Below are 53,907 nucleotides of genomic sequence, written 5' to 3'. Positions count from 1 at the left end.
CCCCCCCCCCCCCCCCCCCCCCCCCCCCCCCCCCCCCCCCCCCCCCCCCCCTTTTAGATGTGTATAAGAGACAGCTATAGCCTGCATCGGTAAATAAACGGCCAATGCTGGATGTTTCAGAAAAATTAAGCTTACAGCCAAGCGTATAAAATGCAACCTTTTTCATTGATTCTGCAAAGATAACAATTTTGATGGAGTTAAACGCCAAGCCCACTGCGTTTGACAGCTTGGTTACAATTGTTCAACAGTTTTTTAGTTTGTTAGTTGATTGGTTTGTTAGTTGATTAGTTTTTTAGTTGATTAGTTTTTTAGTCTATTGGTCTATTATAGGAATACTGTCCAATTCTAACGCAACAGTTGATTGGAGAAAGCGCTAATTCTTAATCATGTATTTATAGTAGTAATTGTATTTTTTGATATAGGCACGTAGGGTATCAAAGCTGAAGCTTTTTTCCTTTTTAAAGTCTTCCAACAGTTCTGGATAGCTCGCCATCAAGGCATCAAAGTTCTTTTCTCTTTCGTTTCTCGAACCGCTTAATATGGCGCTGGTTTTGATTTCCAACAATTCGCCATCATCTTTGCTGGCATACCACGTCTCTGTACTCCCGCCCCCAGTCATTACGCCCCTGGCACCCACGGTTCCTGGATAGTTCATTACTGATTTATAAAGTTTGATTTTTCCGTTCTCTAATCTTTCAAGAAATTCAGGTTTCCGCTGTTTGTTGAGTGTTAATGCTACAAAATAGCTGCTGTCTTTTGAATTGAAATATTCCTTGAACCTGTTTGTCTCCAACTTTTCGTTTTCAGCTTTTCCGCTCGCCTTGAATTTGAGCGCACCGAAAAGCGATTTGGTCATTTTCCCTCTTACAGTATCGCCATTTACCAAGATTACATAATCTTTTTGGGCAAATGCCTGGCCGGCGGTCAAAAAACTGCAATAAAAAGTGAAGAGCAACAATAATTTGGTTTTCATGCTGGTTAAATTGGCTGGTTGATGTGATGTTTTAAAAACTTGACAGGTACCTAGGGCAAGTCATTCCATCGGTAGCTTGGCTGTTCCAAACCGGCCAGATCGATTACCCTATCAATGACGGTTTGGGCCAGTTCTTCGATGGTTTTGGGCAGACTGTAAAATGACGGATTGGCGGGACAGATGATTCCACCGGCTTCGGTTACGGCTTTCAGGTTGTTGATGTGGATGAGGCTAAAAGGCGTATCGCGAACAACAGCAATCAGCTTTCTTCTTTCCTTCAAAATCACGTCGGCTGCGCGCGAAATCAGGTCGTTCGAAATGCCATGGGCAATACGGCCCAAGGTACCCATAGAGCAAGGCGCAATAATCATGGTATCGAATTTGGCAGAACCCGAAGCAAAAGGCGCATTGAAATCCATTTTGGGATAAAAGGTAAAAGGATAGTTGTCGTATCCCGAATTGCCCAGCTCGAATCGCCAAACTTCCTTAGCGTTGTCAGACATCACTACGCCTACTTTTTCGATCTGACCGGAAAGCTTCAGCAGGTTATCCAACAACAATTTAGCATAAATGGCACCACTGGCTCCGGTTATGGCAACAACGATTTTTTTCTTTTGGCTCATATGTACCAAAGATACAAAGCTTAAAAACAAAAAAGGGCCAGAAATAAATTTCTGACCCTACATCTACCTATGAAAAACATACCCCCGAAAGGGTAAGCCCAAATATAACTACATTTACTTTAAAAAGAAAGTTTAAACATACTTTTTTTATTTATCGTATAAATGTGACATAAAAAAAACTTACATCGACTAAAAAACCTTGTTTGACGCATTAGAAAAGGTATTTGGTGCTTAAAAAATTTGAACTGTTGCTGTCAATAATTTCGTTGAGCAGGTGTTTGTTGTTGTCGTTAAGCTTGGTGGCCACCAAAGAACGGATAGAAAAAGAGCGTAAAGCGTCAACAACCGACAAAGTTCCTTCGGCGCTGTCCTTTCTTCCTGTAAAAGGGAACACATCCGGACCGCGTTGGCATTGGCAGTTGATATTGACCCGGCTTACCTGATTAACCAGGGGATCGATCAGCGCGGCCACCTCCTGGTCGTTATTGCTAAAAATGCTCACCTGCTGGCCGTGGGTCGATTCGATAAGGTATTGGATGGTTTCTTCCAAATCATCAAAAGGCACTACCGGCACTACCGGACCAAACTGTTCTTCGGTATATAATTTCATTTCGGCGGTAACCGGATAAACTATAGCTGGATAAACGAACGATTCGTTGGTGACTCCCCCATTTTCGTTAACGATTTTGGCTCCTTTGGCAAGGGCATCGTCTAAACATTCTTTTAAATAGGCTGGCTTGTGCGGTTCTGGCAATGGCGTAAGCGACACGCCTTCTTGCCAAGGCATACCGAATTTGAGTTTGGCAACTGCTGCCGCAAGTTCTTCCAAAAACTGATCGGCCAGGCTCCGGTGCACAAAAATAATTTTCAATGCCGTACACCTTTGTCCGTTAAAAGAGAGCGAGCCCAACACCGTTTCCTGTACGGCCAGCTTTAAGTCGGCCTGTGCGGTAATGATGGCGGCGTTTTTGGCATCCAATCCTAAAATTGCACGCAAACGATTTACTTTGGGGTGCATTTTCTTTAACTCGTTGGCCACCTTGCTCGAACCGATGAGCGTAAGCACATTGATTTTGCCCGATTGCATCAAACCTGGAATAATTTTGTTGCCACGGCCATAAATAGTATTGACCACTCCTGGCGGGAAACAATTTTTGAATGCTTCCAGCAAAGGATAGAACAACAGCGTACCGTGTTTAGGCGGTTTAAACAAAATGGTGTTGCCCATAATCAGGGCCGGAATCAAGGTGGTGAAGGTTTCGTTTAAAGGATAGTTGAACGGCCCCATGCACAACACGACGCCCAATGGCGAGCGACGGATCTGCGCTACAATGCCCTGTTCCATGGTAAAACCCGATGATTGTCTATCTAGATCTTTCAAGGCATCGATGGTAGCGTGGATATATTCGATGGTACGGTCGAACTCCTTCACCGAATCGGCATAGGTTTTACCGATTTCCCACATGAGCAGCTTGACGACTTCTTGTTTCTTCTCGATGATCTGGTGCGTAAACTTCTCTACGTGCTGGATGCGTTGCGCAACACCCATGGTTGGCCATTCGCCACGGCCATTGTGGTAAGCGTTAACCGCTGCCTCTAAAGCTGCCGAAGCTTCTGCCTCGTCGCAAAGCGGATAGGTTCCGATAATTTTTCGTTGCAAACCATGGGCTGTTTTTACGCATACCGGCGAGAGCACGGTGTGTACTTCGCCATTCCATGGCAACATTTGGCCATTGGAAAGGTACTCTCGCTGGTTCACCTCGGCTTCTAACTTAAAAGCACCAGGTATCTGCTCTTCCGTTGGGAAAAGATGGTCTAGTTGTTCTTGAAAACTCATGGCTTATAGGTCGTTGATTACTTTATATTTAGGAACTAGTGATTTCATGATAAACCAGGCCAGCAAATAAGCTACGGCACAATAGGCAAACATAATGGTGTAACCCACCGTCATGTTCGATTGTACCAAAGGCTTTTGAACCGCCAGTAACTGGTCAAACAAAGCGGGGTTAATTGCTTTTACTTTAGCTGCTACTTCTGTAGGCAACTTGCTGAGTTCCATGGTGGCCAAGTTTACTTTATCGCCATATTTGCTCAACAATTGAAGCGAGCTGATCTGGTTAATGAAATCGGCATTGCCCAGCTCCTTAAATTTGGCAAAAGATTCGCCTATTCCCTTATGGGCATAGCTATCAAAAATCCAGCCGCCAATTTTAGTGATGAGCACACCACCCAAACCGCCAGCCATGCCACCAATGCCCACCACCGAACCTATCGCTCTTTTAGGAAACATGTCTGAAACTGTGGTAAATATATTGGCCGACCATGCCTGGTGTGCTGAAGCGCCAACACCAATCAGTACTACCGGCACCCAATAAGAATAATGACCAAATGGCTGTGCCAATAACACGACCAACGGGAAAACCGCAATCATCAGCATGGCTTTCATCCGGCCATCATACGGTGAGTAACCTTTATTAATGAAGTGTTTTGGAAACCAGCCCCCGCCGATACTGCCCACCATGGTCATACTATAAAGTACGGCCAAGGGAATGGTAATATCCGGACCTTTCATTCCATATTGATCTTTTAAATAACCAGGCAACCAAAACAGGAAAAACCACCACACACCATCAGTCATGAATTTACCAATAACAAACGACCAGGTTTGTTTGTAGCCTAACAGTTTTAACCAAGCCACTTTTTCTTGTTTGCCGGCAACCGTTTGTTCTTCATCGCTATTGATATAAGTTAGTTCGGCAGCGCCTAGTCTCTTTTGCTTTTCTGGACTTTCATAAAAAACAAGCCAGAAGAACAGCCATAAGAAACCAATGGCTCCAATAATTTCGAAAGCGGTTTCCCAACCCCAGTGCGAAGCAATCCAAGGAACCGAAATTGGTGCCAAAATAGCACCCACATTTGCCCCAGAGTTAAAAATACCCGTTGCCAACGAGCGCTCTTTCTTAGGGTGGTACTCGGCTGTAGCTTTAATGGCTGCCGGAAAGTTTCCTGCCTCGCCAATGGCCAAAACCGCCCTCGAAAACATAAAACCCAAAATAGAAACCGGAATGGCGGTTAAACCCAAAGTGGTGAGCAACGACGACAAGCTGCCGCCAATGGTAATGGCATAAGCGTGGATAATAGCACCGATAGACCATACGATAATGGCGATGCCGTAGCCCCATTTGGTGCCCAGTTTATCTACAAACCGGCCGGCAAACAACATGGCAATGGCATAAGTAAACTGGAAAACCGCAGCAATATCTGCGTAATCGCTGTTTGACCACCCGAACTGTTCTTCGAGGGTAGGCTTTAATAAACTCAATACCTGCCTATCGAGGTAGTTTACGGTGGTAGCAAAGAACAACAGTGCGCAAATAGTCCACCTGTAATTGCCGATTTTAACTTGGTTCATTTGATTTGGTTTATGTTGGTTGATGGTGTATTATACGTTTAAAATTTAGTTTTATATCAATTCGTTGGTGAAGAACACCAACGAAGACTACACATTCATGGTTTTACTTTATTTACGATGGCCAAGGTTTTCGTGGTCAGTGAAAACAAGGTATCATAATCTTTATTTTCTAAAATCTGCTTGCTTATCAGCTTGCTGCCCATGCCTACGGCACAAACGCCTGCCTTGAACCAGCTATCGATATTGCTTTCTTCAATTTCTACCCCGCCTGTTGGCACAAATAACTGGCCTTGAAATAGCTCTTTGATGGAAGATAAGTAGCTTGGCCCTAAAATATTGGCCGGAAACAACTTGATAATTCCCGCCTGGTTTTGGTGGGCCAAATTGATTTCGGTTGGACTCATGCAGCCTGGGATCCATAGCTTGCTGGCTTCGTGAACCAATCGGCCTACTTCCAAATCCACTACGGGGCAAACCACAAAATCGGCATCAATTGCCAAGAAAGCTTTCGCCTCTTCTACATTTTTAATGGTTCCGATACCCAGAAACAAATCCTGCATTTCGGTTTGAAGCGTCTGTTTAATGAACTTAAAGTTCTCCAGAGCCGCATCGCCCCTGTTGGTATATTCGAAAACCCTTACACCTGCACGGTAAAGGGTACGGATAATGTCTAAGCTTAGTTGGGCATCTTGATCATAAAAAAGCGGCAACAATCCCTGGGTTTTAATGGCCTGTATAGCGGTTTCTTTGTTTTTCATCGTTATTGGAATTGATGTTGGGTTAATGTTCGTTCGATGGCAGCTACATTAGCTGTTGTGCAATCGCTCAGGATAAACAGCTTGTTAAAGGCCGCGGCCGTGGCAAAATCAACGATATGCTGTGGCTCGTTTTGGTTGTAGAAACCATAAATCAGACCCGCCATGTAGCAATCGCCACTGCCTACCTTGTCTAATATTTCGGCCGATTTGTATTCTTTTGAAACGTACAGCTGAGCATTAGCGTACAAGGTGGTATAATATTGAATGCCTTTAAGGTAATCGAAACGGAAAGTATTGGCTACCGTTTGGCATTTGGGGTATTGTTGAATAATTTCTGCTGAAGTTTTTTGAGCTTGCGCCAGCAAAGCTTCCTTGTGGGCTTCTTCTATGCCGTTGGGCAGGCTAATATCGAGCATTTTATGGGCCGCCCAGATATTGCCCATAATCAAATCGGCGTATGGGGCCAGTTGAGGCATCACTTCGGCCGGCTGTTTGCCATATTGCCAAAGCTTGGCACGATAATTCAGGTCGACAGAGATTTTGATGTTACGTTTGCTGGCGGCCTTAACGGCTTCGAGACAAACATCGGCTGCCGCTTGGCTCAAGGCCGGACAAATGGCACTGAAATGAAACCAGCTGATGCCTTCGAGCACTTCATCCCAATTGATTGTGCAGGTTTGGAGCATGGCAAAGGCCGAATTGGCCCTATCGTAAATTACCCCTGCATTTTTGAGGTCTTTGCCTTTGGGCAGGTAATATAATCCTATCCTATCGCCACCCTCATAAATGCGCGAGGTATCGATGTTGCACCCCTGCATATAACCGATCAGCTGTTCTGACATGAAATTTGCAGGCAAGGCCGTGAAATAAGCCGATGGCACCTCCCACAAGGCCAATGCCGTAGCCACATTAAGCTCGGCGCCGCCTACATAAAAGGGCAACTTGTTTTCTTTTAGCCATTCGCCGTCTCCATCTGGACAGATGCGCAACAACAATTCTCCGAAGCTCAGTACCTTGCCCATATTAGAAATTAAAATAAGTTTTGGCGTTATGGTAGCAAATGGCCTGGATTACCTCTCCCAACCAGGCTTTATCGTTTGGCAATTCGCCGTTTTCTACATCTGTACCAAACAAATCGCAAAGGATGCGCCTAAAGTATTCGTGGCGGGGAAACGACAGGAAGCTTCTCGAATCAGTTAACATCCCTACAAAACGACTGAGCAAACCCATGTTAGACAAAGCGTTCAGCTGTTTGATCATTCCATCTTTTTGATCTAAAAACCACCAAGCCGAGCCCCATTGCACTTTACCTGCCACCGTACCGTCATTATAATTTCCAATCATGGTAGCCATCAGTTCATTATCGGCTGGATTGAGGTTATACAAAATGGTTTTAGCCAAGGTATTGCCCGAATCAAGTTTATTGAGAAATTTAGCCAATTGTTTGCCCTGAACAAAATCGCCAATCGAATCGAAACCAGTATCTGGGCCCAAAGAAGTGAGCAGGCGATTATTGTTATTGCGCAAGGCACCCAAATGGTATTGCTGTACCCAGCCTTTTTCGTGATCCCATAAGGCGAAATTGAACAGCATGGCCGATTTGAACTTCAGGTTTTCTTCCCTGCTCAGGCTTTGTTTGCTTCTGATTTTGGCAAAAATGGCCCTTACTTCGGCTTCCGTATAGTCTTCGGCATAAATCTGCTCCAGGCCGTGATCTGAAACCGATGCACCGTTGCTGGCAAAATAATCGTGTCGCGCTTTTAGGGCGGCCAAATAGCCTTCGTAATTGGCAATCTCTGTTCCGCTAATGTCGGCTAATTTATCGATATAGGCATTCAGGGTATCCACATCGTCGGCATTCATGGCTTTATCTGGCCTAAATGCAGGCAATACCTTGATCTCGCAACTGCTGTTCTTGAGCTGTTGGTGATATTCCAGCGTGTCTAGCGGATCGTCGGTGGTACAAAGCGTTTGAACGTTCATCATGCGCAACAAGCCTTGCACACTGTATTCCTTGGTTTGCAATTTGGCATTGCACGCGTCGTATATTTTTTGGGCATTGGCAGCCGATAGCGTTTCATGGATGCCAAAATAGCGTTGCAACTCGAGGTGTGTCCAGTGGTACAGGGGATTTCTCAACGTATAAGGAACCGTTTCGGCCCATTTTTCAAATTTTTCGAAATCCGAAGCACCGCCGGTGATGTAATATTCGTCGATACCATTGGCACGCATGGCCCGCCATTTATAGTGATCGCCATAAAGCCAAACCTGAGTAATGTTTTCAAAGTTCTGATCGGCAGCGATCTGATCGGGCATTAAATGGTTGTGATAATCAATGATCGGCAGCTGCTTTGCAAATTCGTGGTAAAGCATTTGCGCCGTTTGGCTTTGCAATAAGAAATTATCGTCTAAAAAGTTTTTCACGCTGTTTTATTTATAGTTCGTTATCCGAAAAACGGGAGGTCGGAGGTTTACAGTTTTTGGTTAGCCACAATGACGTTAACGCTAAACGCCACTGAAAATCGAGAAGCCTCCGTCAACGCAGATCATGGCTCCGGTTACAAACTGCGAAGCATCGCTCAACAGCCAAACCAACGCGCCCTTCAGCTCGTCTGGATCGCCAAATCGTTTGAACGGTGTTTGTTTGATTACCGATTCGCCACGTGCAGTATAGCCATCAGGTGTGGTTAACAGGTTGCGGTTTTGCTCGGTAAGGAAAAAACCTGGCGCCAATGCATTCATCCTGATCTTGTCGCCATAACGGTTGGCTAGTTCAACGGCAAACCATTGGGTGTAGCAATCAACCGCTGCCTTACCCATGTTATAGCCCAATACTTTGGTTACGGCTTTTTTAGAGTTCATTGACGAGATGTTGACGATACTGCCTTTTCCGGTTGCGGCAATGGCTTGGCCAAATACCTGCGTTGGAATTAAAGTACCCCAAAGGTTAAGGTCGAGCACTTTTTTCATGCCGTCCATTTTCATTTCGAAAACGCTTTCTTCGGGTTGCAGCACGCCATCGGGCATATTGCCACCAGCCGCGTTAACCAAACCGTCTATTTTTCCGAAAGCTGCCAAAACTTTTTCCCTGGCCGCAATCAGCTGGGCTTCGTCCATGGCATCGGCAATCAGGGCAATGGCTTTACCTCCATTTTTATTAATGGCATCGGCTCTTTCGTTGGCCACAGCTTCGTTTCGGCCCAAAATGCCAACCGTGCCACCTGCTTCTACAATGGCGTTAACAAATGAATTGCCCAAAATACCGGTTCCCCCGGTTACGATGATTACTTTATCTTTTAAAGAAAATGATTGTTCCATTATTTAATGTCTTTTACTGCAATGGTGTCCATATCTGCATAGTCGAGGTTCTCGCCGGCCATGCCCCAAATAAAACTATAGTTCTTCGTACCGCTGCCTGCATGGATGCTCCATGTTGGCGACAATACGGCTTCGTGGTTAGCCACAATGATGTGACGGGTTTCCTGAGGTTCGCCCATGTAGTGGAAAACACGATGGTCGTCGTCGACGTCAAAATAGAAATACACTTCCATCCTTCGATCGTGCGTATGTGGCGGAATGGTATTCCAGATGCTTCCGGTTGAAAGGATAGTCAGCCCCATCACCAACTGGCAGCTTTGGATGCCATCTTTGTGGATATAGCGCATGATGGTGCGCTCGTTTGCGGTTTCTACGGCTCCAAGTTTTGCAGAGAATACTTCTTTGTTCTGTACATAGGTAGTTGGGTAAACCGCGTGTGCCGGTGCCGACAAAATGTAGAACACGGCTGGATGGCTGGCATCTTTGCTGGCAAAGCTTACCTCTTTTACGCCTTTGCCCAGGTACAAACCATCGAGCTTAGCCATGGTGTAGGTTTCACCATCGGCGGTAATGCTTCCTTCGCCACCTACGTTAATGATACCCATTTCGCGTCTTTCTAAAAAGAACTCGGCGCGCAGGATTTCATAGTTGCCTAAGGCTACGGTCTGCTTTTCTGGCGTAATCAAGCCAGTAACCATCCTATCGTAATGCGAATACACAAAATTCGCTTGATCTCTTTCTTTCAATCCATCCAGCAAAAAACGTTCTCTGATCTTGTCGGTCTGATAGGTTTTGAAATCGTCTGAATGTACAGCTTGTATAATTTTCATCAGTAAATATTTATTAAATTCTGTTATAAAGATACCCCTCTTTTCCAAGGTATAAAATCATCTTGGTTAAGCAAAACGGCTTTGGGGGTTATTTCTCCACTGGCCGCTTTAATGCAGTACTCTAAAATAGCTTCGCCCATTTGTTCAATGGTCTTTTCACCTTCTATAACCGGACCGGTATTGATATCGATGATATCGCCCATGCGTTTAGTAAGGCCATTATTGGTAGCCACTTTAATGACCGGGCAAACCGGGTTGCCGGTTGGGGTGCCCAATCCTGTAGTAAACAAAATGAGGGTTGCCCCTGATGCTGCCTTGCCGGTAGTAGCTTCAACATCGTTTCCGGGCGTGCAAACCAGGTTGAGGCCAGGCTTTGTAGCCGGTTCGGTGTAGTCGAGTACGTCTTCGATTGGCGAGGTGCCTCCTTTTTTGGCTGCGCCGTTGCTTTTGATGGCATCGGTAATCAGGCCGTCTTTGATATTGCCCGGCGAAGGGTTCATGTGAAAGCCCGAGCCTGCATTTTCTGCGGCCTGGCTATAGGCGCCCATCAGCCTGATAAATTTTTTGGCGGCTGCTTCGTCTTTGGTGCGATCGATCATATTTTGTTCGGCACCACACAACTCTGGAAACTCGGCCAATAACACGGTTGCGCCCAAGGCCACCAGCAGATCAGCACAGTAGCCTACAGCTGGATTGGCCGAAATACCGCTAAAGCCATCGCTGCCCCCACATTTAACGCCAACATTGAGTTGGCTTAAAGGCGCTGGCGCACGTTCTATCTTGTTGGCTTCAATCAGCCCTACAAAAGTCTGCTTAATGGCTTCGGCAATCATGTTTTCTTCGCTTTGCGATTGCTGTTGCTCAAAAATGTATAAGGGTTTATCGAAATTGGGGTTTCTTGCTTTTAAATCGGCCATGAAATCGGCCAACTGCAGGTTCTGACAACCCAGGCTCAGCACGGTTACACCAGCCACGTTGGGATGATCGGCATAGGCGGCCAACAATTTGCTCAATACGGCCGCATCTTGCCTAATGCCCCCACAGCCACCTTGATGGTTTAAAAATTTAATACCATCAATATTTTTGAACAACCGATGATGCTGGGCACTCTCCAAACTTAATGGCGTCTGCAACGAAGCAATATCTTGTCCGTTTTGGTAAGCTTGCACCAAATGATGGGCATAACTTTTGTATTTGGCGGTTACCGCATAGCCCAATTCGTTGTGCAGGGCCTCGCGAATAACATCCAGGTTACGGTTTTCGCAAAATACCGTTGGAATGAACAACCAATAATTGGCCGTTCCTACCTTGCCATCGGCACGGTGGTAGCCCATAAAAGTGCGATCTTTAAACTTGCTTACATCGGGTGCCTGCCATTGGTAATGGTAAGGACGGTACTGGTAAGGGGCAGCCGCATGTTTCAGGTTATCGGTAGTCATCAAGGTACCGGCTTTTAAGGGGTACTGGATTTTGCCTACCAGGGTACCGTACATCAGCACTTCGTCGCCGGCAGCCATATTGTGGGTATAAAACTTATGCTTAGCCGGAACATCATTTTGGAGCTCGTAAGCTTCGCCTTGGTAGTTCACGGTTTGACCGGCTTTTAAATCGCTTAAAGCTACGAGCACATTATCTTTGGGGTGGATTTTTAAAACCAGCTGTTTCATGCTAAAATGAGTTTAGTTTCAATGGGGTCAATTCGGCCAGGGCTACATCAATGCCTTCTTGGGCAATCAATTCATATTTGAGGCCTACCGCTTCTACAAAACCCGGCAAATCAGACAATGACGTTCCCCAAAAATGGGTGTCACTCAACACGTCTTTTACATAAGCATGGGGCTCTTTTTTCGATTGTTCGGCAAAATAAGCTGCATTATCGTCGGTAATGAGGTACGACGTGTTATCGAACAAGCCATAAAACTGTCCGTTCTCTTGCTTATCAACTTGCATAAAGCGCAAATAAGCCGCAAAACCCAGCGCCATGTATGCCGGTACCCTGTTAAACAACTGATAATAGTTGAGCAAGAGCGGCAAAATGCGGATTTTCATCTTCATGCTATACTGAAAGGTAATGTTAAGCCATAAATGCCTGATAGCCGGATTGGCAAAACGGTCTTTTACGCTGCTGGCAAAGGCCGAAGTGGCTGCTTCGCTTACCGTATACGGAATGGCCGGACCAATTTCGGCGGCCATCACTTCTTCGATATAACTGCTGAGCAATTCGTTGTCCATGGCATGCTTTACCGTATCGATACCTGCCAAAAATGCGATGCCGGAGCTTAATGTATGGGTACCGTTGAGCAGGCGAACTTTAAGTTCGCGATAGATTTCGATATCGTTGGCTATAATCAATCCAGCATCTGCCTCGGCAAATGCAAGGGTTTTGGCCACTTTTTCGTCGCCTTCTATGGCCCATAGGCGATAGGGTTCGGCCATCGATAGCAAATGATCGGTATAGCCTAGCTCGGCCTGTAGGTTGGCCAGGGTTGCAGCATCGGGTTTGCCCGGCACAATACGGTCGACCAATGAATTGCAGAAAGTATTTTCGGCGTGCAACCAATTGATAAAATCGTTGCCTAAGGCATTAAAATTGGTTAATTCAAGCACAATTTGTTTGAGTTTGGCCCCATTATCGGGAATGAGTTCGGTGGCGATGATGACCAAACCGCTGTCTTTAGCTCCGCCAAAAGCTTTAAATCGTTCGTACAGAACGGCCAACACCTTGGCTGGAAAAGAAACCGGGGGTTGCTGGGCAATGCTTTCATTAACGAGCTGTATGCCTACTTCGGTGGTATTGGAAACGATGATTTTTAACGCTGCCGATTGCGCAATGTCTAAAACGGATAGCCAATCTTCTGTTGCCGAAATAACCCTGCTAATGGCCGAAGAAACGATGTTTTCTGTGACGGGCATGCCGTTTTCTAAACCACGTACACAAAGCGTGTACAAGGAATCCTGCTGGTCGAATTCGGTCGTTGCGCCCGAAGTTGATTTAACCACGGCCACTCGTCCGTTAAATATGCCTTGACGATTTGCTTTATCTATAAAATAATCTGGCAGGCCACGCAACAATACACCTGTACCAAATTGAAGCACCTTTTCTGGGAGCTCAAAAATTTGCGTAGTGGGCAAAGTAAGTTTCGAAGCCGACAGGGCGTTCAGATTTTCTCGAGATAAAATCATTTTTAGAGTATGCTGTTCAATTTTATGTTCGCCAACAAAGATTCATTCGGTCTTTATGGCATTTGGTTAAAGCAATTCTACATAATTATTGCTAGGAAAAACGGGTTTTTGGCGCAAATATTTGCGCAATCGTTCCCGAGAACCTTGCCGTAAAAGTCCAGTATTTTAAAGATGAACCTGCACTTTTTCTGGACCTATCCATTGCACAAGCTGAGGCAGGTCGTAATAGCTTAATACCTTGGGGATAACCAGGCCATAGCGGTCTTTGGCCAAAGGTTCGTGCAAGAACTGCTCATAAGTTGGCGAACTTTGATAAAGGTTAAGTTTCGTAATTTGAGGCGCCAGCAAGGCCGCGTGCAAAGCCACTGGGGCCAACTGCCCAACAGCATTGATTTCGATGTTTGCACCCTGCAGGTTGGCATCTCTTTCAATCATAGCAACGAGATTGAGCAGGTCTGTGGTACGCTGACCAATTAAGGGTTGCCCCACGTGCAATGCCAACAGGGCGTTGCGGTATTCGCGGTTAAAGTATTTAGGGTCGTTCAGCTCGGCTTTGTCGGCAGTTTCGCCAACGCCGCGTACATCAGCTAAAATCAGGGCTACATCAGTCGCAACATGGGCTTGAAGCTTCGAAATGCTATCTGCTAGTTTATTTTTTCCCTTGTCGCTAAGCCAAATGACCACTTTTTTGGCTTTTTGTTTCGGATAATGGACCAACAAAGGCAGGGGTACCTGATTTGCTTGTCGCAAGATTATTTTTTCGAATTCCAAACTACCTGCTGTTACCTTGCCTTTTTGTTCTAGCGCAAAAGGTTCGATTACTTGTTTGATGCCTAATAGTTTACTGATTTTCTTCTTTTTTTCGGTCAAGGGCAATTGGGCAAAAACTGCCCTCGATTTTTGCTGCTGTCTAAATACCTTCAGGTTTTGTGTGGTGATATTGGTTTCGTTAGGATAATCCAAGCTCACTTTGCCTTTGGCTGTTGCCCACAGTTCCTGCTCGCTCAAAGTTGGCCAATCCTCTTCTTTAACAGGCTTGGAATCGTGGTAAAACCATTGGCGAAACCATTGCACCGCCCGTTCGCGCTTGGGTTTGGAAATGCCGTGCCCATCGTCGAAAGTAAAAAGCGAAAGTTTTGAAGAGGCCCCAAGACGCTGGTAAACCTTTTCGAGATCGGCGAATGATTGCAACATGCCCCGATAATCGATAAAATCATAACGTCCAGCCAATATGAGTGTAGGCTTTGGTGCAGCGGCAAGGAGATAATCGGCCATTTCAAGGTTATTTTGACCTTCGCCTGGGATTTGCGCACAACCATCGGCCGCGCCCGTAGTTTCGAAAGTATGCGCCCTGCTGGCCAAATAGCTGCAAGGCACAACCACTTTTACCCGCTCGTCAAAAGCGGCAAAATAAATGGTTTGCATGCCTCCGCCACTGTTCCCGGCACAACCTATCCTGTTCACGTCTACTTCTGGCCTGCCACACAAATAATCCATAGCCCGCACATTGTCAAAGAGTTCGTAGGCTGCCACCGAACTGCCCACCAGGTTGCTCGAAAGGTTAAGCAAGGTATGTTCGGTAGTGGAGCCTCGGGTAAGTGCCTTCCCTTGTTCGTCAACGAGTTGCACGCGCTCGCTTTGCGAAATAGGATCGACAACAAACACCACAAAACCGTTTTTAGCTAATAGAATGGCAGTTTTTTGATAGGATTCTGTGGCCTTGGCTGCATCTTCGTGTCCACAAAAAAGCAAAACTGCTGGAAACTTGCCTTGGCCGTCGGGCACATAGAGATTGCTTGTAACGTGATGGTTTTCGAAACTTTGGTAAACTATTTTCTCGATACGATAACCGTTTTGCTTAATGGTTCCATTGATTTGGGCTTGCAAAGCTGCCTTCGGTGGCAACTGGACAACTAGGTCCTTGAATTTGCGTTTAACCGATTGGATATACGCCTGTATACCAGCCCGGGTTTGGAGCGCATTCGTCAACTTGAACTGCCTGTCTTGGTATTGCAAATCCATTTGCTGCACCAAATAGGTATTGAGGCTGACATCGGTTTTCCAATCGAGTACATTGAACTGCTTTTGGGAATAGCAAGAAACCACAACAAACTGTAAACCAAAAAATAATATAATCCTACCTAAAGTTTTCATTGCTATTGTCTAGGGCCTTTAGTTTGCAGTTGACAGGTGGCAACTGTCAATAAACAAATGAGCTAAGGATTAGCCTTTTGCCATTTGGGATATTCTTTATAAACCAGATTAGCAGGCCAGGTACCGTACCAGCCATAACCATTTCTGCGTTCGAAGCTGATATCGGCCACATTGGTTTTGACCGAGTTGTCACGATCGCCGAAAATGGGCTGATTGGTGTCGAAATCGTAAAAGCGGGCCCAGATTACCGAATTTTGGCCGGCAATCAGGCCTTTATCCTTTCCGTCAGGCAATTTATCAAAGCGATAGCCTTTAATCTGATTGGCCTCGAACCAAGCCACCGCATTTTGAATAGCGGATTTTACTGCCGGTGAAGGGTTTTTTAAGCGCATCAAAAAGCGAACAATGCCCACCGACTCGGAGGTGCTGAGCGAAGCTGGTTCAAAATTTCTGGCCTTGGCTGGCTTTAGGCTGTTTTGATCGTACTGCGCCGCCCAAATGCCTGGTTTTCCTTTTTGGAGTACCTGGGTTTTCAACATACAATCCACCCCTTTTGCTACGGCTTCTTGCGCTTTGGCCACATAAGCTTTATCAACTACATCAAAATCATCGCTTTGCGTGGCTATATTCAACATGATGTTCAGCACATTGGCCATGGCATCGTCATTGTAAGTGATTTCTGCGCGATAAAGGCTTTTGTCGGGATAATATTGGGGCCAGCCTCCATTGGCATATTGGGCTTTTAAAAGATAATCCAAACCCTTCTCAACCGCCTTCAGGTAAGCTTGGTTACGCGTTGATTGATATGCTTTTACCAAATAATTGATTTCCCTGCTGGTAGCCTTGTTATCAATGGTGGCATGGAGGTAAGTAGTGGCTTTGATTTTGGCCATTAATGCATCGTCTATCGGCGTTTCGTATTTCACCACGCTCTTATCTTCCAGTTGTTTCGGCCAGCCACCATTACTCAGTTGGTAAATTAGCATTTTTTCGGCCGTTGCATCAGTTTGCGCAGGTGCTACATTGGTATTTTGTGCCACTGCACAAGCCGATAGGGATAGGCAAACCAGCGTAAAAAATATTTGGTTCAGTATTTTCATTATTTTTTGATTGCATTAACCTGTTTGGCCAACCAGTTGACCAATTCGGCACCTGCTTTTAAATTATCATAGCTAGCCGGCAATTTTCTGCCATCTACATATTCGTTGTACAACCAAGGATCGCCAATCACATAAACCACGCCTTTACCGTATTTGGTTACCGACATCACATCGTCGGCATCTTTGTCTTTTAAGATAGACTGTGCTGGCGAACTTAGTTTCAGGCTGCTGTACTCCTTGATAAAAAGGTTGCTCGATTTTTTAAAGACTTCATTGCCAGCCGGAACGGTAACTTTTGCCGTTTCGAAATTGCTAGCTACCGGAACCGTGCCTTTGGTATCGCCATTGAAATGAACGCCAAATTTGCCCGCCAATTCGTTAAAATGGGTGAGTTCCACATTAGGTGCATCATTACCCATCAATACCAGCACACCACCAGCTTTCACCCATTCTGTAATGTTGTTGATGGCCGCTGCATCAATGAAGTTGGGCTTAGGGTTTTCTTTCTCAAAATCAGGGTCAACGATGATGTAAACTGAAGCTTCTTTTAAATTGGCCAAAGTTGGTGCCTGATACAGTGTCTTGGTTTTAAAACCAGCCAAGTTGAACTGGGTGGCCCAGAACGAAAAGCCGCCGTTAGCCTGCTCATCCCATTTGTAATGCCAAGAAACCACATTATTGCTTTGATCGGTACGGGTTTCGCTGTTGAAATAAGAATCTAGCAATACGGTTTTACCCGATACCAGTTTTGGCGCTGCAGCCATTTCCATTTCGTTTGCGGCCAACAAAAAAGCGCCCACGCCTTTCGGGTCGTTGGTGATTACTTTTTCGCTCAGGTAGTAGGCATAGCTGCCATCGCGGTAAGGCTTGCCACCCAAACCCGATACGCTTACCGTACCTTTAAGATTGATTTTTCCGGCCCCAGCCTGTTCAACAAATTCTTTTTGGATGCCTTTGTAGCCTTTATCGGCCACGGCAAAGTAGCTGGAAGGCAAATAGCCGTTACGTACGGCCTTGGCCAAGGTATAAACAAACATGCTCGATGCCGAAGCTTCAGGATAATTGCCCTTGCCTTGGGGCTGGTCTAAAATATCGTACCATAAGCCCGATTTCGGATCTTGTGTTTTTTGCACTGCTGTTGCATAACGGGACAAAATGGCCAACAGTTCTTTGCGTTTAGGATTATCTTGCGGAAAATAATCCAATACATCTACCAGCGCCATACCGTACCAGCCCATGGCCCGGCCCCAAAAATTTGGCGATTTGCCTGTGGTTTTATTGGCCCACTGCTCGCTTTTCGATTCGTCCCAGCCATGGTACAACAAACCGGTTTTAGTGTCTCTGGCATTTTTTTCCATCCAGATAAACTGGTTGGCAATGTCGTCGAAGGCTTTTTGGTTGCCAATTAAAGCGGCATACTCGGCATAAAACGGCTCGCCCATGTACAGGCCATCGAGCCACATTTGGTTAGGATAGATTTTTTTATGCCAAAAGCCCCCTTCTTTGGTACGTGGCTGCTGTTGCAGCTGATCCCACAGCAAAGTGGCGGCCTTGAAGTATTTGCTTTGTCCGGTTACTTTGTACAGGGTAAGCAGCGAACGGCCATTTTTGACGTTATCGATGTTGTAATCGGCTTGTTTGTAGCGGTTGATGTTACCATCCTTGGTTACAAAGAAATCCATGCTTTTTTGCATGTACTTGAAATATTCGTTGTTGGCAGTCCTTTTCCAAATCCCGTCTATGCCTTCTAAAATCACGCCTTGATCATAAGCCCATTTTACGGGTTTAGGATTGGCGGGGTCGAGGTTCAATGAATCTTTCCAAATTTCCATAACGGTTGCCGCCATTTGTTGCGACAAAGGTTGGGTCTGGGCATTGGCCTGAAAAGTCAGACCTGCGAAGGCGGTTAATGCGAAGTACTTTAAAAAAGGCTGTTTCTTCATGCTACTTGTTGATTTGCAACGACTTTTCTGTTGCTCCTGCCACGAATTCGGATTTTTGCTGTGCTTTACCACTGTCTAAACCCGAACTTACAATGGCACTGTTGCGATCGCCACTGATGCGGAAAAGCAACTGGGCAGAATTGTAATTGATGTTTTTAAGGTTGATGTTATTTCCGTTTTGTATGTTGATTAGTGGGTTGGCCTGGGCCACCACTAAATTTACACGATTTAAGCTGATGTTTTGGGCTTCCTGTAAATCGATGCCTTCTTTGGCCTTGATGCTCAGGTTGTCCAAAGTGATATTGCTGATGCTCAATTCGGGCAGCCCCCTTACAAAAATGGCTTTGGCCGCACCGTCGCATACCACATCGCTGATGTGAAAATCCCTGAACACCGGGGTTTCTTCGGTAACCGGCAGCAACTGTACTTTAGGGGTGTCTCTTTTTTCACCACTTAAAGGCACCGGATCTACCGCTGCATAATACATATCGAACAAGATGGCCTCGCCGATAATGTCTTTCATGTTGATGTTCTTGACAAATATTTTTTCAACCACGCCTCCCCTGCCTCTGGTTGTTTTAAAGCGAAGACCAATATCTGTACCTATAAACGAACAATCGTAAACAAAAATATTTTTAGCACCACCCGACATTTCGCTGCCGATTACAAAGCCACCATGGGCATGGTAAACGGTACTGTTGCGAATGATGACGTTCTCGGTGGGCATGCCACGTTTCCTGCCTGCCGCATCGCGACCGGATTTGATGCAGATGCCATCGTCGCCTACATCAAAGGTACTGCCTTCTATCAATACGTTTTTGCACGATTCGATGTCGATACCATCACCATTTTGGGCATACCAAGGATTTTTGGCGTATACATTCCTCACAGTCAGGTCTTCGCACATCAAAGGATGCAGGTTCCAGGCTGGCGAATTCTGAAAAGTAACGCCTTCGAGCAAAATCCTTTTGCATGAAGTTAAAACCAAAAGGTTGGGCCTTAAAAAATCTTTGATCGACTGGTAGAATTCTGGGGTTTTGTCGGGCGTAATTTCTCCCGGATTTTTAAGTTTTGAGCCTTTCAGGGTCTTTTCTGATGGATACCAGGTCTTTTTATCGTCGCTTACCAAACCACTAGAGGCCACCAGGTTCTTCCACTGGCTTTCGGTAAGCTTGTCTTTTTTCACCATGCGCCAGGCATCGCCGGCACCATCGATAATGCCATGGCCGGTAATGGCAATATTTTGTTGGTTAGTTGCCCAAATTGGCGACTGGTTGCGCATTTGAGGCAAGCCCTCCCAATTGCTGGCTACCAAAGGATATTGATCAAAATCTCTGGTAAACTGCAGTATTGCATTTTTCTGCAGGTGCAGGTTTACATTGCTTTTCAGCTCGATAGGCCCGCTAAGCCATATTCCTTTCGGAATAAGCACCACGCCACCGCCCTTTTGGCTGCAGGCTACAATGGCCTCGTTAATGCTTTTGGTATTGAGGGTGAGGCCATCGCTTTTGGCTCCGAATTTTATGATGCTCAAAGTGTCGGCCTTGAAAGAGGTTTTAGCTACCGAAGGCAGGTTGGCAAATGAATAAGCCGTCTTGGCATTCGACTGTGCGTTTGCCAAGCCAGGTGCAAGGGCCAAAAAGGCCAAGAGCGCCACTGTACTTTTTTTCATTTTTGCCATACGGTTTACTTTGGTTTTGGGCTTTGTCATAACAAGTCTACTGAGTTTTAAAGAGGAATAAAATAAAATCTGTGAAAATAACTGCGCAATCGTTACCGATAGGGTGAGTAGTGAGTTTGGATATTTCTTTAGTTTATCCTGAACCAATCGAAATCGGCATAGCCAGAATCGTTGGTTTGCTGATCCCGTACACAAAACAGGCCCACTTTGGCGCCAATCCATTTACCAGGTTCGGCCTGAAAGATCTCGCCTACATTGGTAAAGTTGCTGCCATCTATGCTATAGCTAAACTGACACTTAGCGCCCGCGCTTACCTTTACACGAAGGTACACATCGGAGGCTTCTATCTTTTGAACAAGCTGCTCGTTTTCCGCCTTGCCTTTTTCGGCGTTTTTGCAGCTGGTATAAGTTAAATAAATACCGTCCTTTTTACGTTTCAATGCAATATTGGCGTAGCTCAGGCCCATTATGATCAATCCTGTTTTTTCATTTTCGAGTTTGGGATTTGGACTAAAACTTAGCTTGGCAGTAGCCGTAAATTGTTCGGACGGGAATTTTTGCAACAGCAGATTAGGCACCTCCCAATAGTTTTTGGCGCTATCGGGCATTTTGGTCGAGTATAGCCTTAAACTTCCTTTCGCTGGGTTTAAAAAAAACCAGGTTGCCAAGGGATTGGCCTGCCACTGCCACTGCAAACCCAATTGGTTGTGGTTAAATTCGTCGCTTTCTGCTGGCGTAGCTTTCGGATAAGTTTTGGCTATGTTGGGCTTTTTGTAGGTTAAAACCGGTTCGCCTTTGCCATCCCCTTCTAAATCTTGACCAATGACCGGCCAATCGTTTACCCATTTCATAGGCTGCAGGTGCACTACCCTGCCATAAGCCTCCTTATCCTGAAAATGCAGGAACCAATCTTCGCCACCAGGCGTATCAACCCAAGCGCCTTGGTGCGGACCGTTGATGGTTGATTTGCCCTGATCCATCACGACCTTACGCTCGTAAGGACCATAGATATTTTTGGAGCGCAGCACCAATTGCCAGCCGGTAGCCACACCTCCAGCCGGTGCAAAAATGTAATAGTAGCCTTTGCGCTTATAAAATTTAGGGCCTTCGAGGGTGGGATCTAATTCGTGTCCATCGTATACGAGCTTGCCTTCGTCGATGGTTTGTGTACCGGTCGCATTCATTTGCTTGACCACAATAATGCTTTTGATTCCTGCACGGCTTCCGGCATAGGCGTGTACGAGATAGGCTTTGCCATCTTCATCCCACAAGGGGCAGGGATCTATCAAACCTTTGCCAGCCTCTACCATGATAGGCACCGACCAGGGCCCGGCCGGATTTTTGGCCTTGGTGAGGTAAATACCAAAATCGGGATCTGGATAGTAAAGGTAAAATTCGCCGTTGTGATACCGGATAGCCGGCGCCCAAACGCCGTTACCGTGCTGCGTTTTGGCAAAATGTTCGAAAGGAGGCTGTCTTTTAAGCGCATGGCCAATGATGGTCCAGTTGACCAAATCCTTCGAGTGCAGGATGGGCAAGCCCGGAACGGCATCAAAACTGGAAGAAACCAGGTAAAAATCGTCGCCTACCCGAATGGCATCCGGATCGGAATAATCGGCATCGAGCACCGGATTTTTATAAGTTCCGTTACCCAAATCGGCCACCCAAACCTTAGAAAGTTCCTGCTGTTGGGCATTTACGGAAAGAGAGAGCGCGATGAAGGATAAAAGGAAGAATGATTTCATGTGTTTGTTATTTCAAAGGGTTCCAGGTACTGGAGCCTGCAAAAATATTTTTCAGGGTATATCGTTTGGCTTCGCTCTTGCTCAGCTGCTTAGACCAGTCGACACGGCTTTCTTTCACAAAACCTGACCCATAAGAACCATATTCGGCATAAAAGGTGGTTTTATGATTTTCGTTGTTGTTCCACACATGCCAACCTTCGGGCATAATGTGCGATCCCATTTCGGTGCGGATGAAAACCGTTTTGGCGTAAGGGCGCCACGGGCGACCTAAATACACCTTTTGAAAGGCAGGATCGGCGGTTAGTTTGCAATCGATAAACACAAAGCCAAAAGGTTGCGCTTGCGTAGTTGAGGCTGCCGTGATGTACGAATTCTTTTTGCTGTGGATGTGGCAACGTTCAAAAACAACGGTGGCTGCACCAAAAATAAAATCGGTAGTGCCTTCAATATAACAATCTACGTAATACTGTCTGCTGCCATCAGCCGATGGGAACAGCGTATCCTGATTGCCTATAATGTTACAGTTTTTGATAACCACCCGGTCGGCTTCTACATGCAAAGCCACTGCCTGCCCCACCGGGCCTGCCGCATTCTGAAAGGTGATGTTTTCGGCCCTGAAATCGTTGCCTTGTACCAAAACCGTATGCGAGGTGTAAGTGTTGATGCTGCCTTTGCCCGAGTAATCATCGAAAGTGATGATGGTTTTGGCTTTGTCTTCACCAATTAATGTAATCTTCGATTTCTGAGAAGGAATGACCAGTTTCTCTTGGTAAATTCCGTTTTTGATATAGATGGGAACCTGTACTTCCGATAAATCGCGCACGGCATTTACGGCCTCCTGAATGGTTTTGTAATCGCCGCTGCCATCTTGTGCCACGGTTAAGGACTTGGGATAATTTTGGGCATGAACCGAGAGCGTAATGAGGAAGCATAAGATTGTGGCAAATAATTTCATATCAGTTTTCAGTTGGCAGTTCTCAGTTTTCAGTTCTCGGTTAACAGTTCTCGGGTGGTAGTTATGGTTGACTATCGATAATAAGCTATTCCTTAGGGTTCCAGCCATTTAATATTTTTTCTAGCGTATATTCTTTTGCTGTTTTTTCATCCAATTGGTGCGACCATTTTACCCTAGCTGCAGGATTGGCGCCTGGACCTGTGCTTTTGTATTCGGCATAATAGGCGGTTTGCTGGTTGCTTTCCTTGCCCCAGTTGTCCCAACCTTCGGCTTTGATCATTTTGCCCAAATTGCAATTGAGGAATACCGCTTTGGCATAGGGGCGCCAAGGGCGGCCCAGGAAATAGGAATTTTCAGGGGCATCGCCCACTATACGGCAGTTCATGAACACATAGCCATATTTAACGGTATCGGGCGAAGAAGAGGCTGTAATATAGCCTGCTTTTTTGCAGAAGATCTCGCAATCGTCGAAAACGGCTGTTGAGGCCCCAAAAATAAAATCGACCGTGCCTTCGATATAGCATTTGTAGTAATATTGCCTGCTGCCATAACCATACGTATACAAGGTATCTTGAAAGCCCAGCATGCGGCAATTGGTGAATTTGGCTTTGTCGCCCGCCACAAAAAGGGCCACTGCTTGGCCAACCGGACCGGCCGAGTTTTGAAAAGTGATATTTTCGGCCGAAAAATTGGGGCCGTAAATGTAAAAACTGGAAGAACCCGACGTTCCTTTTTCTTCGCCGAAACTATTCTTGCGCTGTGCCCAATCGTCGAAAGTCAAAATGGTTTTGGCTACATCTTCGCCAATTATCTTGACAAACTGTTTGGAATGCGAGAGGTTCAGTTTCTCTTTGTAAACGCCGTTCTTAATGAAAATGGTTGTTGTTACTTTTCTGAAATCTGGAACAGCATTAAGCGCTTCCTGTACGGTTTTGAACTGTCCGCTTCCATCTTGCGCCACCACAAAATCGTACTTTTGGGCCTGCGCAATGGCAGCTATAGTGCAATAAAAAAATAACAACAGAATTTTCTTCATTTTATAGTTTTTTTAGGGCATTAAACACCAGTTGTGCCACGGCAACAGCGCCTTCACGCTGGAAATGCGTATTGTCTTTTTGTCCTTCGGGGTAGCCCGGATACAGGCCCTTGTCAAAATTCATAAAATATTTCGACGTGACATAAGCTTGCCCTTTGGCTGTGAAAGCATCGATAGACAGTTGGGTCAGGTCGATTAATTTCACGTTGAGCTCTTGAGCCACTTCTTTAACCGCATTGGGATATTCGCCATGTACATTGCTCAATTTGCCATCTTTCCAGGGATAATTTCTATTAACCGGGGTAATAAGCACAGGTATGGCACCTTTTTCGCGGGTTTGGTTTACATACAAACGCAGGTACTCTTTGTAACCAGTGATATTTACATAACGTTCGGGCTTATCAACCGCCGCATCGTTATGGCCAAACTGCATCATGACCATATCGCCTTTTTGGAGCACCTTAAATACTTCGGCCCAACGGCCTTCTTCAAAAAAAGTTCGGGTGCTTCGGCCTCCGCGGGCCTTATCGATCACCACAATGCTATCTGAATGGATTAGGTTTTTAACTTTTGCCAAGCTGTCTTTTTTAAAGAAGGGCTGAAACACTTGCCCCCAGCCATTCAAAGGGTATTTTTTCTCCATATAGCCCGAATCCAGGCTATAGTCGGCCACCGTCGAATCGCCGATGAGGTAAATATGCACGGTCTTTTTAGCCGACCCGAAAGATAAAAGGCCGACAACCAAAACAGACAAAGTGAATTGAAAGAAGAGTTTCATGCTACTTTTTAAGGTATTTTATCAAATCGGTGTGAGTTTCCCTGATTCCTTCAACCACCAAACCCGCTATGATCTTTGCGCCTTCTGGACTTAAATGGGTATCGTCTTTTTTGCCTTCTGGATAATTGACATGGCCGGGTTCTACATAGTTGAATAGTTTTTTAGAGGGTTCATCGCCCAGGCCCACAATCAATTTTTCGGTTTTGCGCTGCATGTCGATCAAGGGCAAGTGCAACGAATCGGCCAGTTTTCTGACTACATCGGGATAGCCCAAATGGGTATCTTTAAAAACGCCATTTTTAAAACTGCGGCGCATAATTGGGGTCAACAGTATTGGATTGGCCTTTTTAGCCTGCGTTTCCTGTACAAATTTAATCAAATTGATTTTGTATTCGGCCAAGGTAGTACCTACTTCGGGCTTGTCGGTTTTTTCGTCGTTGTGCCCGAACTCGATCAGTACAAAATCGCCGGGTTGCAATTTGTCGACTACGGCCTGCCATTTGTTTTCGTTAATGAACGATTTGGTGCTGCGTCCATTTACTGCCCGGTTGTCTACTGTAATGCCATCGGTTAGAAACGACCCGATTTCCATGCCCCAGCCGGTTTCTGGAAAAGCTTTAGGCTGTTTGTTGGCCGCTGTCGAATCGCCGATGATGTACAATACAGGCTTTGCTTTTTGAGCAGTTATTGTGGCAACTCCAACAAGGGCTGTTAACAACAAAATAGACTTTAACGATTGTAGATACATGATAGTTGAGCAAAAAAGATGGAGCCCAAAAGCTCCATCTCTGTTTATTTTAATAAGTCCATCTAGGATCGCCCAGAGCGATGCTGGTGCTGCTTGCCGTTCTTACCGGCGAACCTACCGGCAAGGCAAAAGTTGTGGTGGCGGCAGTCCAACCCAAATCTATTGCTATGTTTCCGGTTTGGGTAACCGTTGCAGGGAACGTCAAAGCGACATTCCCTGTCAAGGCATTATACAAACCAAATGTATTGTTGTAAGAAAACACCGAAGTTGAACCAGCACCACTAGATCTAATGGCTGCGGCATTTACGGTTCCAGATTTTGGGGTGTTGGCCACAATGCTGTTTTGCAGGCTAAAACTGATCGGATTGGCATTCGCATCCAACAGGGCGTATTTGGCATTGCCACCAAAACCGTTAAAAGTAGAATAGCTGATATTAACCACCGGAATGGTAGCGCCTGCATAAGTGGTACTTGCGGTAACCAAACCTGGACCGGCATTGTAAAAAGTAGATTTCGAAATGGTTAGCGTAGTAAATTCCAATTTGTTAAGGTGGAAGGTATAATAGTTTGACGAGCCATTGGCGCCCATATCATACACGATGGAGTTGTTGACGGTAATGCCTGTAATTTTGAAATCCCTGGCCGCACTGCCCCTATCGGCACGCAAAAATGCGGTGGTAGCCGCGTGTACGATACAATTATCAACCACTATATTGGTAAAAGTAGCAGCCGAAGCATTGTTGGCCTGCGAACCGATCAGGTTTAGGAAGTAAAGCGCAGCGCCCGTTGTTCCGTCCAATTCCAATCCAGAGAAGGTAATGCCTGCTCCAGTGCCTTCCAGATCAAACTCCTTGAAGTTGATTTTGGTATCGCTTGGTGTACCGGAAGTCGATTTCAAAGTAATGGTTTTCCCTGTAATAAAAGTAGTTAGCGTAGTGAGGTTATAGGTACCTGGGTTCAATCCGATTACGGCACCATTGGCCGCCGAAGTAATCGCTGCTGCCAAATCGTCGCCAGGCGAAAGTTTAACGCTGTAGGTTGTTACCGGCAAGGTGGTAAAGGTTAAAATACCTTTGCTTTTGGTACCTGCGAAAAGCTCGGCTGTATATTTAACATTGCCAGTTAATCCGGTTATGTTTTTGAGCTTAGCCGTTATATCTGTTGAGGTTAAGGCTACGGTAATGGCCGTACCTCCCTCTGGAGTTACTTTGATGCTACTTAAGGTAGCATCGGCCGCGAAACGCAAAGTAACGGAAGTCTCTCTAATTTCACTTTCGCGTACCGGGTTTTCGAACAATTGAATGCCCGTTAAGGTAAACGAAGAACTGATTACATATTTCGACTCAGGTTGGTCGGCATAGGCATTGGCCTTGATGCGGGCATAGTAAGGCACGCGTACCGAAATGTTATCGTCGGTTACGGTAATGCCAGCCGTATCAACCACTTTGGTGTAGGCAATGGTTGCAAAAGTCTGGTCGGTAGAAAAATCGACCGTATAGGTCAGGGGCTTTCCGGCAGCAAACAGGGGAACGGCCCATTTGAGCTTGGCCGAAGTTTGTCCTGCGCTGATGGAAATATCGCTGGCTTTGAACAAGCGTTGAGGCCCCAGGTTGTCGTTTTCGTTCTTTTTGCAGGAGGCTACCAAAACAACCGCTACAAACAACAGCAACAGTTTAGTGCTGGTTTTATGGATAAAAGTCTTCATTGCATTTAATTTTTTAGCGTTAATAACCATAATTCTGTACCATGTTCGGGTTTTCGTTCAGCGCTGTTTTCGGATAAGGGAACAATTCTTTCTTGTTCGCTTCGAAATAAGTGGCAAAGCCTGTAGAGATACCGGTAACGGCATTATCTTCGGTTAGTGCTTTTCTCCAGTTTTTGAGCGTATAACCTGTTGGCGCCGTAGAAGAACCCAAACCCGGTGCAAACAAAACGGTAGCTGGTGCACCGCCATACAAATCTAAACTGGCTACTTCGGCAACGCTTGGCGTAAGGTTATAATTCGATTCTTTGGCATACACATATAAAGGCACGTTGGCATAGGCCCCTTCGCCGTTAATGAGCTGGCGCAACTTGGTGCGGGTTTCTGTAAACTTGCTGTCGATCAGGTTCCACCTGATTAAATCGTATTTTCTCATGGCTTCGCCACCAAACTCCAATAAACGCTCTTTAACAATGGCATTAAAGAACCCTGCCTTATCGGTTGGTGTAGCCGGAATTGAATTTTCATAACCTGCATAGGCTCTCTTTTGCACTCTTTGCAAAGCCTCGATAGCTTCGGGGGTTGGACCATTATTGACTTCATTAGCAGCCTCTGCATACATCAGCAGTACATCGGCAAAGCGCAGCAATGGCCAGTTGATGGCAAAATTCTGCGATGACGAAGAACCATTAAAAGCCGTCCACGATTTCCTGAACTTGGCATCGGTAAAGTTGTTCAGCGTGTTGATGAGTTTCTTCGAGTTGGCGGTAATTTCGAAAACCCCGATGGTTACGTCCCTCCTACAATCTTTTATCGGATCAAACTCATAAAAATAAGTAGGGATGGCATTCATACCTCCACCACCCGAACCATAGGTTGAAGCCGCATTGAAACGGATGCCATTGTAATAGCCTAATTTACTGTCGGTAGAAGCATTGCTACCAAAAGCGGCCACCTCAAACATCAGTTCGTGGGCATCGTCCATTCGGGTACCGTGCAAGGTTTTAAATACGTTTTCATAAACCGGATTAAGCGAATGCTGTGTTGGATTGTCCATAATATCCTTGCACTCGTCTAAGGCCATTTGATAATACTTCAGGTAATCTGGGTTTCTTTCCATCAAGTGCGATTTACTTCTCAACGAATAGCCGCCCCTGGCCAAAGCAATCCGGGCCCTGAGGCCTTTGATGGCTCCTTTGGTAAAACGAAAGCTGCCATAATCGGCAACGGCCGAACGCCATGGCACCAAATCTTCGGCCTGTTTCAAATCGGCCAAAATCTGGTCGTAGGTCTGGTCCCTGTCGGCATTGGCCGGAAACAGGTTATCGGCATAGGCGGCTGGCACAAAACGCTGAGGCACATCGCCCCAGTTGCGGATCAGTTCGAAATAAAATTGTGCCCTTAAGGCCAAAGCCTCGCCATAATAGCGTTTCATTAAGGCCTGGTCGCTGGCCGAACCACTTTGGTAAATGGTCGAAGCCGGAATAAACTTGATGCACAAATTGGCTCTTTCGATTCCCGAATACAATTGGGCAAACGGATTGATCAAATCGGTATTGTCTGAACTGGCGCCGTACATGCTCAGGCCGCGCCTGTCTGACGAGGCATAGCTTCCAGACGTCTTGAAATCATCGGCGGTCACGCCAAACAAGGTCGAAATACGGCTTCCATAGCCATTATCGCCACAAAGCCTGTTGTAAACACCTATGAGAGCCGAATTGGTATAGGTAGTGCTTTCAAAAACCGTGGCTTCTGATGATGACGAATCCGATTCGTAATCGAGCACCTTTTTACAGCTTGGGGTAAGGGTAATTGCTCCAATAGCTACAACTAAAAAAGCAATCTGATATTTAATTTTTTTCATTGTCGTAAGTATTGAGGATTAGAAAGTTAAGTTTAAACCTGCCAAAACAAACCTGCTGCGCGGATAAGCCGCATAGTCGATGCCTGGCGTTAACGGATTTGAACGGCGGGTATTGGCCTCAGGATCGTAACCGGTGTAATTGGTAAACGTGTAAAGGTTGTTTACGGTGGCGTAAACCCTTAACCTCGAAATAAAGCCAGTTTTTTTAAGCATTTCGCTTGGCAAAGTATAACCCAGCGTAACGTTGGTAATACGCAAGAAAGAACCATTTTCGATGGCATACGAAGTCAACGCATAGTTACCTGTGGTTGGTGTCCATAGCGTTGTATTGGCGTTCATAGCGGTGAGTTGCACCGGATCGGTTACTTTTACGCCATTGGCATCAAAGTTTCTCCACCTGTCGTTCATTACGGCCAACAGGTTGTTGTCTTTGACATTGTATTGCGAGGTAAACTCTACTTTGTTGGCATTGTAAACCTTGTTGCCTACCGAGAAGTTCATGAACACAGTCAGGTCGAAATTTTTATAGGCAAACTGGTTGTTAAAACCGCCTGTAAATTTAGGTTGCGAAGTACCCAACACGGTTTTATCGTCATCGCCGATAAGCATGCTCGACGAGCTCGACAGTTTTTTCACCTTCATATCGCCTGGTTGCGGATCTTTGTTGCCCAACAGTACGCGGCTGTTGGCAATGCCTGGCTTAAGGGTATAGGTATAAACACCAGTTGTGGTATTTTGGGTATAGTTAAAATCATCAACGGTATAACGGCCATCTGATACGAAGCCATAAAATTGGCCCACCGGCTTGCCTACTTCAACCTTGAAATCGGCCAAACTGTTTACCCAACCCGATTGTGCCACATAAGATTGTACGCCGTTTTGCAATTCCAATATCTTGTTTTTGTTAAACGAGAAGTTGATACCGGCATTATAGGTAAAATCCCTGGTTTTAACTACCTGTGCGTTCAACTGGATTTCCAAGCCTCTGTTTTGGGTTTTGCCCACATTTTGTTGCTGGGTGTTGTAACCGTTTATCGGCGGAATATTGGCATTGAGCAATAAATCCTTGGTCCGGTTGTCGTACAAATCCAAGGCTAACGAAACGCGATTTTTGAACAAATCGATATCAAAGCCCAAATTGCCCGAAATATTTTTCTCCCAGGTAATGTTAGGGTTGGCCAACACGCTGCCTGCAATAAGGCCAGTAGTAACCGAACCATCGGAGGCGGCATAGCCACCTGCCGTAGAGTTGGCCGTAAACAAGGTACGGAATAAATCTTGGCCTATTCTGTTGTTGCCGGCAATACCATAGCTGGCGCGTACTTTAAGGTTGCTCAGCCAATCCCATTTCAAATCTTTGATAAAATCTTCTTCAGATGCCCTCCAGGCTAACTGTGCCGAAGGGAAATTGCCCCATCGCTTGCCTTTGGCAAAAAACGAGGAACCATCTCTGCGGAAGTTCAAAGTAGCCAAATACTTGCCTAAATAGCCGTAAGAAGCCCTGGCAAAGAAAGAAAGCTGGCGCGAACCCGAAATGAGCGAAGTTGGCTTGTCTTGTACCGATCCTACCGGCGGTTCGGCCTTTTGGATGCTGGCAAAAGCCTCGTCGGCGCTAATATTAATAGGGAACCATTTGATGGTGCTGCTGTTCGATTTGATGTCTGATTTATTCAACTCTTCGCCCACCAAAAGGTCTAGACTATGGTCTTTGCCCAAATTTGGCCTGTAGTTTACGGTATTGGTGTTGATGAAAGTCTGCAGGTTCGAGTTATCTAGCGTAATGGCCGGCAATCCTGCATTGTTTCTGGCCAAGCCGCTTAAAGGACCGTTAAAACCATTGGTTTTCCTATCGGTAAAGTTCATACCCAAGGTCGACCTGAAGTTCAGGTTTTTTAAAATCTGATAGCTTACATAACCGCTGCTGATCAAATCGTTACGGTAATCGTACTTCAATTCTTGGTGAGCCAGCGAAATCGGGTTAGAGAGCTGTGTAGCCAGGTAATCGGCATCAAACAAATCGCCCGAATCGGAACCACCCGAATAAGGCTGGTAGCGCACCGAGTTTCTTAAGCGGTTGGTACCTTGCGAACCCGTGCTCGAAGTACCCACGCCGTCAACGCGTTGGCGACTATAGCGCACGTTAACGCCTACACGAAACTTGTCTGAAATGCGGTGATCGAAACGGAAAGAGGCAAAAGTACGGCGGAAGCCCGATTCGAGCATAATGCCGTCTTCCTGCATGTTGTTGAGCGTAAAATTATAGGTGGTTTTATCTGTACCACCCGAAAGGTTCAGGATTTGAGTATTGGAGAATGCCTGACGGCCAAATACTTTATCCTGCCAATCGATATTAGGTATGTTTTTATAGATGTCAAGATCATCCCAAGTACCATATTTTTTGGCAAAGGCATCTTTTACATCTTGGGCGGTATTGTTGTTGTATAGTTCGTATTGATAAGTCACAAACTCGTAAGGGTTCATCACCTTGAGTTCGTTTACAATTTGCCTCACGCCGGCATAGCCTTCCAGCGAAACGATGGTTTTGCCGTTTTTGCCACTTTTGGTGGTGATAATGACTACCCCGTTGGCACCACGGCTACCATAAATGGCTGTAGAAGCCACGTCTTTGAGCACATCAATCGATTGAATTTCGTTTGGAGACAAAACCGATAAAGCATTTTCTACCTGAATTCCATCTACGATGTAAAGTGGAGAATTGTCGCCGGTTAGCGAACTGCCACCCCTAACCCTGATCTGAATTTCGGCGCCCGGGCTGCCTTCGGTGGTCGTTACGGTTACACCAGCCAGCTTTCCAGCCAAGGCTTCGGCCGCGGTACCAACCGGAAACCCGGCCAGGTCTTTATCAGTTACCGAAGAAACAGAACCCGTAAGGGCTTCTTTGCGTACGGTGCCGTAGCCAATGTTGACTACCACTTCGTTCAGGGTAGTTGCATTTTCCTCTAAAGCTACATTAACCTGTTTTTTATCGCCTACTTCAACTTCTTTTTCGTTGTAGCCAATATACTTTACGACCAAGGTGGTGTTGCCTGTGGCAGGAATAGCGAGTTTAAAAACCCCATTGGCATCGGTACTGGTAGCGATTTTAGTGCCTTTGATCATTACCCCTACGCCGGGTAGCGTTGAACCGTTGGCCTTATCGGTTACCGTACCCGATATTTGTCTGGTTTGTGCCTTGGCTAAACTGATGCCCATAGCAAGCACACAAAAGAACAGTAAAACTTTTTTCATACATTATTAGGTTATTTGGTTGTTTCCGGTCGACCTTTAGAGTCTTCCATTAACAAGTCTACATTGTTTTTCTTAGAATGTAAGTGCGCTACAGGGTATAAATTTGTGCAATCGTTCCCGACAACGTTGCCAAAATCCAATCAAAAAAGTTATATTTAAACTTGTAAGAAAATCGTATTCTTATCGAAGCATTTTTTTATCCTCAAAAACCGTATAATTTATAGCGTTGAAGCATGTTCGAGCCCGTTACCATAAAAGATATAGCCAAGGCCCTGGGCCTATCCACTTCTACCGTTTCAAGAGCATTAAGAGATACCCACGAAATTAGCGTCGCCACCAAGAAAATGGTACTCGATTACGCCAAGGAAATCGGTTATCAGCCCAACCCCATTGCGCTCAGTTTAAAGGAAAGACGAAGCAAGTCTATTGGCGTGGTGGTAAGTGAAGTAGCCAACAGTTATTTTTCGCAAGCTATTAACGGCATCGAATCGATTGCTTACGACCGTGGCTACCACGTTATCATTTCGCAGACACACGAATCATACGATCGCGAGGTGGTAAACGTACAACATCTGGCTTCGCGTTCTGTTGATGGGCTTTTGGTTTCACTATCGTCGCAAACCAATGATATATCGCATTTAAAACAATTGCACGACAAGGGCTTGCCCATGGTATTTTTTGATCGCGTAGCGGAAGAAATCAATACGCACAAGGTTATTGCCAACAACGAAAAAGGGGCTTACGAGGCTACGGCTCACCTGATCAGGTCGGGCTATAAGCGCATTGCGCACTTAACCAGCTCTAGCCAGCTTTCTATCAGCATTGAACGCCTATCGGGCTACGAAGCGGCACTGAACGACCACGGCTTAACCGTAAATGCCAACTACATTAAACACTGCCCACATGGTGGGATGATTTACGAAGAAACCGAAAGCAAGATTAAGGAATTGTTAGCCTTGGATGAAAAACCAGACGCCATATTTGTAGCTGGCGACAGGTTGAGCACGGGTTGCTTAAGCGTTTTCAAGAATCTCAACATTTCTGTTCCTGGCGATATGGCCATTGCCGGTTTCAGCAATTCTGATGTGCTCGATTTGTTCAATCCTTCGCTCACCTCCGTACGTCAGCCCGCTTTTGAAATTGGCAAATTGGCCACGCAAATGCTCATTCAGCTGATTGAAGCAAAATATCCGGTTGAAGAATTTGAAAAAAAGGTATTAGATACAGAACTGTTTGTACGGCATGCTTAACTGCAAAAACACAAGCCAAAACCCATATACGCCATCTTGAACTTAACCATCTATCATTCTGTTACTTTTGATGGATTACAAAACTGCAGGCAGACAAATTGGGAAGCATTTCCCGATTAAATTTACAAATGATACGCAAGTACAGGCCAAAAGCCTAAGGTTGTGGCAACTTATAAGCCTGTCTGCCTAAAAGCTTCCACTCTTTGCCTTGTTTTTGCCAAACCAACAGAATGCCCAAATGCACTTCGCCGGGCTTGCCTCCATCGTTGGTTTTGGCATCGAGCTGATGACGGACCAATGCGGTGTTACCGGTTACTTTTACGGTTTGGTTGCTGAGGGTTATTTCCACAAAGTCGGATTTACCACTGGCAATCGTTTCTACAAAAGTGGCCTTATCTTCTAGTTTTCCGCTCGAATGGCCATAGCTCAAATCATTTGCGGCAATTTGTTCAAGCGCCTTCCTATCGCCACTGATCATGGCCAGCCTCATTTTTTCGACGGCGGCCAGTACGCCCTTTTCGGCAACGGTTTGGGCGTTTACAGCAAAATGGATGGTTAATGCGAAGATAAATACAGCTACTTTTTTCATGTTGGGCAATGTTTTCAAAATATTAGACAACGGCTAAAATAGCAAGCGACATCAACTTAAACAAGTTATGCGGCAATTAAATGGAAAGTTACAAACCTAAAAAAGCCTCTTAACCGAATAAGAGGCTCTGGAGATAAAATATGAGCATTTAACTTACAAAAGTTCAGATTACAGGCATCAGTGCATTTTTGTTGAGCGGTTTGGTAATGAGCCTTGATACGTTGGGATCGGCTTCCATCTGTTCGATATCGTTGGTGACTTCAGAAGCGGTAAGCACCACGATCCTGCAGGCATTTTTAACGGCATGCGGATAGTTGTTGAAGTGGCTTAAGAAATCGAAGCCGTTCAGTTCCGGCATGTCCAAATCCAAAAGGATCAGCGAGGGAATTGCCTTCAGGTTTCCTTGGTTCGAGTTGAGGTATTCAATGGCCGACTGTACGCTTTCCATCACCATGATCTCTACTTCGTCATAGCTGGTCCGCAATACCTGGGCGGTTATCATTTGGTCGATCGGATTATCGTCCACTATCATTATTCTGTTCATTAGCTGCATTTGCTTATATTTTAACTCCTGTTTAATTATCTCTTTATTGTTTGACAATGGTGAATTCTGTTCTGCGGTTCAACTGATGCTGCTCTTCGGTACACTCTACCCCGTTGGCGCATTGGTTGAGCAGCCTTGTTTCGCCATAGCCTTTGGCTTTGATCCTTACCTTGTCTATACCACGGCTAATGATATAACTCACGGCGGCATCGGCGCGGGCCTGCGATAGTTTCATGTTGTATTTATCGTTGCCTCTGCTGTCGGTATGTGAACCTAATTCGATCCAGATGGTTGGATTTTCCTTCATGATTTTTACGAGTTTATCCAATTCGATGGCTGCATCTTTCCGGATATTGCTCTTGTCGAAATCGTAGTAAATGTTTTCGAGCTTAATTTCCTTGAACAGCTCGATCGGATCGAGGTAGATGTTCTTTTTGAACACGGCTGATTTTTCGATGCCCACATTGCTGATGGTTTCGGTTTCGGCATTGCGGAAATCGGTTTTGGTGCCTTTGATAAAATATTCGGTATTTTCTTCGAGGTTGAATTTGTAACGGCCCTGGTCGTCGGTTTGAGCGCTGATGATGGTGCCATCGGCCTTGCTCAGGCTGACGATTACACCCGGCAATGGCAAGCCTGTTTTTTTGTCGAGCGCCACGCCTTCTAGCTTAAAGCTGAGGTTGGGGTTTAAAATGAAGCTGTAGATATCGTCGCTGCCATTCCCCCCTACGCGATCTGACGACAGCAGGCCTTCTTTTTTGCCGGTTAGGAAAAAGGCAAAATCATCTTGTGGCGAGTTGAGCGGATAGCCCATGTTTTTAGGCTCGGCCAATCCGTTGCCTCGTTTGGCTGCCTTAAATACATCCAAGCCTCCCATGCCTATACGGCCATCGGTAGAGAAATAGAAATTGCTGTCGTCATCAAAAAAAGGACTGCGCTCTGAGCCTTCGGTATTGATTTCTTCCAGGTTGATGGCCTTGCCCCAGCCGCCACCTTCGGTTCTGAAACATACATAGATATCGGTAAGCCCCTTGCCACCGGGCATATCGGAAACAAAATAAAGTGCGCCTCCATCCTTGCTGATGAACGGATCGCCTACCGAATATTCGTTTACATTGTTGTATTTGAAAGGCTGTACAGCACCCCACTTGCCGTTGGCGTCTTTTTTACTCGAATAAATTTCGACTCTTACGGTTTTAGGCACACCCTTTTCGCGTTCGATGAGTTCTGGAATACGGGTTAGCGTAAAATACATTTCGTTGCCGTCGGCGGTAAAAGTAGCGGCGCCCACATGGTATTCAGATCCGGCGTTAAACGGAAAAAGCGTTGCGCTATCTGTTCCCTTTTGGACATACAGGCGCAGGTAATTGTTGCCGGTCCAGCCATAAGTAACCTTATCAGGCGCAATGTTCGCTTCATCAAATTTCAGAAATGGCCTATTCTTCTTCACTTCTTCCTGCACCAATGCATTTCTTCTGTCGGATGTAAAAACAATGCCGCCCTGATAAGTTACTGCTCCCCAATCCTCACTCACACTATTGATATTTTTTTTATTGTTAAGCACCAAGCTTTTGGGGCTTTTCATCCAGCTCAATGCCGAGTCGCACGACAAAACGAGCATGCTCTTTTGCGTGGCAGGCAAATCCCTATTCAGCTCGCCGTATTTTTGGTACTGTATTTTTGCTTCAGCATATTTAGAATTGTTGCGCAAGGCATCTCCATAGTACAAAAAGGCTTCGGGCTTTGCTCCTTTTTCCTTAACCAGCATGGCGTACCAGCTTTCGGCCTGCGGATAGTCTTTGGTTAGTCTGTAGCAGGCGGCCAAACGCTCAATGGCATGTGTAGTTGGTTTTTTCTGATAGGCTTCGGTATACAAACCAATGGCTGTACTGTAATGGAAAAGCCTGAATTCTTCGTCTGCCTTCAGCAATACATACTGTGCCTTGGTTTGAAGGCCCATGGCCAGCAAACCTAAAAACAACCATTTGCCTCTGTGCATCATTTGATATTTTTTATTGTTCGTTTTGAGCTGCATTGTTTAGAAATATCTTGGAGTGAGCATTCTTATAATTTCTTTTGGCCTGATGGTTACACCTATCGAGATCTCGTGCGAACCGCCGCTATAACCGGCCAGTTTGCTGATCGACTGGTCGTAGGCATAGCCTACACGGACGGTTGGAGTGACATAAAAATCAACCATACCTACAATGGAATTGGTTTTTTGCAGGTCGTTTTGCAGGTAGCTCTTGTTGTAGAGCTTTACAGCCGTACGGTAGCTGCCACCAATCCAAAACCGGTTGCCAAAAAGCACAAAGGCATTTAAATCCAAGCTGGTTGGACCGCCACGGTCGTCTTTCAACAGGAACGACGGCTTAAGCTGCACTTCTTCGTTAATGGGCAACAACATACCGGCAGTAAGGTAGTAGTGTGCTTTGGGTGTTTGGAAGTAAACACTCAGGTTTTTCTTATTGATGATGTATTGTGCAATGAGGTTATCGACCGAGAAACCGGCATAAAACCTATCGTCTGAATAGAATACCCCAGCACGGGCATCGGGTGCAAGTACGTTCTGGTTGTTTACCGGAATGTAGTTGTCGCCTGCATCCCTGGCATTCAGTTTTTCGCCATCAAGGCCTTGCTGCATAACGCCAACGCCCAAACCAAACGCCAGGCGCGAATCTTCAGACTGTCCTACTCTTAAACGATAGGCATAGCTGGCATAGGCCGATACGTTGCTCTGGGCCCCGAGCTTATCGCTCGATACCTGAAAAGCTAAGCCTACGTTGCCCTGATTGGCAATGGCATCAACGGCCAGCGACATGCTTTTAGGCGATCCGGTAATGCCTGTCCATTGGTTTCTGTAAAAACTATGGATGTTCAACTGCTCTTTATAACCTGCATAGGCAGGATTGATATACACACCATTGAACATATATTGGCTATATTGTGCATCTTGCTGCGCCCTGCCCACGAAGGCAGCCACTAGCAATGCGAATAGGAAGAGACCTTTCTTTATCATCTTAGTTATTTCTTAATAATGTGATGTAACCTTTTGATACCGACCAATTACCTTTCGAATCTTTTACTTTGAGCAAGTAGTAATAGGTACCTTCATTGAGTCCGTTACCATTCCAATCGTTTTTGTAAGCGCCATTGCTATGGAAAACCTCATTGCCCCAACGGTTAAAGATTCGGATATTGTTTTCTGGATAAAGCTCCAGCCCATCGATTACGAAGGTGTCGTTCTTGCCATCGCCATTTGGCGTAATTACATTTGGTTTGGTATTGAATACAAAAATTTCCTTGAGATCGGTTGCTGTATTGTTCGCTGTATTTGGATCGCCTTCTAAAGCTTTTACACTAGCGGTATTGCTGATGATACCCCCTATGTTCGCTTTTACTTTTAAGGTAAGTGTTGCCGTTGCACCCGCAGCCAATGTACTGATGTTCCAGCTCAAGGTGGCTGTGCCGTTGCTGAAGCTGGCCGTACCTGCAGTAGCTTGGTTTGATACGTAGCTTAACCCGGCTGGCAATACATCGGTAACTACCACGCCATTGGCTGTAAAGAAACCATTGTTTTTAATGGTAATGGTGTAATCGAATGGCGTATCTGTTCCGGTCGGCGTATTATGGTCTGACGTTTTGGTAATCGACAGATCGTTCATGATGGTTGCCGGAATTGGCGTGGTGGTTGGCACGTCTCCCACAGTGGTCAGGTCTGGCGTAGCAGTTGTTACTTTTACGGTGTTAGCCAAAGGTTGCGCTGCCAGGCTTGGGCTCGACGAACCATTATCTGTTTTTACGGTTACCTCGAAAACCACTTGTGCGCCATTAGGCATCAGGGCTATGGTTTGGTCTAAGTTGCCCATGCCGCTGGTGTTGGTTAAAGTAAAACCTGTTGCTGTTGCTTTCCATTTGCTAATGCTTGTACCTGCAGGAGCATAGTCGACCACCTTTACATTGCTGGCCGCACTTGGGCCGTTGTTGGTTATGGTAATGAGGAAAGGCACTTCATCGCCAGGCACATAAGAGGTCTGCGCAGTGTTTTTCAACGTTTTTACCGTAACCAAATTGGCATTAGGTGTTAATACCACTACCGTTGGATCATCTGGTTCAGGCGTATTCGGATCATCTGACTTAGGTTTCGAAACGGTATTATTTGCCGGATCTTTTCCGGTAACGCTAGCCTGGTTGCTGAAAGTACCCACATTAATCTCCGCCTGTGTCAAGGTGTGTTTAGCAGTCACGGTAACCGAAGCACCAGGCAATATCGAAGCGATGCTTGCTGGCAAAATGCTGCCGGCATCGGCACCGGCATCGGCTACGACAACATTGGTCAGCGTTACGTTTCCTGTATTTTTTACCACCAAGGTATAGTTGATTACATCGCCTGCCTTGATGCCCGAGTTGTTAGCTACCTTGGTTAAGGTCATTGATGGTGTTGCACCAATTTTTACAACTGTTGGATCGTTGGCCGCCGGCGTATTCGGATCGTCGGACACCTTATTGACGTTATTGCCTTTCGGATCTTTGGCTGTTGCATTCGCCTGGTTGCTAAAGCTTCCTGCATTTACTTCGGCCTGCGTTACAGTATGCTTGGCTGTTACCGTAGCTGTTTGGCCTGGCAAAATCGAGGCAATAGTAGCTGGTATAATACTTCCGGCATCGGCTCCGGCATCAGCAACTGTTATATTGCTTATGGTAACGTTACCTGTATTTTTAACCACCAAGGTATAGTTGATCACATCGCCTGCCTTGCTCACGGCGTTGTTGGCCACCTTGGTGAAGGTCATGGCCGCCGTACCATCAATTGTGGTTACCGTTGGGGTATTGTTGGTACCATCGGTTCCAGAAATATCGGTAATGGTATTGCCTGCCGGCGATTTGGTAGTTACCGTGGCGGTATTGGTTACCGCACCCAAATCTTTATCAGCCTGCGTTAAAGTATAAACTTCGGTTTGCACTATACTTGCGCCTACTGCCAAAATACCAGGAATGATTTTGTTGAGGCCTAATTTCGTGTCGTTCAACAATATATCGCTCAATGGCACGCTACCCGTATTGGTAATAGTGAAAGTATAGGTAATCTGGTTTTTATCGGCACTGATTGCAGCCGTTTTAATCAGACTTACCCCACCCTTGAGCACGGTAGTCGTAGTGGTAGCGGTATTATTGCTCGGATCAGGGTCTGTGGTACCCGATGCCACATCAACGCTTGCCGAGTTCAAAATGTTAGCCTGGGCAAAGTTTGGTGCAATGGTACCGGTTACGGTTACCGTTACTGTTTGATTGGCCAATAAATCGGTACCAATGGTAAAGGTATGACCGGCCGCATCGTAAGAACCACCTGTTGCGCTATAGGTTATATTTTCTAAACCTGCAGGCAGGTTTTCGGTCAGTCCGATTACCTTGCCAGCCAACAACGTTGCCGGACCCATGTTTTTAATGGTTAGCAAATAGCTGATGCTTTCGTTAGGTTCTACCCCTGCTTTGTTCGCTATTTTGGTAATCGACAGGTCTGTTATCCAATTTGGCACCTCTACGGTTACGGTAGTATTGTCTTTTTTGCTGGCATCCAGCTTATCGGTAATTTCGTAGTGCAAGGTATAGCTTCCAGGCAATGTACCTGCAGCCACGTTAACCATGCCTGTGGCCGGATCAATGTTTACTTTCGGATTACTGGTTGAAAGCTGTACAATATTAACTGTTCCTGCAGTAGCTTTTGTACCGCCATTATAGGTATCGTTAGTCAGGATATTGGTTACGGCAACTCCTCCGGTAAATCCGTTGGCGGTACCTTGATCTGGCAAAGCCGCAATAGCACCGGTAGTTACCGTAATGGTTACCGTAGCCTGTTTGGTCTGGCCAGGATTCAATTTATCTTCTATCTGATAAACGATGGTGTAAGTACCTACCGGCGTGTTTGGCGCCACATTTACCGCTCCTGTTGTTGGATCTAAGGTTACATTAGGATTGCTGGTTGATACCTGCGTAAGGGTTACATCAGCCAAAGTGGCCGGATTGCCGTTGTAGGTATCGTTAGCCAATACGTTGGTTACTGCAGTGCCACCGGTTAAGCCGTTGGCAGTACCGTTGTCATTGCTGGCTACCATAGCTGGTGCGTTTACAGTAATGGTTGCAGTAGCCTGTTTGGTTTGGCCGGGATTTAATTTATCCTCGATCTGGTAAACCACGGTATAAGTTCCAGCAGGTGTATTTGGTGCTACGTTTACTTTGCCTGTGGCTACATCTAAGGTTACATTAGGGTTGCTGGTTGATACCTGGGTAAGGGTTACGCTAGCTAAAGTTGCCGGATTGCCATTATAGGTATCGTTCACCAATACATTGTTGATAGCCGTGCCTCCACTAAGTCCGTTGATGCTGCCATTGTCGTCGTTGGCCATCATTACAGGCGCATCTACCACTACGGTGATGGTTGCCTGTTTGGTTTGGCCTGGGTTCAATTTATCTTCGATCTGGTAAACCACGGTATAGCTTCCGGCCGGCGTATTTGGCGCTACGTTTACTTTGCCGGTAGCCGGATCTAAAGTTACATTCGGGTTGCTGGTCGATACCTGGGTAAGGGTTACGTCAGCCAAAGTAGCCGGATTGCCATTGTAGGTATCGTTGGTTAATACATTGTTTACCACGGTGCCACCTGTAAGGCCGTTTATTGTACCGCCATCGTTGTTAGCCACCATGGCCGGCGCATTTACCGTAATGGTTACTGTAGCCTGTTTGGTTTGGCCTGGATTTAATTTATCCTCGATCTGGTAAACCAAAGTATAAGTACCTGCAGGCGTATTTGGCGCTACGTTTACTTTGCCAGTAGTCGGATCTAAAGTTACATTCGGGTTGCTGGTCGATACCTGGGTAAGGTTTACATTAGCCAAAGTGGCTGGGTCGCCGTTGTAGGTATCATTCCACAATACATTGTTTACGGCAGTACCGCCAGTCAGGCCATTTACAGAACCACTATCACCAGTGGCTACCATCATTGGTGCAGTAACCGATATGGTTGCCGTTGCTTGTTTGGTTTGGCCGGGGTTCAATTTGTCTTCGATCTGGTAAACCAAGGTATAGGTTCCGGCTGGCGTGTTTGCTGCTACATTTACTTCGCCAGTGGCTACATCTAAGCTTACGTTAGGATTGCTGGTCGAAATTTGGGTAATGGTTACGTCGGATGGCGTAGCTGGATTACCGTTGTAGGCATCGTTCCAAAGCACGGTGTTAATTGCCGTACCGCCAGTTAAGCCATTTACAGAACCGCTGTCATTAGTAGCCAACAACGACGGCGCCGTTACAGTGACAATAGCCGAGGCCTGCTTGGTTAAGCCTGGGTTTAATTTATCTTCGATTTGGTAAACTACAGTATAGGTTCCGGCAGCTGTATTTGGTGCTACGTTTATCTTGCCTGTAGCCGGATCAAGCGTAACATTAGAGTTTGTGGTCGAAATCTGACTGAGGTTGACCATGGCTAAAGTGGCTGTGACACCATTATAGGTATCGTTGTTCAGCACATCTGGTATAGCGGTACCGCCAGTTAAACCGTTTACAGAACCGCTATTGTCTAAAGCAACCATAGGCGGAGCGGTAACCGTAACCATAACCTGAGCTTGCTTGGTCTGCCCTGGATTTAGCTTGTCTTCGATCTGATAAACCAACACATAATTTCCTGCTGGCGTGTTTGCTGCTACATTTACTTTGCCAGAAGTTACATCCAAGGTTACGTTTGGATTATTGGTTGAAACCTGGGTAAGGTTTACATTAGCCAAAGTGGCCGGACCCCCATTGTAAGAATCGTTGTTCAATACATTGTTTACGGCTGTTCCGCCAGTCAATCCATTTACCGAACCACTGTTGTTTAACGCATTCAATGCCGGGGCGGTAACCGTAACGCTTACCGTGGCCTGTTTGGTCAAACCTGGATTTAATTTATCTTCTATTTGGTAAACCAAGGTATAAACACCTGCCGGCGTATTTGCAGCTACATTAACAGAGCCATTAGCTGGATCGATAGTTACTTTAGGGCTGGTGGTAGAAACCTGGCTGATGGTTACATGACCAACTGTTGCCGTTGCACCGTTGTAAGTATCGTTCAATAATACATTGGCTACTGCAACGCCACCTGGCAAGCCATTTACTGAACCGCTATCGTTAGAAGCGGCCAATGCCGGAGGATCGACAGTAATGGTTACCGTAGCCTGTTTGGTTTGACCAGGATTTAATTTGTCTTCAATTTGGTAAACCAAGATATAAGTACCTGCCGGTGTATTTGGCGCTACGTTTACTTTGCCTGTCGCTACATCCAAAGTTACATTAGGACTAGTGCTTGACACCTGTGTAAGGTTCACATCCGCCAAGGTAGGCGTATGGCCATTATAGTTGTCGTTGGCCAATACATTGTTAACCGGCGTACCTCCTACTAAACCATTGATCGATCCAGAATCATCCGAGGCAATCATTGGCGCCGCACTTACGTTGATTGTTACGGTAGCCTGTTTGGTCAAAGTTGGATTTAATTTATCGGTAATTTGATAAACCAAGGTATAAATGGCCTCTGGAGTTCCTGGAGCTACATTGACCTGACCAGTTGCAGGATCTAAGGTTACGTTAGCACTGGTTGAAGAAATTTGCGACAGGGTTACATTGGCCAACGTCGCTGGGTTGCCATCGTATTTGTCGTTAATCAATACATCTGCAACAGCCGTTCCGCCGGTAACTCCATTAATTGCACCTGCATCGTTTAGGGCTACCATTACTGGTGCCGTTACGGTAACGGTTACTGTAGCCTGTTTTACCTGCGTCGGATCTAACTTGTCTACGATTTGGTAAACAAGCATATAAGTACCAGCTGTAGTTCCAGGAGCTACCTTTACCTGACCAGTAGTTGCATCAAGCGTTACATTGCTGTTGGTGGTCGAAACCTGCGAAAGGTTAACATTAGCCAAAGTGGCTTGCGCACCGCCATTGTAGGTATCGTTGGCCAATACATTGTTAACTACCGTACCGCCATTCAGACCATTAATGCTACCGGCATCGTTGGTTGCCGCAATGCTTGCCGAAGCCACGATTACGGAAATGCGGGCTGTTGAGGTTTTGCTGTTATCCAACTTGTCGGTAATGGTATAATCGATAAGATAGGTTCCGGCTGGTGTATTTGGCGCAACCGTTACCTCGCCTGTTGCTGTATTTAAGGTTACCTTGCCACCGCTGGTATTGCTGGCCGGAACTTCTGCAATGGTTACATTGCTCAAGCTAGCACTTGCACCGCCGTTATAGGTATCGTTGGTTAGGATATCGGCAATAGCCACGCCGCCATTAACCGTATTGGCTGTACCGGCATCGTTGGCTGCAAAAACTGCACCCGAGGCAACAGTTACGGTAATACGGGCTGTTGAGCTTTTGCTGTTATCCAACTTATCGGTGATGGTATAATCGAGAGTGTATACTCCTGCAGGTGTATTTGGTGCTACTTTTACCGAACCATCGGCCGTATTCAGGGTTACTTTGCCTCCGCTGGTGTTGCTGGCCGGAACCTCGGCAATGGTTACATTGCTTATGCCTGCCACCACGCCTCCGTTGTAGGTGTCGTTGGTTAGGATATTAGCAATTGCCGTACCGCCATTTACCGAGTTTGAGGTACCCGAATCATTCGAAGCTAGAATAGCGCCTGATGACACTGTTACCGTAACAGTAGCGGTTGAGGTTTTGCTGTTATCGAGTTTATCGGTAATGATATAATCAAGGGTATAAACACCCGCTGGCGTATTTGGCGCTACTTTTACCGAACCATCGGCCGTATTCAGGGTTACTTTGCCCCCGCTGGTATTACTACCGGCCACTTCGGCCAAAGTTACATTGGTTAAAGTTGGTGCCGAAGATGTACCGTTGTATTTATCGTTGGCTAGCACATTGCCAACTGCAGTACCGCCATTCAGCGTATTGGCACTGCCCGAATCGTTCGAGGCCAGTAGCGCTCCGGAAGAAACAATCACAGTAACTGTAGCGGTAGAAGTTTTGCTGTTATCCAGCTTATCGGTAATGGTATAATCTAAAGTATAGGTACCAGCTGGTGTATTTGCGGCTACCCTTACCGAACCATCGGCTGTATTCAAGGTTACTTTGCCTGCACTCGTATTGCTACCAGCTACTTCGGCTAAAGCTACATTAACCAAACTTGGTGCCGTAGCAGTACCATTGTATTTGTCGTTGCTAAGCACATTGCCAACTGCAGTACCGCCGGTTACGCTATTGGCTGTGCCATTATCATTAGTGGCCACCAAAGTACCCGAAGCTACGGTAATGGTAACAGTAGCGGTTGAGGTTTTGCTGTTGTCGAGCTTGTCGGTGATTTTGTAGTCGAAAGTATATACACCCGCCGGAGTATTGGCGGCTACATTTACAGAGCCATTGACAGTATTCAAAGTTATCTTGCCGGCGCTGGTATTGCTACCGGCCACTTCGGCTAAGGTTACATCGGTTAAATTTGGAGCTGATGAAGTGCCGTTGTATTTATCGTTGGTTAATACATTGGCAATTGGCGTACCGCCGGTTACGCTATTGGCGCTTCCATTATCGTTAGTCGCCACCAAGGCACCCGAAGCTACGGTGATGGTAACGGTAGCGGTCGAAGTTTTGCTATTGTCGAGCTTGTCGGTGATTTTGTAATCTAGTGTATAAACACCAGCCGGCGTGTTTGCCGCTACGTTTACCGAACCATCGGCAGTATTCAGGGTTATTTTGCCGGCGCTGGTATTGCTACCTGCCACTTCGGCTAGCATTACATTGGTTAAAGTTGGTGCCAATGCAGTTCCATTGTACTTATCGTTGGCCAATACATTGGCCACTGCCACTCCACCTGTAACGGTATTAGCCGTACCGGCATCATTGTTTGCAGTTAGTGTGCCCGCACCTACGGTTACTGTAACGGTAGCCGTTGAGGTTTTGCTGTTGTCGAGTTTATCTGTAATCTTATAATCGAATGTATAAACACCCGCTGGCGTGTTTGGTGCTACATTTACCGAACCATCGGCAACATTGAGGGTTACTTTGCCTGCGCTGGTATTGCTGCCTGCCACTTCGATCAAGGTTACGTTGGTTAAGCTTGCCGAAGTGCCACCGTTATAAGTATCATTAGCCAATACATTGGCAATAGCAGTGCCACCGGTTACGGTATTGGAGGTTCCCGAATCACCAGTTGCTACAATTGCACCAGCTCCAACCACTACGGTTACAGTTGCGGTTGAGGTTTTGCTGTTATCAAGTTTATCGGTAATCGTATAATTTAAGGTATAAGTACCTGCCGGAGTGTTTGCAGCTACTTTTACTGAGCCGTCGGCAGTATTCAGGCTTACTTTGCCTGCGCTGGTGTTGCTACCTGGTACTTCAGTAATGGTTACATTGGTTAAAGATGGCGCATTTGAAGTGCCATTGTACTTATCGTTTGCCAACACATTGCCGACTGCCGTACCGCCTGTAACCGTATTCGCAGTACCGTTATCGTTGGTGGCCACCAGGGCGCCAGCTGCTACAGTTACGGTAATGGTGGCGGTTGAGGTTTTGCTGTTGTCGAGCTTATCGGTGATCTTATAATCGATGGTATAAACCCCAGCCGGAGTATTCGGAGCTACGTTTACCGAGCCATCAGCTGCATTAAGGGTTACCTTGCCTGCACTGGTGTTGCTGCCGGCTACCTCAGTAATGGTTACATTGGCCAAACCTGGGGCAGTAGCAGTACCGTTATATTTATCGTTCGCTAAAATATTTGCAATGGCAACACCGCCAGTTACCGTATTCGAAGTTCCCGAATCGTTGGTAGCGGTTAATGTGCCAGCGCCTACGGTTACCGTAATGGTTGCTGTAGAAGTTTTGCTGTTGTCGAGTTTATCAGTAATCTTATAATCGATGGTATAAACCCCAGCCGGAGTATTTGGCGCTACGTTTACCGATCCATCGGCTACATTTAAGGTTACCTTCCCTCCACTATTATTGCTACCCAATACTTCGGTTAGGGTTACATTGCTCAAGCTTGCCGCACTGCCGCCATTGTAGGTATCATTGCTTAATATGTTGGCAATAGCAACACCTCCGGTTACGGTATTTGCAGTACCTGAGTCGTTGGTTGCTGCTATGGCACCCGATGCCACAGTTACGGTAATGGTAGCCGTAGAAACTTTGCTGTTATCGAGCTTATCTGTAATGGTATAATCAATTTTATATACGCCAGCAGGAGTATTTGGCGCTACCTTCACTTCGCCTGTAGCGGTATTCAGGGTTACTTTGCCGCCACTGGTATTGCTACCCGACACTTCGGCCAAGGTAACATTGCCAAAATTTGCCGCACTGCCACCGTTGTAGGTATCGTTGGTTAAAACATTGCTAACTGCTGTACCACCGGCTACCGAATTTACGCTTCCAGAATCGTCGGTTGCCAACAATGCACCGGTACTTACCACTACTTCTATACGTGCAGTAGAGGTCTTGCTGTTGTCAAGTTTGTCGGTAATGGTATAATCGATGTAATAAGTACCCGCCGGGGTATTTGGCGCAACCTTTACTTCGCCTGTTGCTGTATTGAGAGTTACTTTGCCTGCACTGGTATTGCTACCAGGCACCTCGGCAATGGTTACATTTGAAGTTGTAGCTGGTAAAGAAGTATTATAAAGATCGTTTGCCAGGATATTCGAAATCGCAGTACCACCGGCAACCGCATTGGCAGTGCCACTATCGTTGGTGGCAATCAAATCGCCGTTTACTACGTTTACCGTAACAGTAGCGGTCTTTACATTTCCCGGATTTGCGATATCTTCAATCTGGTAAACCAAGGTATAAGTACCTACTGGCGTATTTGGAGCTACTATCACTTTTCCCGTAGCTTCATCCAACATTACCTTAGGACTGCTGGTCGAAACCAAAGTCAAGGTTACGTTGCTTAAAGTAGCAGGATTGCCATTGAGTTTATCATTGGCCAACACATTATTTACTGCTGTACCGCCAGCTACCGCATTTGCCGAGCCTGAATCATCTGCTGCATAAACACCAGTTGGCGTAACGGTTGGCGTGTTGTTATTTGTGGCCGTACCCGAAATATCGGTTACATTGTTGTTCTGAGGATCTTTACCTGTAACTGTTGCACTATTGCTTACGCTACCCCCTACCTTTTCTGTATTCGAAATGCTATAAGTTGCGGTAGCGGTGGCAGTGGCGCCTGGTGCCAAGGTTGATGGCGTAACCGTAATCGGACCGGTAACCTTGCTATCAACAATACTTAAGTTATTTAGCGTCACGTTACCTTCGTTTTTAACCGTAAAATTGTAGGTAATGGTGTTGCCTGAAAGGTTAAGTGAACCGGTTTTAACCAGGCTAACGGCAGCATTCAGGTTTAAGGTCGCCTCGGCGGTTGCACTTTGGCCAGCAGGAATTTCGGTTGTTTTAACCGTAGCAGTATTGGTAATCTTGCCGTTTGCAGTTGGATTACCGTTGTTATTCAAATCGCTTTGGGTTACGGTATAGCTACCGGCATAAGTCCAGGTTTCGCCCTTTTCCAAAATAGCATCTTGGTTGCCACCCGTTTTAACAGGCGAAGTCAAGGCTCCACCCAGCAACGGATCGCTGACAACCACGTTATTCTGATTGGCATTGCCTGTGTTCACTACCGTGATGGTATAATTGATCACGGTACCAGCAACAGTTACTGAACTGGTATTTGCAGTTTTAGTAATCGAGATCGAAGAACAAACTGGCACTGTTACTGTAACCGTAAAGGTGCTGCCTGCACAAGTACCCGCACCCGATGCAGTTGGCGTAACCGTATACGTTACGGTTTGAACCGTTGTACTGGTATTATATAAAGTTTGGTTTATCGAATTTCCAGAACCGGCCGTCTCGCCAATTACATTGGGGTTAGAACTTACTGTCCAAGCAAACGAAGATGCTACAGCGTTACCTCCATTGGCCGTATTGTTTACGTTGGCCTGTAAATTATAAGCCAATACGCCGGTGCAATTTAACGTAACGGCATCGTTAAATCCCTTAGGTGTTGAATTTACGGTAATCGTAGCCGTACCACTTTGCGCATTGATACAAGTGGTAGCACTGGCATCTTTTACACTCACCAAAGTGTAGGCAAAAGTTCCGGTGGTTCCTGTTGGCTGTGCCACGGTTACACTATTGCCACTGGTGGTGGTCACGGTCAAATCGGCACCGCCATTAATTTTATAAGTGAAGGTATATGGAGCCGTTCCGTTGGCCCCAGTAAAAGTTACGTTTGGCGCCGTGGCATTCTGACACACTGTTGCGGTTCCGCCGATGGTTGCCGTTGGCAATGGATTAACCGTAATGGTTGCTGTTCCGCTTTGTGCGTTCGTACAAGTTGTTGAACTGGCATCTTTTACACTGACCAAAGTATAGGTAAATGTTCCGGCGGTTCCTGTTGGCTGTGCTACGGTTACGCTATTGCCACTGGTAGTGGTAACGGTAAGGTCGCTGCCATTGTTAATTTTATAGGTAAAGGTATACGGTGCGGTTCCATTGGCACCGGTAAAGGTTACGTTTGGTGTTCCCGCATTCTGACAAACAGTTGTTGTACCAGCAATACTTGCCGTTGGCAATGGATTAACCGTAATGGTTGCGGTTCCGCTTTGTGCGTTCGTACAAGTTGTTGAACTGGCATCTTTTACGCTAACCAAAGTGTAGGCAAAAGTTCCGGCAGTTCCAGTTGGTTGCGCTACAGTTACACTATTGCCACTGGTGGTGGTTGCGGTCAAATCGGCACCGCCATTAATTTTGTAGGTAAAAGTATAAGGAGCGGTTCCATTGGCGCCCGTAAAGGTTACATTCGGAGTTGCTGCATTTTGACAAACCACTGTGGTTCCGCCTATGGTTGCTGTGGGCAACGGATTTATTGTAATGGTACCGCTCAATGAAACCGCAGCACATGGCGCAGTTTGTCCGGTAGTTGAAATAGTATAATTTGAAGTCGAGGCTACTGCACCGCTTATGGTTACGGTTTGGTTAGTGGTGTTAATCGTATAGTTTGTTGCGGGCAAACCAGTAACCGTTACATTTGTTGCCGATCCACCATAAGTATAAACAACCGGAGAAACACTAGCTCCGGCACAAATCGCCTGACTGGCCGATCCACTGGTCAACACTAAAGTAGCCGCTTGGCTTACGGTAATGATACCGCTCAAGCTAACCGGGTTACATGGCGCTGCCTGACCGGTAGTATTAATTACATAGGTTGAAGTAGCCGCTACCGCACCTTTAATGGTTACTGTTTTATTGGCGGTATTAATGGTATAATTTGCCGCCGGCACACCAGTTACTGTTGCCCCTGTTGCCGATCCGCCATAAGTATATACAATATCGCTCATGCTGCTTCCGGCACAAATGGTTTGATCTGCCGTTCCGCTGGTCAATACCAAAGTGGCTACCGGATTAACCGTTACTGTAACCGCCGTACTGGTGTTCGAGGCACATGGCCCTGAAGTCACAATCCTGCGGTATTGCGTCGTTTGACTTAAAGTAGCAGTGGTATAATGCTGGCCGTTATTTGTGCCACTGGCAGCTGCCCAGTTGTTCCCGCCATCGGTACTTTGCTGCCACAAATAGGTGTAAGTACCATTGCCTCCAGTTGGTGCCGCGCCGGTTAAACTTGCTGTACTTCCGGCACAAATGGTTTGTGTACCCGAAATGGTATTGTTGCCGATTACTGCATTAACAGTTACATCAAAAGTAAAGGTATTGCCGCTGCAACCATTATAAATTGGTGTTACGGTATATCTTACCACAGCATTTGCGGCCGTGGTATTGGTTAGGGTTTGACTAATTGGCGAACTTACCGGTGTTGATTGGTTACTAAATCCGCTTGCCGTACCACTTTGCAAAGCTGCTGTCCAAGTATAAGTGGTACCTGATACGTTGCTGGTAGGATTGACACTGAATGAAGAACCTGTACAAATGGCCGCCGGATTAGTTGCACTTGCCGTTAAGGTAGGCACAACCGTAACCGTAATGGTAAAAGAACTGCCCGAACACGACGAATAAGTAGGCGTAACCGTATAAGTTACCGTAGCTACCGTTGTACCTGTATTGGTTAAGGTTTGGTTAACCGAACCCTGGTTTGTTCCTGCTGTAGTTCCACTTACCGTACCTCCAGTGACCGTTGGTGCCGACCAAGTATAAGTAGTACCGGTTGGTACGTCAATCGGGGCAAAATTAAAATTACCGGTTTGGCATAAGGTATAAGTTTGGTTATTAACCGCTGGTTTTGGAGTTACCGTAATGGTTGCAGTTGTTGAATAGGCATTGGTACAGCCATTACCGCTCACTACCGCCCTAAAAATAGTAGTAGCCTGAATATTGGTATACGTATAAGTATTGGTGGTATTGGCAATGTTAGACCAAGTGTTGCCGTTGTCTGTTGAAGCTTCCCAACGTACCACACTAGCTGTAGTGCTACCCAAAGTAAGTGTACCTGTAGTACCCGAACAAACCGGCGATGAGCCTGTAATAACACCCGTAGCTGTTACCGTTACGGTATGAGTAGCCGATTTAGTGCCACAAACTCCGGTGGCCGTTGCCGTAATGGTAGCCGTACCGTTAAAAGTAGACGACCAGGTAACCACACCGGTAGAAGAATTGATTACGCCTGCACTGGAAGGACTAATGGCATAGCTCATACTCGAACTATTGGCAGCCGTAGCCGTGTAACTTGTAGTACCCGGCGCCTGACAACGTGTAGAAGTTGAACCCAATGCAAATACAGGCGTACCCACATCTCCGTTTACCGTAATGGTACCTGTAGTAGAAACCGTGGTAGAACCACTGATAGAATTTACGGTATAGGTAAAAGTTTGTGTACCGCTTGCTGGCTCTGTTGGCGTACCGCTAATGGTAAAGGTTTTTGTACTTGAATCATAGACGCCATTTACACCTGCCGGCAAACCCGATACCGTTCCATTGGTGCTTCCACTTAAGCTATAGGTAATATTGGTAATGGCACCGCCTTTACAAATAGATTGCGCGTCGGTACCATTGGCACTGGTTAGTGTAATGGAAACCGGTGTAGGCGTAACCGATGAAGTATTGTTTGAAAGAACTGGATCAGCCTGCGGGCCAGAAATGGTAGCCGTATTGGTATAGTTTCCGGTGCTCTTAACAATTGCCGAGATAGTTAATGTCAACTGCTGTCCAGGATTCATGGCACCAATAGACCATAAACCGGTAGTTGGATTATAAGAAGTGCCCGGCGCTGGATTGCTCGACACATAAGTGTAGCCCGAAGGCAAAAGATCATTCACCGACACGCCTATAGCGTTGCCCGTACCTGTTACCGTTCCAGAAGCTGTGCTTGAATTGGTGGCCTTGATGGTAAACACCACGGTCGAATTAACGGCCGGCGTAGGGTTGCTGATGGTTTTGTTAACGTATAAATCAACGTTGCAAAGTGCCAATACAACAGGAATAGATTGCGCGCTATAGCCACAATCTAGTTTGGAAGTCACTGTATAAGAACCTGAAACAGCCGCTACATAAGTATTGCTGGTTGCACCACTAATCGGATTGCCATCTAAATACCATTGGTAAGGTGGCAAGCTGGAAGGATCGGCGGTTAAAGTAGCCGAAGCACAATCAGATTGCGTATAAGTAGGTTTTAAGGCCTGCTCTGGCAATGGCGACAAGAAGTTCGACATCGAGAAACCACCGCCCGATTGCACCATCGCTACCGTCAATCTCGAATCACTGGTTAAGGTAAAAGAGTTTGGCGATCCGATATTGGTGTTCGTAAAATCAATTACATAAGCACCTGAGCTACCCAACTGACGACGAGCGCCTGATAAGGTTTCGATATCAACATTGGTATACGAAGGCGAGCCGCCTGTGGTAGTCAAATAAACTTTCTCAGTTGGGCTTTTGGTAATGATATAGGCAAAATAAGGAAGATCGCTACCTGTATAATCCCTAAACTTATAGGTTTCGGCCTTTAATGAGCCTCCGCAACTAGAAATCGGGGCGAGTGTAGCCACATCAACTTCGCAGTTGTTGGCCGTACCCGAATAAGCTACGATGTTTTTGGTAGCCACGATACGAGAACCAGAACCTTGATCGCCGGTTTGCCCCGAACCCGAGCCCGAACCTGCAACACCGTTGGCAAAAGTTACAAAGCTACCCGCAGCCACCAAATTATAGGTATTTGCCGATTGCAATACACCGGCCGAACTGAAGTCGTAAACCGTTACACTGGTGTTGGCTTCGGTAGCCACAATGGTGGTTTGCTCGGCCGTATTGTTGCCGGCACCACGCACTACAATGTATTCGCTACCTAATGAAGTAATCGGCGGTACCGGGTTAAACGCACCATCGCCACAACCGGCGGGGGCATCAACGTTGATACCGGTATTCATTACCGCCGGGCCCGATGTTTCTACCAAACTACCCAAAGTCGCTTGTAGAATATAGCTTTGACCGGCATTTAACGTGGTCACTGCCGTTCCGTTTAATTTAACTGTAGTACCATCATTGATTGCCATGACCGAATAAACCGGCCTTTTAGTCGATGTTGCTGTACTTACGCCATTTAAATCGCCATCCCTGTAATAACCTACCCTAAACGAAGTACCAATGGCTGGATCGCCAAAACTGAACAGCGAAGCATTGCCCTTGATATATTGATCTGATGCAGAACCGCCGCTCAAATTATCGGAAGCTACGTTCCTGATGTTAACAGAAATGGCGTTGTTTGCCGAAACGATCAGGCCGGCACCATTAAGCACGGTGTTCAATGCGTTCCTGTTTAAACCAACCGGACTGCCCACAAAACGATAAACCGCCGGATTACCAGGGGTTGGATTCAAGGTCGTTACCGAGGTACCGTCGCTTTTCTTTACGCTAACCGTAGTTCCAGCAGTGTTGGTTGTAACCACCAATTCATTGGCATCGCTCCAATATTGCCATGGAGCAGGCGCAATGTAGTGCGTTTTGTAGGTTTGTGCCTGAACAGGATTAGACAGCAGCAAACAAAAGGCAATAATTGCCATCAATATCAAAAAGCCTAAAGAAAGTTGCCTTTTTAGGTGATTTGTAAAGGAAAGTGGTAAATTTCTAATCATAATGGCGTAGGAGAATGTCACGTTATTCGTACGCACTTATTCAAAAGAAACGCCATATTGCCAGCCATGGCCAGAACGGCTATAGCAGAAAGGAGTAGTACCAAAAGAATCAGCCCTGGTACTAACAGGAGCACCTTATTTTAACTCATTGTTAATATTTGAAAATGTTTCCACATAGCTCGACCTCAAAACTGTCTCTTATACACATCTGACGCTGCCGACGAACCACGACATGTGTAGATCTCGGTGGTCGCCGGGTCATTAAAAAAGGGGGGGGGGGGGGGGGGGGGGGGGGGGGGGGGGGGGGGGGGGGGGGGGGGGGGGGGGGGGGGGGGGGGGGGGGGGGGGGGGGGGGGG

General features: G+C 46.2%; 29 protein-coding genes. 1 reads left to right on the top strand and 28 read right to left on the bottom strand.

Features of this window, described 5'->3' with window-relative positions:
- Positions 1-373: 373 nt before the first annotated feature.
- The 23 genes from JHD69_RS07650 to JHD69_RS07540 all read right to left on the bottom strand — a co-directional run bounded on the left by JHD69_RS07650 (position 374) and on the right by JHD69_RS07540 (position 32,052).
- Entirely contained in the window at positions 374-973 is a 600-nt protein-coding gene (locus JHD69_RS07650; protein ID WP_199138978.1) for a hypothetical protein, read from the bottom strand.
- A 50-nt stretch (positions 974-1,023) separates the two neighbouring features.
- A complete protein-coding gene (locus JHD69_RS07645; RefSeq protein WP_199138976.1) occupies positions 1,024-1,596 on the bottom strand; it encodes a UbiX family flavin prenyltransferase in 573 nt (190 codons plus the stop codon).
- A gap of 211 nt (positions 1,597-1,807) precedes the next feature.
- Positions 1,808-3,433 (bottom strand): NADP-dependent glyceraldehyde-3-phosphate dehydrogenase, encoded by a 1,626-nt coding sequence (locus tag JHD69_RS07640; RefSeq protein WP_199138974.1) that lies wholly within the window; start codon positions 3,431-3,433, stop codon positions 1,808-1,810.
- A 3-nt stretch (positions 3,434-3,436) separates the two neighbouring features.
- The gene (locus JHD69_RS07635; RefSeq protein WP_199138972.1) at positions 3,437-5,008 is read right to left on the bottom strand and encodes an MFS transporter; all 1,572 of its coding nucleotides are present in this window, start codon (positions 5,006-5,008) and stop codon (positions 3,437-3,439) included.
- Between the two features lie 95 nt (positions 5,009-5,103).
- Positions 5,104-5,766, bottom strand: a complete 663-nt coding sequence (locus JHD69_RS07630; RefSeq protein ID WP_199138970.1) for a bifunctional 4-hydroxy-2-oxoglutarate aldolase/2-dehydro-3-deoxy-phosphogluconate aldolase — start codon at positions 5,764-5,766, stop codon at positions 5,104-5,106.
- A gap of 2 nt (positions 5,767-5,768) precedes the next feature.
- A complete protein-coding gene (locus JHD69_RS07625; RefSeq protein WP_199138968.1) occupies positions 5,769-6,788 on the bottom strand; it encodes a sugar kinase in 1,020 nt (339 codons plus the stop codon).
- A 1-nt stretch (position 6,789) separates the two neighbouring features.
- Complete coding sequence (gene uxaC, locus JHD69_RS07620) at positions 6,790-8,190, bottom strand: glucuronate isomerase (protein WP_199138966.1); 1,401 nt, start codon at positions 8,188-8,190, stop codon at positions 6,790-6,792.
- A gap of 81 nt (positions 8,191-8,271) precedes the next feature.
- On the bottom strand, positions 8,272-9,084 hold the full coding sequence (locus JHD69_RS07615; RefSeq protein ID WP_199138964.1) for an SDR family oxidoreductase: 813 nt from the start codon (positions 9,082-9,084) through the stop codon (positions 8,272-8,274).
- Positions 9,084-9,914 carry a 5-dehydro-4-deoxy-D-glucuronate isomerase gene (gene kduI, locus JHD69_RS07610; RefSeq protein ID WP_199138962.1) on the bottom strand — a complete coding sequence of 277 codons (831 nt, stop codon included), beginning with the start codon at positions 9,912-9,914 and terminating at the stop codon, positions 9,084-9,086. The genes JHD69_RS07615 and kduI overlap by 1 nt, the downstream gene beginning before the upstream one ends.
- Before the next feature lie 23 nt (positions 9,915-9,937).
- Positions 9,938-11,581: a UxaA family hydrolase gene (locus tag JHD69_RS07605; RefSeq protein ID WP_199138960.1), complete on the bottom strand. Its 1,644-nt coding sequence runs from the start codon at positions 11,579-11,581 to the stop codon at positions 9,938-9,940.
- Position 11,582: 1 nt separating this feature from the next.
- Entirely contained in the window at positions 11,583-13,097 is a 1,515-nt protein-coding gene (locus tag JHD69_RS07600; RefSeq protein WP_199138958.1) for a tagaturonate reductase, read from the bottom strand.
- Between the two features lie 165 nt (positions 13,098-13,262).
- Complete coding sequence (locus JHD69_RS07595; RefSeq protein ID WP_199138956.1) at positions 13,263-15,251, bottom strand: alpha/beta hydrolase family protein; 1,989 nt, start codon at positions 15,249-15,251, stop codon at positions 13,263-13,265.
- A 62-nt stretch (positions 15,252-15,313) separates the two neighbouring features.
- A complete protein-coding gene (pelA, locus tag JHD69_RS07590) occupies positions 15,314-16,351 on the bottom strand; it encodes a pectate lyase (protein ID WP_199138954.1) in 1,038 nt (345 codons plus the stop codon).
- Complete coding sequence (locus tag JHD69_RS07585; protein WP_199138952.1) at positions 16,351-18,294, bottom strand: glycoside hydrolase family 88/105 protein; 1,944 nt, start codon at positions 18,292-18,294, stop codon at positions 16,351-16,353. Before JHD69_RS07585 ends, pelA begins: the two co-directional genes overlap by 1 nt.
- Before the next feature lies 1 nt (position 18,295).
- Positions 18,296-19,966 (bottom strand): glycoside hydrolase family 28 protein, encoded by a 1,671-nt coding sequence (locus JHD69_RS07580; protein ID WP_199138950.1) that lies wholly within the window; start codon positions 19,964-19,966, stop codon positions 18,296-18,298.
- A 137-nt stretch (positions 19,967-20,103) separates the two neighbouring features.
- Entirely contained in the window at positions 20,104-21,720 is a 1,617-nt protein-coding gene (locus JHD69_RS07575; RefSeq protein WP_199138948.1) for a glycoside hydrolase family 43 protein, read from the bottom strand.
- Between the two features lie 7 nt (positions 21,721-21,727).
- Positions 21,728-22,675, bottom strand: coding sequence for a pectinesterase family protein (locus tag JHD69_RS07570; RefSeq protein ID WP_199138946.1), 948 nt, complete (start codon positions 22,673-22,675; stop codon positions 21,728-21,730).
- Between the two features lie 85 nt (positions 22,676-22,760).
- A complete protein-coding gene (locus JHD69_RS07565) occupies positions 22,761-23,711 on the bottom strand; it encodes a pectinesterase family protein (RefSeq protein ID WP_199138944.1) in 951 nt (316 codons plus the stop codon).
- A gap of 1 nt (position 23,712) precedes the next feature.
- The gene (locus JHD69_RS07560; RefSeq protein WP_199138943.1) at positions 23,713-24,489 is read right to left on the bottom strand and encodes a rhamnogalacturonan acetylesterase; all 777 of its coding nucleotides are present in this window, start codon (positions 24,487-24,489) and stop codon (positions 23,713-23,715) included.
- 1 nt (position 24,490) lies between these two features.
- Positions 24,491-25,207: a rhamnogalacturonan acetylesterase gene (locus tag JHD69_RS07555; RefSeq protein WP_233165769.1), complete on the bottom strand. Its 717-nt coding sequence runs from the start codon at positions 25,205-25,207 to the stop codon at positions 24,491-24,493.
- A 79-nt stretch (positions 25,208-25,286) separates the two neighbouring features.
- Positions 25,287-26,942, bottom strand: a complete 1,656-nt coding sequence (locus tag JHD69_RS07550; protein WP_199138941.1) for a DUF4957 domain-containing protein — start codon at positions 26,940-26,942, stop codon at positions 25,287-25,289.
- A 19-nt stretch (positions 26,943-26,961) separates the two neighbouring features.
- The gene (locus JHD69_RS07545; protein WP_199138940.1) at positions 26,962-28,803 is read right to left on the bottom strand and encodes a RagB/SusD family nutrient uptake outer membrane protein; all 1,842 of its coding nucleotides are present in this window, start codon (positions 28,801-28,803) and stop codon (positions 26,962-26,964) included.
- A gap of 18 nt (positions 28,804-28,821) precedes the next feature.
- Positions 28,822-32,052, bottom strand: coding sequence for a SusC/RagA family TonB-linked outer membrane protein (locus JHD69_RS07540; protein WP_199138939.1), 3,231 nt, complete (start codon positions 32,050-32,052; stop codon positions 28,822-28,824).
- A gap of 233 nt (positions 32,053-32,285) precedes the next feature.
- Between JHD69_RS07540 and JHD69_RS07535 the strand changes: the two genes are divergently transcribed.
- A complete protein-coding gene (locus tag JHD69_RS07535; protein ID WP_199138937.1) occupies positions 32,286-33,302 on the top strand; it encodes a LacI family DNA-binding transcriptional regulator in 1,017 nt (338 codons plus the stop codon).
- Positions 33,303-33,456: 154 nt separating this feature from the next.
- On the opposite strand, the gene JHD69_RS07530 is transcribed toward JHD69_RS07535, so the two are convergent.
- From JHD69_RS07530 to JHD69_RS07510, 5 genes are all read right to left on the bottom strand, one after another.
- Positions 33,457-33,891, bottom strand: a complete 435-nt coding sequence (locus JHD69_RS07530; protein WP_199138935.1) for a nuclear transport factor 2 family protein — start codon at positions 33,889-33,891, stop codon at positions 33,457-33,459.
- 163 nt (positions 33,892-34,054) lie between these two features.
- Positions 34,055-34,435: a response regulator gene (locus JHD69_RS07525; protein WP_199138933.1), complete on the bottom strand. Its 381-nt coding sequence runs from the start codon at positions 34,433-34,435 to the stop codon at positions 34,055-34,057.
- A gap of 43 nt (positions 34,436-34,478) precedes the next feature.
- Positions 34,479-36,470, bottom strand: a complete 1,992-nt coding sequence (locus JHD69_RS07520; RefSeq protein ID WP_233165768.1) for an OmpA family protein — start codon at positions 36,468-36,470, stop codon at positions 34,479-34,481.
- A 3-nt stretch (positions 36,471-36,473) separates the two neighbouring features.
- The gene (locus JHD69_RS07515) at positions 36,474-37,454 is read right to left on the bottom strand and encodes a PorP/SprF family type IX secretion system membrane protein (protein WP_199138931.1); all 981 of its coding nucleotides are present in this window, start codon (positions 37,452-37,454) and stop codon (positions 36,474-36,476) included.
- Position 37,455: 1 nt separating this feature from the next.
- A complete protein-coding gene (locus JHD69_RS07510; RefSeq protein ID WP_199138929.1) occupies positions 37,456-53,478 on the bottom strand; it encodes a DUF7507 domain-containing protein in 16,023 nt (5,340 codons plus the stop codon).
- Positions 53,479-53,907: the final 429 nt, after the last annotated feature.

The sequence above is a fragment of the Pedobacter sp. ASV12 genome, assembly GCF_016429155.1.
In the GTDB taxonomy this organism is placed as follows: domain Bacteria; phylum Bacteroidota; class Bacteroidia; order Sphingobacteriales; family Sphingobacteriaceae; genus Pedobacter.
The sequence above is the reverse complement of the archived record's forward strand: the minus strand, read 5'-3'. Positions and strand labels throughout refer to the sequence as shown.

Coding starts and splice junctions, on each gene's coding strand:
- JHD69_RS07570 (WP_199138946.1), bottom strand. CDS start 22,675: ATGAAATTATTTGCCACAATCTTATGCTTCCTCATTACGCTCTCGGTT.
- JHD69_RS07630 (WP_199138970.1), bottom strand. CDS start 5,766: ATGAAAAACAAAGAAACCGCTATACAGGCCATTAAAACCCAGGGATTG.
- JHD69_RS07635 (WP_199138972.1), bottom strand. CDS start 5,008: ATGAACCAAGTTAAAATCGGCAATTACAGGTGGACTATTTGCGCACTG.
- pelA (WP_199138954.1), bottom strand. CDS start 16,351: ATGAAAATACTGAACCAAATATTTTTTACGCTGGTTTGCCTATCCCTA.
- JHD69_RS07605 (WP_199138960.1), bottom strand. CDS start 11,581: ATGAAACAGCTGGTTTTAAAAATCCACCCCAAAGATAATGTGCTCGTA.
- JHD69_RS07535 (WP_199138937.1), top strand. CDS start 32,286: ATGTTCGAGCCCGTTACCATAAAAGATATAGCCAAGGCCCTGGGCCTA.
- JHD69_RS07540 (WP_199138939.1), bottom strand. CDS start 32,052: ATGAAAAAAGTTTTACTGTTCTTTTGTGTGCTTGCTATGGGCATCAGT.
- JHD69_RS07640 (WP_199138974.1), bottom strand. CDS start 3,433: ATGAGTTTTCAAGAACAACTAGACCATCTTTTCCCAACGGAAGAGCAG.
- JHD69_RS07600 (WP_199138958.1), bottom strand. CDS start 13,097: ATGATTTTATCTCGAGAAAATCTGAACGCCCTGTCGGCTTCGAAACTT.
- JHD69_RS07650 (WP_199138978.1), bottom strand. CDS start 973: ATGAAAACCAAATTATTGTTGCTCTTCACTTTTTATTGCAGTTTTTTG.
- JHD69_RS07575 (WP_199138948.1), bottom strand. CDS start 21,720: ATGAAATCATTCTTCCTTTTATCCTTCATCGCGCTCTCTCTTTCCGTA.
- JHD69_RS07550 (WP_199138941.1), bottom strand. CDS start 26,942: ATGAAGACTTTTATCCATAAAACCAGCACTAAACTGTTGCTGTTGTTT.
- JHD69_RS07625 (WP_199138968.1), bottom strand. CDS start 6,788: ATGGGCAAGGTACTGAGCTTCGGAGAATTGTTGTTGCGCATCTGTCCA.
- JHD69_RS07565 (WP_199138944.1), bottom strand. CDS start 23,711: ATGAAGAAAATTCTGTTGTTATTTTTTTATTGCACTATAGCTGCCATT.
- JHD69_RS07520 (WP_233165768.1), bottom strand. CDS start 36,470: ATGCAGCTCAAAACGAACAATAAAAAATATCAAATGATGCACAGAGGC.
- JHD69_RS07510 (WP_199138929.1), bottom strand. CDS start 53,478: ATGGCAATTATTGCCTTTTGTTTGCTGCTGTCTAATCCTGTTCAGGCA.
- JHD69_RS07560 (WP_199138943.1), bottom strand. CDS start 24,489: ATGAAACTCTTCTTTCAATTCACTTTGTCTGTTTTGGTTGTCGGCCTT.
- JHD69_RS07585 (WP_199138952.1), bottom strand. CDS start 18,294: ATGAAGAAACAGCCTTTTTTAAAGTACTTCGCATTAACCGCCTTCGCA.
- JHD69_RS07515 (WP_199138931.1), bottom strand. CDS start 37,454: ATGATAAAGAAAGGTCTCTTCCTATTCGCATTGCTAGTGGCTGCCTTC.
- JHD69_RS07525 (WP_199138933.1), bottom strand. CDS start 34,435: ATGAACAGAATAATGATAGTGGACGATAATCCGATCGACCAAATGATA.
- JHD69_RS07545 (WP_199138940.1), bottom strand. CDS start 28,803: ATGAAAAAAATTAAATATCAGATTGCTTTTTTAGTTGTAGCTATTGGA.
- JHD69_RS07530 (WP_199138935.1), bottom strand. CDS start 33,891: ATGAAAAAAGTAGCTGTATTTATCTTCGCATTAACCATCCATTTTGCT.
- JHD69_RS07615 (WP_199138964.1), bottom strand. CDS start 9,084: ATGGAACAATCATTTTCTTTAAAAGATAAAGTAATCATCGTAACCGGG.
- JHD69_RS07595 (WP_199138956.1), bottom strand. CDS start 15,251: ATGAAAACTTTAGGTAGGATTATATTATTTTTTGGTTTACAGTTTGTT.
- JHD69_RS07645 (WP_199138976.1), bottom strand. CDS start 1,596: ATGAGCCAAAAGAAAAAAATCGTTGTTGCCATAACCGGAGCCAGTGGT.
- kduI (WP_199138962.1), bottom strand. CDS start 9,914: ATGAAAATTATACAAGCTGTACATTCAGACGATTTCAAAACCTATCAG.
- JHD69_RS07580 (WP_199138950.1), bottom strand. CDS start 19,966: ATGAAAAAAAGTACAGTGGCGCTCTTGGCCTTTTTGGCCCTTGCACCT.